This is a genomic window from Paenibacillus sp. HJGM_3 (assembly GCF_045062745.1).
GTDB lineage: Bacteria > Bacillota > Bacilli > Paenibacillales > NBRC-103111 > Paenibacillus_AA.
In genome coordinates, this window is the sequence record NZ_JBJGED010000023.1 from 1 (window position 1) to 56,032 (window position 56,032).

General features: G+C 53.9%; 65 protein-coding genes (1 of these 65 cut by a window edge). 56 read left to right on the plus strand and 9 right to left on the minus strand.

Translation table 11 applies throughout. The annotated features are described in order from the left end of the window. The 10 genes from ACI5FR_RS22765 to ACI5FR_RS22810 all read left to right on the plus strand — a co-directional run. Nucleotides 1-194 (plus strand): hypothetical protein (locus ACI5FR_RS22765; RefSeq protein WP_405458603.1); only part of this gene is annotated, 194 nt, incomplete at its 5' end. A 99-nt stretch (nt 195-293) separates the two neighbouring features. Next, nucleotides 294-1,070 (plus strand): hypothetical protein, encoded by a 777-nt coding sequence (locus ACI5FR_RS22770; RefSeq protein ID WP_405458606.1) that lies wholly within the window; start codon nt 294-296, stop codon nt 1,068-1,070. A gap of 16 nt (nt 1,071-1,086) precedes the next feature. Beyond that, the gene (locus tag ACI5FR_RS22775) at nt 1,087-2,049 is read left to right on the plus strand and encodes a N4-gp56 family major capsid protein (RefSeq protein ID WP_405458607.1); all 963 of its coding nucleotides are present in this window, start codon (nt 1,087-1,089) and stop codon (nt 2,047-2,049) included. Between the two features lie 55 nt (nt 2,050-2,104). Beyond that, nucleotides 2,105-2,443: a hypothetical protein gene (locus ACI5FR_RS22780; protein ID WP_405458609.1), complete on the plus strand. Its 339-nt coding sequence runs from the start codon at nt 2,105-2,107 to the stop codon at nt 2,441-2,443. Between the two features lie 50 nt (nt 2,444-2,493). Beyond that, nucleotides 2,494-3,087, plus strand: a complete 594-nt coding sequence (locus ACI5FR_RS22785; protein WP_405458611.1) for a phage adaptor protein — start codon at nt 2,494-2,496, stop codon at nt 3,085-3,087. Continuing rightward, nucleotides 3,084-4,700, plus strand: a complete 1,617-nt coding sequence (locus tag ACI5FR_RS22790) for a glycosyl hydrolase family 28-related protein (protein ID WP_405458614.1) — start codon at nt 3,084-3,086, stop codon at nt 4,698-4,700. Before ACI5FR_RS22785 ends, ACI5FR_RS22790 begins: the two co-directional genes overlap by 4 nt. 12 nt (nt 4,701-4,712) lie before the next feature. Beyond that, nucleotides 4,713-6,122 carry a hypothetical protein gene (locus ACI5FR_RS22795; protein WP_405458616.1) on the plus strand — a complete coding sequence of 470 codons (1,410 nt, stop codon included), beginning with the start codon at nt 4,713-4,715 and terminating at the stop codon, nt 6,120-6,122. An 11-nt stretch (nt 6,123-6,133) separates the two neighbouring features. Then, nucleotides 6,134-6,793, plus strand: a complete 660-nt coding sequence (locus tag ACI5FR_RS22800; protein WP_405458618.1) for a hypothetical protein — start codon at nt 6,134-6,136, stop codon at nt 6,791-6,793. A gap of 255 nt (nt 6,794-7,048) precedes the next feature. Beyond that, nucleotides 7,049-8,494 (plus strand): hypothetical protein, encoded by a 1,446-nt coding sequence (locus ACI5FR_RS22805; RefSeq protein ID WP_405458621.1) that lies wholly within the window; start codon nt 7,049-7,051, stop codon nt 8,492-8,494. 6 nt (nt 8,495-8,500) lie between these two features. Further along, nucleotides 8,501-12,145, plus strand: coding sequence for a hypothetical protein (locus tag ACI5FR_RS22810; RefSeq protein ID WP_405458624.1), 3,645 nt, complete (start codon nt 8,501-8,503; stop codon nt 12,143-12,145). Here ACI5FR_RS22810 and ACI5FR_RS22815 read toward each other — a convergent pair. Further along, a complete protein-coding gene (locus ACI5FR_RS22815; RefSeq protein ID WP_405458627.1) occupies nt 12,132-12,272 on the minus strand; it encodes a hypothetical protein in 141 nt (46 codons plus the stop codon). The genes ACI5FR_RS22810 and ACI5FR_RS22815 overlap by 14 nt on opposite strands. A gap of 250 nt (nt 12,273-12,522) precedes the next feature. On the opposite strand from ACI5FR_RS22815, the gene ACI5FR_RS22820 reads away from it, so the two are divergent. Continuing rightward, a complete protein-coding gene (locus ACI5FR_RS22820) occupies nt 12,523-13,113 on the plus strand; it encodes a hypothetical protein (protein WP_405458629.1) in 591 nt (196 codons plus the stop codon). Further along, nucleotides 13,070-13,831: a peptidoglycan recognition protein family protein gene (locus ACI5FR_RS22825; RefSeq protein WP_405458631.1), complete on the plus strand. Its 762-nt coding sequence runs from the start codon at nt 13,070-13,072 to the stop codon at nt 13,829-13,831. The genes ACI5FR_RS22820 and ACI5FR_RS22825 overlap by 44 nt, the downstream gene beginning before the upstream one ends. A 52-nt stretch (nt 13,832-13,883) precedes the next feature. Here the strand turns inward: ACI5FR_RS22825 and ACI5FR_RS22830 are convergent, their stop codons facing one another. The 6 genes from ACI5FR_RS22830 to ACI5FR_RS22855 all read right to left on the minus strand — a co-directional run bounded on the left by ACI5FR_RS22830 (nt 13,884) and on the right by ACI5FR_RS22855 (nt 16,871). After that, the gene (locus ACI5FR_RS22830) at nt 13,884-15,011 is read right to left on the minus strand and encodes an acyltransferase family protein (RefSeq protein ID WP_405458632.1); all 1,128 of its coding nucleotides are present in this window, start codon (nt 15,009-15,011) and stop codon (nt 13,884-13,886) included. 249 nt (nt 15,012-15,260) lie between these two features. Beyond that, entirely contained in the window at nt 15,261-15,488 is a 228-nt protein-coding gene (locus tag ACI5FR_RS22835) for a hypothetical protein (protein WP_405458634.1), read from the minus strand. Nucleotides 15,489-15,511: 23 nt separating this feature from the next. Further along, nucleotides 15,512-15,736 (minus strand): hypothetical protein, encoded by a 225-nt coding sequence (locus tag ACI5FR_RS22840; RefSeq protein WP_405458635.1) that lies wholly within the window; start codon nt 15,734-15,736, stop codon nt 15,512-15,514. A 108-nt stretch (nt 15,737-15,844) separates the two neighbouring features. After that, nucleotides 15,845-16,123: a hypothetical protein gene (locus ACI5FR_RS22845; RefSeq protein ID WP_405458637.1), complete on the minus strand. Its 279-nt coding sequence runs from the start codon at nt 16,121-16,123 to the stop codon at nt 15,845-15,847. Between the two features lie 5 nt (nt 16,124-16,128). After that, complete coding sequence (locus ACI5FR_RS22850) at nt 16,129-16,671, minus strand: HAD domain-containing protein (protein ID WP_405458638.1); 543 nt, start codon at nt 16,669-16,671, stop codon at nt 16,129-16,131. Beyond that, on the minus strand, nt 16,668-16,871 hold the full coding sequence (locus ACI5FR_RS22855; RefSeq protein ID WP_405458641.1) for a helix-turn-helix transcriptional regulator: 204 nt from the start codon (nt 16,869-16,871) through the stop codon (nt 16,668-16,670). Before ACI5FR_RS22855 ends, ACI5FR_RS22850 begins: the two co-directional genes overlap by 4 nt. 356 nt (nt 16,872-17,227) lie before the next feature. Here ACI5FR_RS22855 and ACI5FR_RS22860 point away from each other — a divergent pair, with 356 nt between their 5' ends. The 3 genes from ACI5FR_RS22860 (at nt 17,228) to ACI5FR_RS22870 (ending at nt 19,236) form a co-directional block, all read left to right on the plus strand. Then, a complete protein-coding gene (locus ACI5FR_RS22860; protein WP_405458643.1) occupies nt 17,228-17,482 on the plus strand; it encodes a hypothetical protein in 255 nt (84 codons plus the stop codon). A 121-nt stretch (nt 17,483-17,603) separates the two neighbouring features. Beyond that, nucleotides 17,604-18,854: a hypothetical protein gene (locus ACI5FR_RS22865; protein WP_405458646.1), complete on the plus strand. Its 1,251-nt coding sequence runs from the start codon at nt 17,604-17,606 to the stop codon at nt 18,852-18,854. Next, nucleotides 18,847-19,236, plus strand: a complete 390-nt coding sequence (locus ACI5FR_RS22870; protein ID WP_405458648.1) for a hypothetical protein — start codon at nt 18,847-18,849, stop codon at nt 19,234-19,236. Before ACI5FR_RS22865 ends, ACI5FR_RS22870 begins: the two co-directional genes overlap by 8 nt. Nucleotides 19,237-19,275: 39 nt before the next feature. Here the strand turns inward: ACI5FR_RS22870 and ACI5FR_RS22875 are convergent, their stop codons facing one another. Continuing rightward, nucleotides 19,276-19,827, minus strand: coding sequence for a helix-turn-helix domain-containing protein (locus tag ACI5FR_RS22875; protein WP_405458649.1), 552 nt, complete (start codon nt 19,825-19,827; stop codon nt 19,276-19,278). 70 nt (nt 19,828-19,897) lie between these two features. Here ACI5FR_RS22875 and ACI5FR_RS22880 point away from each other — a divergent pair, with 70 nt between their 5' ends. The 3 genes from ACI5FR_RS22880 to ACI5FR_RS22890 are packed head-to-tail and all read left to right on the plus strand — an operon-like array spanning nt 19,898 to nt 21,642. Further along, on the plus strand, nt 19,898-20,104 hold the full coding sequence (locus ACI5FR_RS22880; RefSeq protein ID WP_405458651.1) for a helix-turn-helix transcriptional regulator: 207 nt from the start codon (nt 19,898-19,900) through the stop codon (nt 20,102-20,104). A 55-nt stretch (nt 20,105-20,159) separates the two neighbouring features. Beyond that, nucleotides 20,160-20,981 carry a phage antirepressor gene (locus ACI5FR_RS22885; RefSeq protein WP_405458653.1) on the plus strand — a complete coding sequence of 274 codons (822 nt, stop codon included), beginning with the start codon at nt 20,160-20,162 and terminating at the stop codon, nt 20,979-20,981. Between the two features lies 1 nt (nt 20,982). After that, nucleotides 20,983-21,642, plus strand: coding sequence for a hypothetical protein (locus tag ACI5FR_RS22890; protein WP_405458655.1), 660 nt, complete (start codon nt 20,983-20,985; stop codon nt 21,640-21,642). Nucleotides 21,643-22,129: 487 nt separating this feature from the next. On the opposite strand, the gene ACI5FR_RS22895 is transcribed toward ACI5FR_RS22890, so the two are convergent. After that, complete coding sequence (locus ACI5FR_RS22895; protein WP_405458657.1) at nt 22,130-22,972, minus strand: helix-turn-helix transcriptional regulator; 843 nt, start codon at nt 22,970-22,972, stop codon at nt 22,130-22,132. Nucleotides 22,973-23,101: 129 nt separating this feature from the next. On the opposite strand from ACI5FR_RS22895, the gene fabF reads away from it, so the two are divergent. The 38 genes from fabF to ACI5FR_RS23085 all read left to right on the plus strand — a co-directional run. Beyond that, on the plus strand, nt 23,102-24,337 hold the full coding sequence (fabF, locus tag ACI5FR_RS22900; protein ID WP_405458660.1) for a beta-ketoacyl-ACP synthase II: 1,236 nt from the start codon (nt 23,102-23,104) through the stop codon (nt 24,335-24,337). Between the two features lie 62 nt (nt 24,338-24,399). Continuing rightward, entirely contained in the window at nt 24,400-24,618 is a 219-nt protein-coding gene (gene mtrB, locus ACI5FR_RS22905; protein WP_405458661.1) for a trp RNA-binding attenuation protein MtrB, read from the plus strand. Between the two features lie 94 nt (nt 24,619-24,712). Then, nucleotides 24,713-25,252 carry a hypothetical protein gene (locus ACI5FR_RS22910; RefSeq protein ID WP_405458663.1) on the plus strand — a complete coding sequence of 180 codons (540 nt, stop codon included), beginning with the start codon at nt 24,713-24,715 and terminating at the stop codon, nt 25,250-25,252. Nucleotides 25,253-25,342: 90 nt separating this feature from the next. Beyond that, nucleotides 25,343-26,209: a heptaprenyl diphosphate synthase component 1 gene (locus ACI5FR_RS22915; RefSeq protein WP_405458664.1), complete on the plus strand. Its 867-nt coding sequence runs from the start codon at nt 25,343-25,345 to the stop codon at nt 26,207-26,209. 13 nt (nt 26,210-26,222) lie between these two features. Beyond that, nucleotides 26,223-26,954: a demethylmenaquinone methyltransferase gene (locus tag ACI5FR_RS22920; RefSeq protein WP_405458666.1), complete on the plus strand. Its 732-nt coding sequence runs from the start codon at nt 26,223-26,225 to the stop codon at nt 26,952-26,954. After that, nucleotides 26,941-27,822 carry a UbiA-like polyprenyltransferase gene (locus tag ACI5FR_RS22925; protein ID WP_405458669.1) on the plus strand — a complete coding sequence of 294 codons (882 nt, stop codon included), beginning with the start codon at nt 26,941-26,943 and terminating at the stop codon, nt 27,820-27,822. The genes ACI5FR_RS22920 and ACI5FR_RS22925 overlap by 14 nt, the downstream gene beginning before the upstream one ends. Further along, nucleotides 27,816-28,415, plus strand: coding sequence for a UbiX family flavin prenyltransferase (locus tag ACI5FR_RS22930; RefSeq protein WP_405458671.1), 600 nt, complete (start codon nt 27,816-27,818; stop codon nt 28,413-28,415). The genes ACI5FR_RS22925 and ACI5FR_RS22930 overlap by 7 nt, the downstream gene beginning before the upstream one ends. A gap of 5 nt (nt 28,416-28,420) precedes the next feature. Further along, entirely contained in the window at nt 28,421-29,266 is an 846-nt protein-coding gene (locus ACI5FR_RS22935; protein ID WP_405458673.1) for a menaquinone biosynthesis protein, read from the plus strand. Nucleotides 29,267-29,270: 4 nt separating this feature from the next. After that, a complete protein-coding gene (gene hepT, locus ACI5FR_RS22940; RefSeq protein ID WP_405458675.1) occupies nt 29,271-30,245 on the plus strand; it encodes a heptaprenyl diphosphate synthase component II in 975 nt (324 codons plus the stop codon). Nucleotides 30,246-30,349: 104 nt separating this feature from the next. Next, complete coding sequence (ndk, locus tag ACI5FR_RS22945; protein WP_405458677.1) at nt 30,350-30,793, plus strand: nucleoside-diphosphate kinase; 444 nt, start codon at nt 30,350-30,352, stop codon at nt 30,791-30,793. Between the two features lie 186 nt (nt 30,794-30,979). Continuing rightward, the gene (locus ACI5FR_RS22950) at nt 30,980-31,765 is read left to right on the plus strand and encodes a CheR family methyltransferase (protein ID WP_405458679.1); all 786 of its coding nucleotides are present in this window, start codon (nt 30,980-30,982) and stop codon (nt 31,763-31,765) included. Nucleotides 31,766-31,855: 90 nt separating this feature from the next. Beyond that, nucleotides 31,856-32,020: a hypothetical protein gene (locus tag ACI5FR_RS22955; RefSeq protein ID WP_405458681.1), complete on the plus strand. Its 165-nt coding sequence runs from the start codon at nt 31,856-31,858 to the stop codon at nt 32,018-32,020. A 215-nt stretch (nt 32,021-32,235) separates the two neighbouring features. Next, complete coding sequence (gene aroC, locus ACI5FR_RS22960; protein ID WP_405458684.1) at nt 32,236-33,399, plus strand: chorismate synthase; 1,164 nt, start codon at nt 32,236-32,238, stop codon at nt 33,397-33,399. Between the two features lies 1 nt (nt 33,400). Beyond that, entirely contained in the window at nt 33,401-34,495 is a 1,095-nt protein-coding gene (gene aroB / locus ACI5FR_RS22965) for a 3-dehydroquinate synthase (protein ID WP_405458686.1), read from the plus strand. Between the two features lie 3 nt (nt 34,496-34,498). After that, complete coding sequence (gene aroH / locus ACI5FR_RS22970) at nt 34,499-34,873, plus strand: chorismate mutase (protein ID WP_405458688.1); 375 nt, start codon at nt 34,499-34,501, stop codon at nt 34,871-34,873. Between the two features lie 444 nt (nt 34,874-35,317). Continuing rightward, nucleotides 35,318-36,865 (plus strand): anthranilate synthase component I, encoded by a 1,548-nt coding sequence (trpE, locus tag ACI5FR_RS22975; protein WP_405458690.1) that lies wholly within the window; start codon nt 35,318-35,320, stop codon nt 36,863-36,865. A gap of 36 nt (nt 36,866-36,901) precedes the next feature. Then, nucleotides 36,902-37,942, plus strand: coding sequence for an anthranilate phosphoribosyltransferase (gene trpD, locus ACI5FR_RS22980; protein WP_405458692.1), 1,041 nt, complete (start codon nt 36,902-36,904; stop codon nt 37,940-37,942). Beyond that, the gene (gene trpC, locus ACI5FR_RS22985) at nt 37,932-38,753 is read left to right on the plus strand and encodes an indole-3-glycerol phosphate synthase TrpC (RefSeq protein WP_405458694.1); all 822 of its coding nucleotides are present in this window, start codon (nt 37,932-37,934) and stop codon (nt 38,751-38,753) included. The genes trpD and trpC overlap by 11 nt, the downstream gene beginning before the upstream one ends. Before the next feature lies 1 nt (nt 38,754). Beyond that, nucleotides 38,755-39,450: a phosphoribosylanthranilate isomerase gene (locus tag ACI5FR_RS22990; RefSeq protein WP_405458695.1), complete on the plus strand. Its 696-nt coding sequence runs from the start codon at nt 38,755-38,757 to the stop codon at nt 39,448-39,450. After that, nucleotides 39,431-40,636 (plus strand): tryptophan synthase subunit beta, encoded by a 1,206-nt coding sequence (trpB, locus tag ACI5FR_RS22995; RefSeq protein ID WP_405458697.1) that lies wholly within the window; start codon nt 39,431-39,433, stop codon nt 40,634-40,636. Before ACI5FR_RS22990 ends, trpB begins: the two co-directional genes overlap by 20 nt. Next, on the plus strand, nt 40,623-41,429 hold the full coding sequence (trpA, locus tag ACI5FR_RS23000; protein WP_405458699.1) for a tryptophan synthase subunit alpha: 807 nt from the start codon (nt 40,623-40,625) through the stop codon (nt 41,427-41,429). Before trpB ends, trpA begins: the two co-directional genes overlap by 14 nt. Before the next feature lie 248 nt (nt 41,430-41,677). Then, the gene (gene hisC, locus ACI5FR_RS23005) at nt 41,678-42,778 is read left to right on the plus strand and encodes a histidinol-phosphate transaminase (RefSeq protein WP_405458701.1); all 1,101 of its coding nucleotides are present in this window, start codon (nt 41,678-41,680) and stop codon (nt 42,776-42,778) included. A 23-nt stretch (nt 42,779-42,801) separates the two neighbouring features. After that, the gene (locus ACI5FR_RS23010; protein ID WP_405458702.1) at nt 42,802-43,893 is read left to right on the plus strand and encodes a prephenate dehydrogenase; all 1,092 of its coding nucleotides are present in this window, start codon (nt 42,802-42,804) and stop codon (nt 43,891-43,893) included. Between the two features lie 181 nt (nt 43,894-44,074). Next, nucleotides 44,075-44,995, plus strand: a complete 921-nt coding sequence (locus tag ACI5FR_RS23015) for a helix-turn-helix domain-containing protein (protein WP_405458704.1) — start codon at nt 44,075-44,077, stop codon at nt 44,993-44,995. 17 nt (nt 44,996-45,012) lie between these two features. After that, nucleotides 45,013-46,056 (plus strand): SPFH domain-containing protein, encoded by a 1,044-nt coding sequence (locus ACI5FR_RS23020; RefSeq protein ID WP_405458707.1) that lies wholly within the window; start codon nt 45,013-45,015, stop codon nt 46,054-46,056. Between the two features lie 460 nt (nt 46,057-46,516). Continuing rightward, nucleotides 46,517-47,110, plus strand: coding sequence for an RNA polymerase sigma factor (locus ACI5FR_RS23025; protein WP_405458709.1), 594 nt, complete (start codon nt 46,517-46,519; stop codon nt 47,108-47,110). Further along, nucleotides 47,107-47,730, plus strand: a complete 624-nt coding sequence (locus tag ACI5FR_RS23030; protein WP_405458712.1) for an anti-sigma factor family protein — start codon at nt 47,107-47,109, stop codon at nt 47,728-47,730. The genes ACI5FR_RS23025 and ACI5FR_RS23030 overlap by 4 nt, the downstream gene beginning before the upstream one ends. A gap of 98 nt (nt 47,731-47,828) precedes the next feature. Beyond that, on the plus strand, nt 47,829-48,413 hold the full coding sequence (locus ACI5FR_RS23035; protein ID WP_405458714.1) for a histidine phosphatase family protein: 585 nt from the start codon (nt 47,829-47,831) through the stop codon (nt 48,411-48,413). Nucleotides 48,414-48,459: 46 nt separating this feature from the next. Next, nucleotides 48,460-49,518, plus strand: a complete 1,059-nt coding sequence (locus tag ACI5FR_RS23040; protein ID WP_405458716.1) for a glycoside hydrolase family 15 protein — start codon at nt 48,460-48,462, stop codon at nt 49,516-49,518. Nucleotides 49,519-49,641: 123 nt separating this feature from the next. Beyond that, nucleotides 49,642-50,895 (plus strand): hypothetical protein, encoded by a 1,254-nt coding sequence (locus ACI5FR_RS23045; RefSeq protein WP_405458721.1) that lies wholly within the window; start codon nt 49,642-49,644, stop codon nt 50,893-50,895. A 43-nt stretch (nt 50,896-50,938) separates the two neighbouring features. Continuing rightward, the gene (locus ACI5FR_RS23050; RefSeq protein WP_405458723.1) at nt 50,939-51,445 is read left to right on the plus strand and encodes a gamma carbonic anhydrase family protein; all 507 of its coding nucleotides are present in this window, start codon (nt 50,939-50,941) and stop codon (nt 51,443-51,445) included. Nucleotides 51,446-51,502: 57 nt separating this feature from the next. Next, nucleotides 51,503-51,685, plus strand: a complete 183-nt coding sequence (locus tag ACI5FR_RS23055; RefSeq protein ID WP_405458725.1) for an IDEAL domain-containing protein — start codon at nt 51,503-51,505, stop codon at nt 51,683-51,685. An 88-nt stretch (nt 51,686-51,773) separates the two neighbouring features. Continuing rightward, nucleotides 51,774-52,232: a DUF2487 family protein gene (locus tag ACI5FR_RS23060; RefSeq protein WP_405458727.1), complete on the plus strand. Its 459-nt coding sequence runs from the start codon at nt 51,774-51,776 to the stop codon at nt 52,230-52,232. A gap of 248 nt (nt 52,233-52,480) precedes the next feature. After that, nucleotides 52,481-53,017 (plus strand): Rieske (2Fe-2S) protein, encoded by a 537-nt coding sequence (locus tag ACI5FR_RS23065; protein ID WP_405458729.1) that lies wholly within the window; start codon nt 52,481-52,483, stop codon nt 53,015-53,017. 16 nt (nt 53,018-53,033) lie between these two features. Then, nucleotides 53,034-53,705: a menaquinol-cytochrome c reductase cytochrome b subunit gene (gene qcrB, locus ACI5FR_RS23070; protein ID WP_405458731.1), complete on the plus strand. Its 672-nt coding sequence runs from the start codon at nt 53,034-53,036 to the stop codon at nt 53,703-53,705. A gap of 30 nt (nt 53,706-53,735) precedes the next feature. Beyond that, nucleotides 53,736-54,614: a c-type cytochrome gene (locus ACI5FR_RS23075; RefSeq protein ID WP_405458733.1), complete on the plus strand. Its 879-nt coding sequence runs from the start codon at nt 53,736-53,738 to the stop codon at nt 54,612-54,614. A 160-nt stretch (nt 54,615-54,774) separates the two neighbouring features. Next, nucleotides 54,775-55,413, plus strand: coding sequence for a DUF1405 domain-containing protein (locus ACI5FR_RS23080; protein WP_405458734.1), 639 nt, complete (start codon nt 54,775-54,777; stop codon nt 55,411-55,413). Nucleotides 55,414-55,505: 92 nt separating this feature from the next. Continuing rightward, a protein-coding gene (locus tag ACI5FR_RS23085) for a sporulation protein YpjB (protein WP_405458736.1) crosses the window boundary here: on the plus strand, nt 55,506-56,032 show its 5' portion. The gene runs 355 nt beyond the window's last position; 527 of the gene's 882 nt are visible here — the first part of the coding sequence; its start codon is at nt 55,506-55,508; its stop codon lies off the right edge, out of view.

A 56,032-nucleotide genomic window follows, 5' to 3' on the forward strand; every position in this document is an offset into this window, starting at 1 on the left:
TCGAAACAGCAACCGAATATATCTTCACCGTGACGGATGGAACGGAAGAAAACACGTTCATATATCCATTCGGTAAACAACCGCTTGCTGGCGTGACCTTGGCAGATCATCAACAATCATGCAAACGAGAAGCTATTCTGCTAGCTCAATATGAGATCGATCAGAAGCAACCTCCGACACCGATCAATATCTAACTAACGAACTTCGATAGTCAACATCAGGCCCTTGGTGAGAATCTGGGGGCCTACTTGTATTACAATCAGCGCCTACCACAGCGCGAAAGGAGAACTACCATGGAAGAACAAGTCACCAACCATAGTGACGTGATCGAAACACCAATAGAATCGACAAATACAGAGGCAGCACCCACAGAGGTTACCACACCACCAGTGGAGCAGCCGAAGGGCATTACGGTCAAGTACAACAAAGAAGAGAAGTTCGTGACCGAGGATGAGATCCCGCAATGGGTTCAGAAGGGCCTCAACTATGACAAAGTGTCAGAGAGAGCCAAGCAAGCTGAAAACTATCAACAAAGCTTAGACCGTATAGCCAAGTTCTACGGGTACGAATCACATGATGATTACATGAAGGCGCTGGATGAAGCCGAAACGCAGCGGCAAATTGAGGCCGAAGCGAGGCGCTTGGGCGTGGACCCGTCTGTCATCCAAGAGTACGTGCAGCCGATGAAAACCGAAGTGCAAACGCTGAAACAACAGCTCGAACAGTACAAAAATGCCGAAATCATGAAAATGATCGAAGCCGAAGAAGCAGATATCCGCAAAGATGACCCGGGCTATGATCAAATCAAGGATCAGGTACACGGCCTCGCCATGCAGCGCGGGCTAAAGGTGTCGGAAGCGTATATCTTGCTGACGCATTCAAAGAAAGTCGAGCAAGCCAAGCTCCAAGCGGAGCAAGAAGCGATAACGAAACTCAAACAAAACGCCGACACCTCTACGGGCGCGCTAGGGGCCGATGCGCCGGAAGAAAAGACTGGGTATCTCAACATGACCCCGGCAGAGCGTAGGGCCTTCCGAGAGCGCGTGAAGCGTGGAGAAGTGGTCATCTAAAGGAGATGGGTAAACAATGGCAACAAATGTACAAGGGTATAATCCTACATCGGGCGTAAATGCCCTAACTGCGGAGCAACACACATACTTTCAGGACGCAATGCTTGAGCGTCTGATCCCCGAGCTGCAATGGACCAAATACGGCGACAAAAAGCCAATCCCGAAGCGTAAGGGTGCGACTACCAACTTCCGCCGCCTGAACAGTTTGAACGTTGTAACAACAGCCATTACCGAAGGTGTAACGCCGGATGGGGTGGACCTGTCGATCACACCGGTAAATGCTACGGTACAAGAGTACGGCAACTGGACCAAAATTTCCGAGTTCATCAACATGACCGGCTTCGATCCGCTTTTGACCGAAGTCTCCGAGTTGATGGGTGAAAACGCGGGGGAGTCCATTGACATCATTGTGCGTGACATTCTCGCAGCAGGTTCGAATGTGGTTTACGCCAACGGAAAGACGGCGCGTAACCTGGTGGCGGCTGCCGATAAAATCACGGCTGCAGACATTCTGAAAGTGCGCCGCGCCCTGAAACGGGCCAAAGTAAAGCCGATCAAACTGCCAGGTGGGGGGACCGGATACGTATCTCTGATCCACACCGATGTGGCGATGGACTTGATGCAAACGTCGGAATGGATCAGCCAAAACACGTACGTGGATACGAAGAACCGTGAGGAGGGTATTCTTGGCAAACTCTACGGGATTTACTTCGTTGAAGTGGATAACGGTGTTAAGTTTGCCGGCGCAGGTGCATCGAGCGCAGACGTTTTCGGTACGATTTTCCTCGGTCGCGGAGCTTACGGTATCCCTGACATTGAGGGCAGCGTAAAGCCTGAAATCATCGTTCATCCTGCCGGTTCTGCGGGTTCTGCCGATCCGCTCAACCAGTTCAATACGGTCGCTTGGAAATGCGCATTTACGGCGGTTCGCTTGCAGGAACTCGCTATCGTACGATACGAAAGTGGCGCATCTGCTTAAACCAATTCAAACGGGGAGGGCTTAGGCTCTCCCTGAACTTTAGGAGGGTTTACCTATGGCACGTGGTGTGAGAACCGAAGAAATGGATTTGACCGAAGATACCGTTAAAGTGGAACCGTCGCTCGAACGCGAAGCGGAGATGTCCGCACGAAGCGCAGCGAAGCAATTAAAGGCCATGCCGAAGAAAACCATCTTCATCCCGATTGACCCGCTGAACCCTGACGATAAGGTTGCGGTTGTAGGATTTAACGGCGTATTCTACACAATCCCTCGAGATCAGGAGTTTGAAGTACCGGAAGCCGTGTACGAGATCTGGAAGGACTCTGAGCGCCGGACGCGTGAAGTTTATAAGCGAGTCGATGAAAGCACAAGAAAAGAAGTACGCGTGGTGTAGGGGGTGGACGACAAGTTCGCCTCCTTTTTTTATATATGGAGGTGTCAAGCATGGGCATGAGCCTGCAGCAAATCTTGGATGAAATCAAAGAGCGGTACCCCGCTGCCCAATCGCTTGCGGACAGCAGCATTATCCGCAAAATCAACAATCTGCAAGCAGAGTTATTTCGCACGATTCACAAGCCGATTGTATCCGATACGCGGGATATCATCGCAAATACGTTTGAGTATGCTATCAGTTATTCCCCCTCTAAAATCACGGGTGTGATCGTCGATGGTACCGAGATTTACGAGCGCAACGCCAAAGGCAGTGATGTGCCGCAAAGTCATTTTTACTACTTCGCGGAGAATAAGCTGTGCCTCTACCCCACACCACCCGAAGACATATCGGACGGCATGACTGTGTTTCACTTTCAGGAACCCTATATTCTATCTACCGGTGACACCGGACGCCTCCCGGACTTCGACCCGGATTTTCATATGATGCTTGTATATGGCACGATCGTGTCCATCACGGAAGTATTCCGAGGAGACATGCGGGATGCCTTCGTTTCAAGTTACAACGACCTCGAGCGGGAATTTTTAAAGGCCCAAGAAAAGGCGGAATATCATGTTATTCAAGATGTATGGGGGGTGTTCCCTTGAGCACGGTAAAAGAGTTAATTGCATGGCAGCGGGCCAACGTAGAAAGTATCGATCCGGCGAAGGGAATCATCAACGTTCGGGAGTACGGCGCGAAAGGTGACGGCATCCAAGACGACACCGCCTACATTCAACAGGCAGTCGATCGAAACAGCGATGGCGAGGGGGCGGTGATCTGGTTCCCAGCGGGCGGCACATACAAAATCACCGGACCGATCCACATGTACGACAATACCGTAATTTGGGGATACGGCGCGACGCTCCTAGCAGGTACGGGCTTCAACGCAATCGGGAATGGGATGTTAAGCAACATCTCCGGCAACTACTTATCACCAACTTTCACTTATACGGCATCGAAAAACATATCGGTGTACGGGTTGACGTTCAAATCGGAAAATAAGCTCAGTCAGGCGGTTCAGTCGTACCCTTTTGTTATCTACAGCGCGGCCCCCGCAGTGTTTACAGGCGTACACATCCAGGACGTTAGCATCATTGACCTCTACGGCGGCGGGATTCTCTTATTCGAAGCCCGGAACGTATTTGTCAGCAACTACACCTGCACGGGGTACCGGACGGACGGAGCATTGGCGTGGGGGGGTGGCATTAACTTTTGGGGCGTTCAAGACGCCATCATCGACAACTTCATTATCAAAGACAGCGATACCCCAGGATGGCACGGAGTCATCGTGTCCGAGTGGGATTCCGGCCCCGAAAATGTGATCATATCAAACGGTTTGATTCAGAACGTTGACGGGGATGGGATTAGCTGCGAATCCCCGCACTTCCCAGGAAGAAACGTTTCTATTGACAACGTGTTCATAAAGGACATCCCGGCACATGCAATTCACGTTACGGGTGGACCGTTTTATATCAGCAATATCACCATGGAGAATGTCGATTATGCGATCTATGCTGATAACGGATTCCGCGCCGAAGTGTATATCGACAAACTGATGGTAACAAACAGTAATAGCACTACAAACGCGGTCATCCATCACAACTCAGGAAATGACACGTCCATCTGGCACATTCGAAATTGCCGATTCCAAACCATTTCTTACCGCGCATTAGATCTTTTCCTGTTTAAGGAACTTATCATCGAAAGCCTTCAAATTTTGACCGTACAAGATAGGGCCATAAGCATTGCATCGAACGCCAATGCAAGGATTATTGCGATGCGTGACATTGAAATTGTGGATCCGGGGCAAAAGGGTGGTGTTGACTATACCATCAACATCAACGACGATACAGCCGCAACCCATATCGAAGGCGTCATCATCCGTTTCACAGGGGCAACTAAAACAAACTTTGGCATTGGACTCTGGCTTCAACCAAAACTGCTGTTGAAACAAGTCTATATGGACGCTTGCGGTACAGCTAGGTATGCAGTCAACCGTGCTTCGTTATACAGCGCATCTCAGATTGATTATCAAATCGAAAGCATCGAAAATAATGTAAAAATCGTGCGAGGCTCTTCAGCCCCTGCATCAGGAAACTGGGACCGGGGAGACACCTACTATACCACCACGCCATCGGCTGGCGGGAAAATTGGTTCGGTTTGCACGGCATCCGGCGCGCCCGGTACGTGGAAACCATTCGGAGCCATTGATGCATAAGGAGGGGATCGCGTGAATCCATGGCCGAAAATTCAGCAACGGCCGGCTACGGTGCAGCGAGAGTTCAGGGGCACAGATAAACGGGATGCGTTCAGCATCGGCGGCGCGTTTGCCTCGGACATGAAGAATCTGACCAGTAGTCAATACCCAGCGCTCACAGTGAGGCCGGGATATACGGTGTTGGGCGCAGCGATCGGAACAAAGGTGCTTGGACTCGGCGTCTGGAAGGACACGGAGTTACACGCGGTGTTCAATGACGGTACGTGGAGGAAATGGACCGGCAGCGCATGGACAACGCTCGCAAGCGGACTCTCGACCACCGCAGAGGCGTATTTCACCAATTTCCAAGGCGCATTCACGGACATTAACCTCATCATGGCCAATGGCGTAGACGCAGTGAAGAAGTATGACGGGACCACGGTGTCTAACCTTCTCAATGCGCCAGCGAACGCCAAGTACATTACCACCTTCCAGAATCGCCTATGGGTATCGCTAGGCAAGGAAATCCGGGCGTCTTCGCTCGACAATGGCGAAGAATGGTCCGTGTTCACCGATGATTCCAAGTCATTCGGCAAGGATATCGAATCTCCACAAGGGGAGATGATAAACGGCCTGTTTGGGGAACTGAACAAACTGACGATCAGCTTTCCCAACTCCATTCGTAAACTCATGGGAAGCGTTCCCTCCGACTTCAACGATCAGAACGTATCGCAGACGCTCGGTATAACGAATAACCGGTCCGCGGTCACACTAGACGGTACCATGTACCTGTTCAACCCGAGCGGACTATACAGTTACGGGGGTGGTATCAGTCCAGATAAATCGTTCTCGCAAGCCGTGCAGTATTACCCGGACAATTCCAATGCTATAGCAAGAGGGCAATCCGCTGCCGGAAGCGATGGCAAGAACCTTTACTTCTCAATACCGGTAGAGAGCTCGAGCGCACCTGACACGATAATTGAGTACGACAACCAGAACCGTACCTGGAACGTCTGGAATGACCTCTCAGCCCTTCATTTCACCAAGATGGGGAATGATCTATATATAGGTGATGCAAGCGGCAGAGTGCTGAAAATGGGCGGCACAAGCGACAATGGAACCGCCATTAACTGGCATTGGGTGAGCAAGGTGTTCACAGCTCCGTCTATGGCGCAGGTTATTCGTTGGCTGAGCATGTGGATCACGGTATCACTTCCGGTCGGCAGCACCATGAACGTGTATCTGAGCAAGCAACCAACGGGAGATGATACGTGGGAGTCTGTGGGCTCCATAACGGCCTCTAGCAGCCTTCAGAAGCGTTCGATATACGTACAGTCCAGTAAGGTCGTAAACGCCACGCAGATGCGCTTTATGATCGCTGGAACAGGTCCGGTTACGATACATGAGGTGTCGTTCGAACAGGATCAGTTGCCGCTTAGATAGGAGGGTGTAGAATGGGGAATTATACGTCCATTCCAGTAGAACCGAAGGGAACCAAGACGCTGGAAGAATGGGTTAATCATATTGCGAACGTTGTCGCTATGAATCAGGAAGAGATTGAGAACCTACTAGGCGGTAGACTCAGTTCCCTGAACATCCGCGAGTTGACGGCTGATAAGATCGTAACCGGCACGCTTTTAGCCGCTCTAGTAACCATCGCATCCAGCCTTACCGGACAACGAGTGGTCATAGATGATTCTGGATTGCACACTTATGATGAGTTTGGAATAGAGCGCCTGACCATAGGCACGGCACCGGTAAAAGGAGTAAAAGCTATCACCGGACGGGATGCGACAGGAATCGCGCAGAGTGTCTATGCCTATGATACAGAGACGGTAGATGGCGCTGTGAGAACAGGGCAATATATTACCGCGCATGGAGCATACTTATTGCTGGAATCTAGTGGATCATTTCGAATGCAAGATTCAGCGGGGCGAGGAATTCGTGCAGCAGGAACTCGACCTGAAGTAAATGACGGCTTCGGATGGTCACCCATAGCAAAAAAATCAGAAGTAGATGCAAAAGCGAACGCATTTACTGGTTTTACTGGTTCTTTTAGTACAGGCACACAGACTATAAATGTATCAAATGGCATCATAACGTCTGTCGTTTAGGGGGTGTCCTATGTCAATTCAGGATTACGAGGTTCTCTATAATCTACTATTCATCGTGATTCTCATTTTTGTGTGCAGTATGGGCAGCTTATTCACGGTATGGTTGTATAGAAAGAGTTTGATATACTGGCTATTCTCGACAATTTACTTTGTTGGAATCACCTTTCTAACGATCACAATATGGTACTTTACCATAGGATTTGCAGTTTAGGTCTCGAGAGAGGCCTTTTTTATTTACTCCAAAGGGGTGAAACGATGGCAATCGATAACAAATACGGATACCGCGCCTACTTGCGAGACAAAGGATTCAAGGACGATGAAATCACGTATGATACGGGTCAAAACGCAGTCCTAGCACGCGGGAAGTTCTTCGGCAATGCAACGCCGGAGGCCGATGGGTCCACATATAATTCGCGGGGAAACCTGGATGCGATGTTTAAAGCCTATCAAGCGTCGAACATGCCGAGCTATACGGACCGCACGAACACGCTGCTGAACAAAGCGGAGGAGCGCCTAAATCAACCGCGAACGCCGTTTCAATACAACGCGCAAGCCGATCCGCTCTATCAGAACGCATTACAAGCCGCACAAGCGGGGGCAGCCACGCAACAGGGGAATACATTGGCGAAACTCCGGGCGATGGGTCAGGGTAAGTCTTCGTATTCGGAAGGCGTCGCGAACCAGATCGGGCAACAGGCTGTAGCGGACGTGAACTCGAGAGTGCTGCCGGAACTCACTCGACAAGCGTATCAACGTTATATCGATGAGCAGACCGCAGACCGCCAGAATTTTGGCGATACGGTGCAATTGGCAGGGGTGTACAACAACCTGGGGCAGCAGGATAAAGACAATGCGTACCGTGACAACGTATTCGGGGAGCAGAAGAAGCAAAACAACCTTGACGCTGCTCTTCGAGTCGGTCAGCAATTGGGCCGCGTGATTCAGCCGAAAGAGGATTACAGCAATCTGTTCAACCAGACGGATGCACCTCTCAGTCTCCAAGGGCAAGAAGCAGCGGACCAAGCCGCACAGAGATCGCTTCAAAATGCATGGATGGCTGCTGAACAAATTGGCACCGTAACCCCGGAACTTTCGGCACTAACAGGGCTACCGGTAGGGACCTCGACGCTACAAGCACGACAGGTTGCATCATCTATCGCCAATGCTAGTGCCGACAATGCACGGGCAGATTCGGCGGATAAGAGGGCAGCAACATCGGCGGAACAAGGCCGCTTAATGGATATCTGGAGAGCTACAGGGAAGGCACCTGCTGGGATTCCGGGGGTAGCACAAGGAACGCCTTACGGCGGTCAAGGGAAGAGTAATTTTGACGAGGAGAAGCGCGGGTTAGTCGATGCATTACGAGGTGGTCAATTATCACCATCTCAAGCCTATATGCAGATCGGTGAAGATCAAAAACTCGGGTTCTATACGCCGGAAGAAGCGAACCAACTCCGGGCGATGGTCGAAACGCTTTCCCCTTCCGTATCCCGACCGCCAGAGCTAACCAGCGAACAGCGGCAGCAAGTCGAGAATCCGCCTAGCCAAAGGGAATTAGAACACCTGTATAAAGAGCAAGGACAAGGGAAACCAATGCTGGATTGGATGGCATGGTATCGAGATCCGAACGGTAGAATCGGCGGTGTAGACTTCGACACATGGTCACGAGTAAGCGGTCCACGACTTGGAGCGAGGAAGTGATAACGCATGCCATTTGCACAGTATTCACGGAAATCGAGTTCAGCGAGTGCGAGCCAACCGTATAGCACGGACAAAGTGAATAAAAGCATAGAGAATGCCCGGAGGCGAATTGAAGACTCCGGGTTTTCTGTTGCTGATGCGGACAAACGGAATCGCGTTGAAAAGTTCCTGAACCTACCGGAGAAGCAAAACGCCTTTTTTGATGTGCTGGAGATACTAGGGCGACCACTCTCCGGCGTCACGAACGCACTCCACGAAAGCTCGCAGGGTGGGAGCGCGGGTCAAGGATTCGTGCGCGGGTTAACCGGCAAGGATCGCACACGCGGCTCCGACCTTGTAGAAGACATGGGGATTGAAAATAAAGCCGCGAAAGCCATCCTTGGTACGGGATTGGATATCGCGCTCGATCCTCTGACCTACGTTCCGGGTGGGGTTATTGCAAAGGGCGTGTCCGTTCCTGCGCGGGGATTTGCCAAGTATGCTACAAAAGCATACCAGGCCGTGGAGAAGAAGTCGCCGAAGCTCGAGAAACTACGGACGGAGACAATCCAACCGGCTGCAGAGCGGGCAAAAGATACGATAGGGCGTATGTTTGTACCGAACTACAAGCTCGATGAAACCTTGCAAGGCACCAAAGACGACACGATCCTACGCGCAAAACAAGAGACGGAAAACAAAATCCGGTACCAGACCGAAGAAAGCGCGAAGGATATTTCCGATTCGGCACGATTAGCAGGTGGAATTGACAAAGGGATCGAAACCGGTCGGATTATAGAAGCACCACTTCGGCAGTTTGAGGATGTCAAAGCATACGAGTTCCCGGACGGCTTACAACGGACGGAGAACAGAGGCGACCTTCTGGCCGAAGTGGGCAGAACAAAATCCGCGATTACGGACATCGGTAAGGAAATCAAGACGAATGACAAGGAATTCGGCGGTGCAATCAGTGAATTCGCTCGGGGCCTGGATCAAACAGACGCCGAGATACAAAAACTATTCGCCGGACTTGAACGTCAAGCCGGAAAGGACTTGGATGCTGCAACCCGAGCGAACATGAGAGAGGCTGGGAAGGAACTACGGCGCGTCACAAGCCAAATCAACAACTATGATGGAACAAGGAATAGTTTGGTCCGACAATTCAAGAACACGATCCGGGAGCAGCATGACAGCAAATTTGATCTTGTACGTCAAGTGAGGGCGACCGCGCCAAATGGGGTAAAGGGTGTAAATACAACTGACCTCCCTGCCGGAATCGTAGTCCGTGAAGGCGGTAAAGGTATCGACGAGGTAGCGGATGAACTTGGCTATCAGTATGCGGATGATCTGGTTCAGGACTTAAAGCGTGTCAAGGACATTCCGCGGCGTCTGGATAATGACACGCTGGAGACTATGGCCCGAACTGAGATGGAGCGATCCGGCGCTTTGAAATACCTGGACGACACGTTCAAGGAGCTGCAAGTATCGCGCGAGACCCTAATCAAGAGTCTGAAAGATATGCCTAAGACTGCGGCGAAAGGTAAAGCTGCTAAGACCACAGAGAAGGCGTTTATGGACTTGGAGAAGGACCCGAGATACATTGACTTGATCCGACAACGGGAAGCGCTCAAAGGTCAACTGGATGCGTTACGTGGCGAATCCAAAGCAGATCGACAAGGCAAACTGGACCAGATTAAAGCACTTGAGGATGAGATCGAATCTCTTCGGGAAGTAGCGAGGAATCCGGTTATGGTGCAGAAGGAAATTCCTCGTCCTGAACGCGAATTATCAACCGATCCTGCGGTTAATCAAGCGGCTCGTAACCTAGTCCGATCGAATGCCGCGATTCGGCAACTTGCCCTCGATAACGATATTTCCATTAACGAAATCGAGGGCTATATGACGCACGTATTGGCACGTGAGGAGCGAAAACGCCGCGCCAATATGAAAGCCATTGACCGAGGGAACAGAGGCACAGGTAGCCCGAGCAAAGGCGTTATAAAGGAGCGTACCCTTACGGGATCAGCGGAAGATGTGAATGACCGTTTACGAGCTGCCGGTCGGTTGAAAGAAGACGAAAACTTCTTCGAGCCCAACGCTTTTTTTGCTACCGCGATTGGTCAAAAGCGCTTAATCGAATACATTCATTCCGTGAATTTCCGCAGACAAGTGTTAACGAATCCGAACTTTGCACGGAAATATGAGAAGGGTATGGAGATCCCGAATAATGCCGTGGTCATTGATACGGCTAACTATAGATTTATGAAAGACGTCGACGACATGCCGGAAGTGGTGGACGAAATCGGCGGTCAGTACATCGTCACCAAGAGTGTGAAGCAAGCGCTAGACCGTTACCAGAAGCTTACGACCGACGAAGGGGTGACGGGATTCCTTAAAGTATTCGACACCCTACAAAGCGGCTGGAAGCGTCTAGCGCTGTTCTCGCTTCCTTACCACCTACGGAATGATGTGGGAGCCAAGTTTAACAACTGGGTCGGCGGCATGAGCTCGCCGGATATCGCGAAATACTCCGCACAGGCTGACGTGGATGTGTACAATGCGGTTATCAAGAATAACGAATCCCCATTGTACAAGGCATTCCGGGAACAAGGATTAGGATCGTCTGGGCTGTCGGCGGTTGAGTTTGCACGTAGAGGGCAGGAGCCGGAGGATGCTATTCGGAAAACGATCGAGAAGCGTAGTCAGTTTGACGGGACACTGGGAGGGCGGTTGAAGGCAGAAGTCAAGAGCCTCAAGAATCCGCTAAACGCTTTTGAGACGTCGCGACAATTCGGGGATTTCATCGACCAGACAAACCGCTTTGCGCTGTTTAAATGGTTTGTGGAAAAGAACAAAGAGAAGTATGCGACCGAAAAAGAACTCTATGAAGCCGCGGCTAAAAAAGTCCGGGAGGTGCAATTCGACTACTCGAATCTGACGCCATTCGAACAGGAATTTGCTTCTCGGGTAATCCCGTTCTACCGATGGATGCGGAATAACATCCCATTTCAAATCAAGCAATTTATCAACGATCCAAGGAAGTACGTTGCGGCCAATAAGCTGAGACTTAATGCACAAGATGCGGTGGGGCTTAACGAGGAAGAGTTGCCGGATTGGATGAAGGAGCAGTTTGCATTCCCAGTAACGGGTGACGGGAACAAGGGGAAATTTGTAGCGCTGAACCTTCCTTTGGGGGACTTGACCAAGTTAGCGAGTCCGTTAAAAATGGGCATCGATTCCCTGAGTCCTGTACTCAAAACGCCGATTGAAGTCGGCATGAACCGCAACTTCTTCTTTGACAAGCCCATTGAGAAATTCGAGGGGCAGGAAAAGCAATTCGCGGTACCATCTAACATCTTGGGGTTGAACATTCCAGGCGGGGGTACTCCATTGGGCGGCATTGACGCAACAAGGGCGTATGTACTGGAGTCGCTTGGCGGGCAACCGGTGCGGCAGCTTAGTAACTTCTTCATGCGGGCTAAAGACGCCGATCAAGACAGTAAGTTTAGGGATCCGGGGTTGGGGATTAGCAGCTTTTTGAAGCCGTATGATGCGGAGCAAGCGAGGTACTTCCAGGCGTTGGATGAGCTGCGGAAGCTGCAAGACTTGATGAACTACATTGAGCAGCAGACCGGGGAGAGACCGAGGACTCTTGCGGAGATTAATCGTCGTTAGACTTCTTGAACACTTTGTCGCCAATGCCGGTAAATATGTCCGTAAACAACATCATGGCGACGAACATGAGGAGGCCGACGATTATCCAACCCACATCTACGATCCAGTCTTTTAGGTATTGAAGCACAAAAACCACCTCCTGTACCCACTATCTTACGTTATACGCTATGTCCAGTATACCAGAATGTGTTAGTCTAATCCCGAAGAGTCGAGGAGCAAGCAGCCCCGGCTCTTTTTCTATTGGAGGTAAACATGATCGAAGCCGCCATCATCACCTATTGCTCCTGCTGTATGCGTCCTGCTGACCAGTGCCGTAATCACCCTCCTCCGGCGACGTATGAGGTTACCGTGAGGCTCCCAAGGGGTGATATAGGCAAGTGTACGACTTCCTCATCGACACGGCGCATACGCTCGTAAAGAATGGCCTCACCCTCTCTAGCGCCGGGGCCATTGTCTTTTTGCTGTTAAAGCAACGCCGGTTAAAGAAACGGCTTCGCAAGTTCATCCCTTGGCTGCTGCAAGAGGATAACGAGGTCAAGGAGTACGTGACCAATCAACAAATAATCATGGAGAATCAGCGTCGTATGATGCGGAAAATGGAGATCGAGCCATGCGATTCACTACCGAATATCTCGAATCCAGCCAAGATCCTGCACACAGGGAATTACTTTTCTTACTCACGCAAGGATATCGCACCGGCAAGCCGGTTAAAAAGGAGGATGAAGAGGATGTTAAAGAAAATAGGAAGTCGTAAGTTCTGGGCGCTTGTAGCGGCGTGTGTGACGAGCTGCCTTGTGCTGTTCGGCGTTTCAGAAGACGTAACGCTCAAGGTTGTGGCGTTGATCGGCCATATCGGCGCAATCATGACGTACTTGCTTGTCGAAGGGAGTATTGATAAAGCTCGAGCGAAGGGAGACAACACGGATGAGTCTACGCAACATTTCACTGGTGGCGGGCCTGCCGTTTAATGTCCCGCCTATCGAGGATATCACGGATCAGCTCCCGCGACATAAGAAGTATACTTGGGAGACATATCCGAAGGAACGGATTATCCGAGGCGTGAACAAAGGTGGGTATTTCGCTCCAGGATTCAGACCGTTGGAAGGCGAAGAGGTTGACACAATAATCGTGCACCACTCCGGCCCACCGGCAGGAGGAACGATTCAAGGCCACGCTAACTATCATGTCAACACACATGGTTGGGCGGGAATTGGATACCACATTGTTATCGACAATGGGCGTATATTCCAAACAAACGATCTAATGTCCATGACGTTCCATTGTGGAGGCCATAACACGTACACGGTGGGCATCTGCGTGAACGCGGACTTATCGCAAAGGGAAATCACTTCTCGGGAGCGAGAGCTGTTGTATGCGGCCATTCTGACCGTGAAATCGCTTCTGTCGATTAAGGATATTCTCGGTCATAATCAACTAAATGACACGCTTTGCCCAGCAACATCTATGGAACAGATTCGGGGCGACATCGCGAAGTTGGAGCTGCAAATGAAGGCGGCTGTTGATCCGGCTAAGGTGGCGCACAAATGCTATGTGGCGACCGAGCAACATCGATGGTTATACAGTCAGTACGCCGCGGATCCGAAGGGGCAAAAATATCTCGAACCCCATCTGTTGGAGTTGTACGAGATGATGAAGGAACGCGGTCTATTCTTCGGCAGCGAGTAAACAAAACAAAGCCCCCACATCCACGCGGGGGCTTGTTCTGTTAGTGAAGATTTTAATTAACCGTTGTGCCTTTAGCTCGCAATGGTTTCGAAGGCCCTCTTTTTAGTTGATTGACCCGATTTTGACGATACGTTTCAATCGGTTTCATGACGTAATTCACCAGTATCATGGAGAAAAGTAGGGTACACAGAATTGAAAGAATGCCAGTGAATTGCTTCTCTTGGAAGACGTTAAAGGAACCGAGCAAATGAAAGATAAAGACGTGTGAGATATAGATCGGATAAGATAACTCACCAATCCATTGATCCGTTTTAATACTTTTTGAATATGTAAAGATATACGGTAGCGAGAAGGCGAAAACCGCATAGAAAATCCATTGCTTCGCATCGGGATTTGTTTTCCAAATGAATGGGTAGAAGAGGATCACAGTCCCAATCACAAGTAATAATGCTTGTCCAATACGTTGCGTGAGAACATCTTCTTTTAATCGAACATATTGCTTATAAGCAATCGCGCCTGCAATGAAAAAGGCTAACTCATTCGGAAAGAATCGATATGTAAACGGGTCCGAAGGAAAACCTGTGGCGTATATGTAAAACCGAAGGGCGAGACTAGAGAGTAGTATGACCGTTAATGTTTTCGCGCTGCGGCGAACAAATAAAGGTGCAATTAAATAAAACATCAATTCGATCGCCAATGACCACGCCTGCGGCACTAACAAAAAAATATGTACAGGTGGTTTACTGAATTGAAACCATGCCGTTAGATCGAGCATACCGGATGGTTTAAACTCCATAAACATGACCAAATCTTGACCGAAAATTACAATGTTTGTGAGCACTAGGTATATCCAGGAGAGCGGATGCAAGAAGTCTGCAAACTCGTAATAATACAGGGTGAACGGATCTTTATTGATCGAATACTTAATCACCGAAATCAGAACAATTAGCGCGATTACCACCCAATAGGCCGGAAATATCTTCAGGAACCGGTTCGAGATGAAGAGTTTATAGGACCCCGGTCCTTTATACTTTTCGTTCAAGATCAGGGCCATATAGAACCCGGATATCATAAAAAAGGATTGAACCGCAATAATCCCTCCCACCGAGGTGAGGCCGAACACCGAAGACGTATGTCCAATGACAACTGCAATAGCTAATAATAATCGTATAGTTCCCACTTAGATGCTCCTTTTAGATATATTAAAACCCTTGTTCTCGCCAATAGGCATATTGCATGGGGCTCATTTCGACATACCGGATGAGGCCCGAATTTGAAATGAGCATGTGATAATACTTCCCCGTATTCGCGTGAAAGTTGTATACGTGTGAATCCCCTTCGACCCCGAACCGTTGGAGCTTGCCGGTGCTTTTCAGGTAGGCTAACGCCTCCTCAAACGAGTCGAATTGCTTGGGGTAGTGTTGGTAGGTCATTGGCGTATCTGTTCTAGGGCTGCCCTTGCAACCATTCCGACATCGTGCGGACGTTCTTCGCTATCCAATACAATCATATCGGAGTATTTGTATAAGGATTCTTCTACGATCTGTAGAAGAGAGAGTAGTTCGGTCATGTCTTCAACATATTCATAAGGTTCAATGCGGTCGCGGTATTTATCGACAAACTCGATCTTTTCCTTGATCTGCTCAATTCTTCCCATGTGTATCCTCCTTCTTAACAATTTTAAGATAATCTTGCCAAATGTTTGTGTTTTGCTTTGTCCGTAGGTTCAATGGCTATTAAATCGGCAATACCTATATAGCCATTTTTACAATGGTGAATCGATAACAAATTTTTTTCGTCTCTTGCCGATTCAATAGCTATAGTTGTAGCATCTGGGTAGCTTACGGGTCCAAATTTATCCCCGCAGTTTCGACATCGATATATCAACGTACCTCTATCTTCCATCCTTCATCACTCCTTCTTAAATAGTTCATCTATCGTACCTTTAATATCAAAACCGGGGATTCGGCCCCCGTTTCACTGGGTGATGCGGTCGATTCGAAGCCTTAAAACCTAAATGCCAATCTCATTCATCATCTGTTCGAGTGTCTGGTACTGATATGATTTCCTCTCGATATTCTGTTTGCACCGATACACTTGGATTGTATAGCGAGGGTTGTCTAGATCTTTAAACTTCCAAAGGTAATTGTCTATATCTCCGTCGAAACCGCCGATCCAAGATTCTTTTTGGTTGATAATTCCGATGACCGGCTTGTGTGAATGTGAAGTGACAATCACCTTAGTTCCATGCGGCATTCCCATTAGATCGCATGATGTGAGTGCTTGTTTCATCCTCTTTACTCCTTCTTAAACATCTTATCAATCTCACTGTCTATATTAAAACCAAAATCCTCTACGGCTACCGCTGCGCTAAGTATTTCGGTCGTCTCGAAGGCCTGCGGCAAAACCTGTTCGCGGTTGAGCAACGCAATCGCTTCTTCCCGTCTCTCGTCTGTTAAACCACTGTAATCCTTGCAATGGACAAGGTGAGGGAGCAAATCACCCATATCGTCATCATCATCAAGTATTACATACGATTCAATCGGTTTGTTTAATTCGTCCATAAACTGTTTGATTTCGATGCCTCGAATGACGTCCTCAATAACGGGCGTTTTACCAATCACGTACTGATCAAGGTCATAACACGTCATAACGTGATAAATGTCCTTAAACTTCCGCCAAGTTGACGATAAAACAATCTTTGCACCCGTACGTTTCACGATCTCCCGGAGATTGCGCACAGCAACGGGGCAGAACTCCTGCATGTGGTGCAAGCGACTACGTACCATGTAATCTCGATGGTTCATAACTCCATCGATATCTAAAAAGATTAGCTTCATCCTTGTTCCTCCTCCACACTCCAAATTTCTTCCACATGCATTTCCAAGACTGCTGCGATCTTCAAGGCACTTTCAATCTCGGGTTTCTTCCCGTTCACAATATCGCTTATCGTGTTGCGGTTCAATCCAGTTTTTTCTGCAATGTACTTTTGCTTTAATCCTCGTTCGGTCAAAATGTCGCGTAGGTTGCTGCGAATCATCTGCTTTTCACCTCTACATATATATTCGCCATCCTCTTACAAAATCCTGCACATTCATGAAAATAATCCTGTAAGTACAGGCATAAATCAACAAGCCACCCCAATAAACATAGGATTACAACACGTTTAGAGGTGGTGAAACGATTGGCAAACCCAAGATTTGTAGGGGCGAGGCTACGCAAGGGAATCGATGACGATTTGTACGATGCAACCAAGGATTTGGACGGGAACAGCAAGTCCGAGCTAATTCGTGTAGGGCTGAGAATGGCGTTAAACATCCGCACGCAGAAGGTTGTAGAAGTGAAGGAAATCCCGGTTGTCGCCCCGATCGTATGGCGACCAAAAGGAGGCCCAAAATGAAAGCAGCGTATCGGTATAAGTTTGACTTTGATTCGGAACAACCGATTCCGGCTCACGATCCAAGTCCATCGTTATTTAACATGGCAGCACCTTGGCTCATTGATAATATGCTGGCGATTGACGTTGTACTCGCAGGAGCATGGGCCGTCAAATGGGTGTATTACGGCGGTTATCACGTCCTCATTAGTGGGCTTATTCGGTTTTGTCCGGGGCTGTACACGTTGGCGACCACTGGTCAGTTAGGCGGGTGAACAACCTGTGAAAGTCCGAGCCGAACGTGCTGTGATCGAGTCATTGCATGTTCTTCGCGTCATTCTTGACTTTATCAGCATTATTTTTCACGAATCCTATTCTTTATAGGAGGTGGTTTTGTTGTCGTTATCGGACCAACTTTATAAAGCGTTAACCACTTTTGCCGAAGGTGTTCGATTCATCGACTCCAGGACGGTCCTGTGTGGCTCAGAATACGCGTTCCGGCTCCCGCTTGGTCTATCCTGCCATGACATCGAAAAGCGGGCAGACGTGATCTCCGCAGCCGCAGGAGCGCCCGTTGAAGTGATTGACCGGGGAGGCGCGGTCATCATCCGCGTAGTGGAAAAGGATTGGCCCGCGCGTATCCAGTACGATCCCGCGCACTTAAAGAACGACATGCTTCTTATCGGCTACAACCGGCTCATGAAGCCTATTTACCATCGCCTCATGCATTTACTTGTCGGTGGAGCTGCCGGGGGTGGGAAGACGGTATGGCTGCGTTGGGTGCTGTATCAACTCGTTCAGATGGGCGCGATTATTCGGATTGCGGATCTCAAGGGGTTCAGTTTCTTCCCGTTTGAATCCGCCCCAGGCGTGGAGATTGCCAAGACGCTGGAGGATACCGCTGATATGCTCTTTGCGGCTGTGACCGAATTGGAGCGCCGAGAGCACTTCATCATGAGTACCCGGAACCGAGCGAACATCAAAGCCTTTAAACCGTATGTCGTGGTTATTGACGAAGCCGCGCAGATCAGCCCGAAGATGAACAAGAGCAGCCGGAAGGCGAAGGGGTACGCGGAATTTTGCGAGGAAGCGGTGGCCCGCCTCGCGCAAAAGGGGCGTGAAACAAAGGTTATCTTGATCTACTGCACCCAGAAGCCGACGGCGGACATTGTGAACGGTCAGGTCAAAGCGAATGTGGAGACGGCGCTTGCCTTCCGCACGAACACGTACAAGGAAAGTGACGTGATTATCAACGCACAAGGGGCGGAGAAAATCAACATCGCCACGCCGGGACGGTGCATCTACAAGGCCGAAACGTATCACTTGCTACAAGTCCCGTTTATCAGCGAAAGTGACGAGGAGTGGGAGAAGCTTCTTGCTCCGCTCAAGACAGAGGTGTTATATGGTGGACACTCCCGATCATCGAGGGGCTATCTTGACGGCGTTGTGCCACGTACCGGCAGCGACCACCAAGCAACTCGCCACGTTGAACGCCAGTTTGCACCCGCAGAAAAAGGCATCGGCCATCCTCCGGGACTTGGAACGGGAACGAATCATAGAGGGGCGATACCACGAACGCGAGAAGGTATGGCGGCTCACGCGAAAGGGACGCATGATTTGCGGGGTGTCTCCAGTTCGATTGACTAACCTCTCTCATGCGCTTGCCGTGATTAACCTGTACTTTTCGCTCAAGCCGGTGCGGTGGATGTATGAGCCGCGAGAACCGTTCGAGCATCTCGGGCAAAAGTATGAGTGGCGACCAGACTGTATGTTCGATTACAAGGGGATTCTGTACGCTTGCGAGGTGCAGCGATCGTATCCGCCAGGGAAGAACCCTTGGCCGAGGAAATGGGAAATCTACAATCTGTATTTCATGTACGGGTATTACAAGAACGCCGCTTATCAGAAGTGGGCTAAATCGATTATCGCTCCTCAGTTCTTGGTGATCACAAAACAAAACCCCGAAACCGTTCGAGCTGGGTTCGAGGTGGAGGGTAGGGATTTAATTGTGGTCCGAGAGTGGAAATGATGAAGGACCCCGCATAGGGGTCCTTTTACTTAATAATTGTCATTCAGTTCCAAGACTATCGATTTTTTCATAAAATTCATTACTGAACTTATTTCGCTTATCAACTTTTTCCTTGAACGAGTTCACCCAATATTCCTTTGTATGATACTGATCAGGAACACCCGGTATTGTCTTTAGGTACTCCACATAATTTTCTAAGGCCAATTCCTCTTTTACCTTTGTTTTTCTAAGAATGTCCCTATTTTCCATCAATATTTTAAGTGTACTTTCTGTGTTTCCTTTGGAATCTGATAAGTATTCCTCGATTGATAGAATTCTATCTTCAATGTCTTCTCGCTCAACTCGAATTTCGTGATACATCTCGTATAAATCATCAGCATGGTTATCCTCAATGAAGAATCCAATCAGAAAATCAAGGGACTCGTCAAAAACCCGTCTGATTTGATGTAATGTTTCCAGATTCGGTTCCCTTTGGCCTAGTTCAATTTTTGAATATCCTTGTTGAGAAATGCCCAAAGCTTTTGCTACATCCTTTTGAGATACATTATTTTTTTCTCTAATCCATTTTAGTCGTTCAGAAAAAATAGACAAAATTATCACTCCAATATATTGACGTGTGACTCCGAAACGGTGTATATTGTAAACGTAAGGGGGTGAAAACATGGCTGCACCTAAGAGTAGGCTAGAATATCTGCGTAAAATAAACTTCTTTTCTCAAAAGGAAGTCGCAGACGCGCTAGGTATGTCTCAACAATTTTACTACAAGATTGAATCTGGAAAGGCAAGACTTACAATCGATGTGGCTCAAAAACTAAAAAATTTGTACAAGCTTGATCGCATCGATGATCTGATTTCCGAAGCATCGTAAACCATTATGTTGTATTGTAACAACAAAAACGAGGGATAACAAGGAGGAAAGGCGAATGGATAATCAATTGATGTTGTTTGAGGGAGAACATGAAGTAGTGATTCTTTTCAAAAATGATGTAATGTTCCAATTCAAAGGCGATTTCTTAATTCGTGTCAAAGATGTTAGTTCGATATTGGGTTATGAACGTTCTGAGAATGTCGTTAAATTATGCAAACCTGAGCAGGTATTTAAAGTCAAAAATTCCGATTTCGCTAATACGGCGAAAACGAAATTGAACAACACGGGGGAAACATTTATTACAAATTTGGCACTCAACCGTGTCTTAGGAAAGTCTGAAATGCCAAAAGCAGCGCCTTTCCAAGACTGGTTGTACGAGGAAATGATACCATCAGTTCAAAAACATGGGGCGTATCTAACATCCGATAAAATAGAAGAAGTGCTCACAAACCCAGATACTCTGATCAAATTGGCTACCGCCATGAAGGAAGAGCGTGACCGGAGAATAGAAGCTGAGAAAAAAGCGTTACAGTACGAGGACAAAGCAAAATACGTAGATATCATTCTGCAATCAAAAGGTCTTGTAACAACCACTCAAATAGCCAAGGACTACGGACTATCCGGGGCCGAACTAAACAAGATCCTTAAAGATCTTGGCATCCAGTATCAAGTTAACAAACAATGGGTTCTTTATGCGAAATATGCGGACAAGGGTTATACGCAATCGTATTCTTTCCCGATCAAACACAAGGATGGAACACCGGATATAGTAATGAATACACAATGGACTCAACGAGGAAGGTTATTCATCCATGAAAATTTAACTAGATTGGGCATTAAGGCGAACATTGATAAGGAGTATGGGGATGCGAAATAAAATGAAATCTAACACAAGTTTGTCGATTGTCGAAAAGTCTAATAAGCAACGACCGGATATGTTCATGATGTACTTAGAGGCGTTTGCTAAGGTGCTCAAGCGGGTCATAGATTCTGATCAAACAATCCAAACAGCAAAGCTTTCCGACCGAAAACAAATTGTTCTTTACGGTGTAAAGATGATGAACCTGCACGAAGATAAGAAACAGGACTCCGAACAGTTGATAAAAAAGTTAAACCAAATGGAATTCGTCAAAGCGGCTATGTCCACACTTTCACCGGATGAATTGGAGAACATTTTTCCGATCGAGAAAACGTATGATGGAAAGCGTTACGGAATCAAAGATTACCTCTTTGTTCGCAAGGAATTGGACAAAATTGGACGAGATATTAAGATCGGGGATCGTCTCGAAAGGCTTCTCTGGGATTTCATGAACCCTGACTTGAGAACGTTCAATGTTATTAACTTATCGATCTTTAGCGACATTCGCCGATCACAAGGACAAAAAGGAATTATGGAAGAATTCATGGAGGAGAAAGGAATCTACGGTTATACGTTGCTAGAAGGCGAGGGACGGAAGAAATACCTAAAAGACAACAAGACCGGTGAAATAACAGAAGTACGAAAAAAGACTCCACGCTACCTCAATCTTGTGAAATAAAAAATCGCCTTCATAAGAAGACGATCAATGTCTCTTCCCAATAACCTTGGCCGGTTGGAAGAGGAATCCACTCAGAGGGCAACGCCCCAATACATACAATTATAACCGATACATCATGAATGTAAACGGCTTTGCCCTCCAATCTAGGAGGATGCATGAAATTCAGGCAATGGATCGATCACGCTACACCTGAGCAAATATCCAAACTGGTCCAGCAATTATCTGTTCATAACGATGGTGCGTACGACGAATTTATCGATACGGTATCCAATCTAATTAAGGTTCAGAAACAGAGCTCCTAACGGGGCTCTTTTCCTATTATAAAGGAAGAAGGACAGAACTATTTCATACTTTCATACGTCCTAGCCTGGTAGCGCGCACCCTTGGGGTGGGTGAGGTCGCACGTTCGAATCGTGTTACTCCGATTCCGTTTTCAGCTCAAAAAGCACTTTCCGTTGATCAATGATCATTGGAAAGTGCTTTTTCGTTAGGTGCTGCCGGCCATAAGCTTGCTCAGCTTCGCCTCCGTCGTCGTGTCCGGGGCCGGCGTATAGATGCTGCATCGCAGCTCGGCCGCACCTTGAACTTGCAGGGACGTCAGATGAAACTGCATCGGACCCGCTTTGGAATGCCGGAAATGCAGCAGCACCTCCGGGGCGGAGCTCACCTCGGACTCGGCCCAGAGCCGATCGAAATCCGGATGTACCCCGCTCATTTCCTTCAGAAAACGGTCATACCAGTCATCCTCCACGTATTGGCCGTAATAGGCGCGGAAGATTGCGAGAAAGCCGCTGACGAAGTGCTCCCAATTAACCGCCAGCCGGCGGAGCTCCTTGCGAGAGAACAGCAGACGGATCAAATTGCGTTCTTCGGGCGGGATCCGCTCGAAGTCCAGAAACACGTGCGAGGCCGCTTCATTCCAAGCGACGATGTTGCAGCGCCGGTCGGAAATAATCGTCGGACAAATCTTAAGCTCCTGCAAAATTTTTTGCAGCGAGAGGCTGATCTGCGGTGTTTCTTCCCTATGGGAGGTCACGCCCATGCCGGTATCTAGCGCCAGAGCGAACAAATACTTGCGCTCGTCTACCGTAAGCTGCAAGGCGGAGGCGATACTCTCCAAGACCGGTGCCGAAACCTTGATGTCCCGTCCTTGCTCCAGCCAAGTGTACCAGGTCGTGCTGACCCCGGCGAGTTGAGCGACTTCTTCCCTTCTCAAGCCGGGCGTTCTTCTGCGGATGCCGGCCGGCATTCCGACGGACTGTGGGGTCACATGGGCTCTTTGCGCTTTCAGAAAGGCGGATAAGGCTTGTAGTCGGGTTTGATTTTGCATCCATCATTCTTCCTTTCCGGGCGTATCCTATTACTTATTATACTAGTATAATTGACAACTTGTAATAGGATATTGTGCGTGGCAAGATGAAGGTAATCAAGCGAGGCAACTATACGAGGAGGAGTTCGAATGGAGCGCGTAGTGATTACCGGTATGGGAGCCGTCACCCCATTAGGGAATGATGTGAATACTTTGTGGAGTCGGATCGTGCAAGGCCAATCGGGCATCTCCCATATTGACACGTTCGATACAAGCACGCACAAAACCCGCATTGCCGGCCTCGTCCGCGAGTTCGACGCCGACGCCCGGTTCGGACGCAAGGAAGCGCGCCGGATGGACCGGTTCTGCCAATACGCCGTCGCCGCTGCGGAGGATGCGGTATCGGACTCGGGCTTGTCGCTCGAACAGCTGGACAAGGAGCGCTTCGGGGTATACGTCGGCTCCGGCATCGGGGGGCTTGACACACTGCTGGAGCAGGACGCCGTGCTCAGGGATCGCGGTCCGGACCGGGTCAGCCCCCTGCTCGTCCCCATGATGATCTCGAACATGGCCGCAGCCATGATCAGCATTCGATTCGGGGCATACGGCCCGAGCCTGTCCCCCGTCACCGCCTGCTCGATCGGGAACACCGCGATCGGCGAGGCGTTCCGCTTGATCCGGTATGGGATCGCGGATGTGATGCTCGCCGGCGGCGCGGAAGCCGCCGTCAATGAACTGTCGCTCGCCAGCTTCTCCAACGCGACGGCGTTATCGGCCCGCAACGACGATCCGGCGGCGGCGAGCCGTCCGTTCGACGCGGGACGGGACGGCTTTGTCATGGCCGAGGGGGCGGGCATCCTCGTCCTGGAATCGCTGTCGCATGCCCTGGCGAGAGGGGCCACCATCTATGCCGAAGTCATCGGCTACGGGGCCAGCTCGGATGCGTATCATGTGGTCGCGACTCACCCGGAAGGACGGGGAGCCGCCCAAGCGATGCGAGCGGCGCTGCGGGAGGCGAACGTCGCGCCGGGCGATGTGGACGTCATCAGTGCCCACGCGACCAGCACGGAGCTCGGCGACAAATCGGAAACGATCGCGATCAAACAGGTGTTCGGTTCGGATGCATATCGCGTGCCCGTCACGGCCAACAAATCGATGCTCGGCCACATGCTGGGCGCGGCGGGCGGCGTAGAGGCGATCGTCTTGGCGAAGAGCCTGCAAGAAGGTGTCATACCTCCGACCCTCAATCTGGCGAACCCGGATCCGGACTGCGACCTTGACTATGTCCCGCAAGAGGCGCGACGCATTCCTCTAGCCGTAGGCATCTCGAATTCGTTCGGCTTCGGCGGCCACAACGCCGTTATTGTTCTGCGGACATTCAGTTGACATTGCCGCCGATTTGCGACATGATGAACCTAACCCATTATTCGCAATAGGCAGGTGTCGCAATGGATACGCAAGGCGATTATTTCGTAATCAAGGCGAAGGAGAACGGCGTGCATGTCATCGGGCTCACTCGCGGACACGATACCCGGTTTCATCATACCGAGAAGCTGGACAAGGGCGAAGTGATGATCGCCCAGTTCACGGAGCATACTTCCGCAGTCAAGGTGAGAGGCAAGGCGCTAATCATGACGCGGCACGGCACGATCAATACGGATGAATAAAGTAAAAAAGCGGGCAGCAGGCATAGCCTGCTTTTTTTATTTGTACAATGATAAGAGGAGATGGTTGGCCTATTTTCCGGAGGTGGGTGCCCCAATGCGAGGGATGACCAGTTTGCTCGTCGTAGCGATCGTGTCGATCGGGATCGCGTTCGGCTTATCATGGCTGCCGCAGCTCGAGTCGGCGTCCCGACAGCAAGGGAAGGAGGAAGCGGTGTTCCAGACCGAGGCGACCCGTACGCTCACGGATCGCAATTTGGTCGATCTGCTTGTCCGCCAGCCGCTCTTCATGGATATCGGCCACGTGGAGTGGAGCGATTCGATTTTGTCCATCGATCTGAAGGCGAAGCACGGCCAGGCTGATCCGGATTTCATCTACCGCGATCTCTATACGTTATCCAAACTGAGCCTGAACGGCACCCGGAACGTGAATCAGCTGCTCGTGCGCATCATGGAGCAGCCAAGCGGGGGCGGCGGCTCGCAGCAGCTGCTCGTGGCGATGGAGGCGAGAAGGGAAGATTTGAAAAAAGCGGGGGCCGCTTCAGGAGCGAACGGGACGACGAACGCGGAACAGTATGTAAGTTCACATTTTCGTCTTACTTTTACTCCAACATGGCTTGACCGGCGTACGAAGTGAAGGCGTACAATAGAATGTGCGTCGGCCTTGCGATTGTGATATAATATCGAAATGGCGTGAAAAGACAACGGTCGTGGTACGGAGGCAGGCATGGACACTTACTCAATCGAGGATACGGCTAAAAAATATACCCAGTACGACATGATCCAGGCCAATACGGAGCTGCCCGCGTTTCCGAACATGCGGACGGAACTGTTGTATACGATGCTGAACAAGAGCTCCTCGTTCATCCGGGAGAGCGAGCTGTTCGCGCTCGTGACGTCGCTGGCCCAGCTGGGGCTGGACACGCACGAGCTGATTCCAGTGACGAACGACCGCAAGGAGAAGAAGGAAGCCCGGGCCCGGCAGCTCAAGGTGCTGGCCGGCGACTATTTCAGCAGCCGGTTCTACCATCTGCTGTCCCAGGCCGGACAGGTCGAGATGATCCGGCAGCTGTCCTCCGCGATCTGCGAGGTGAACCGGCTGAAGATGAATTTGTATGCCAAGATGCGGCAATTGAAGCTGACGGCCGAGGAATACTTGCATCAATCCGTGACGATCCGGTCGCAGCTGTACGCTTCGTTCTCCAAGCAGATGGACGGCGTGGTGCACCACAACTGGCCGGATTTGCTCAGCAGCTTTGCGTCGTGCGAATTCATCCTGGAAGAGATCAAAAAGCTGGAGTCCGGCAGCGGGTTCCGGCTTAGTTGGGCGTTCTGGCACATCATGCAGTCCGGGACGAAGGAAGAGAAACGCCAGCTGCAGCAGCAGGACGAGGCGGACCAGTCGAAGTGGCGGCCGCTCTTGCTCAAGTACAATGTGAAGGTTCTTTTGCTCCAGATGCTGGAATCGCAGTTCAAGCACGTGTCCGAGAAAATCCGCCAACTGGATTCGGACAAGCTGATGCAGGATTTATACCGGATCGGCGAGCCGTTTACCCGGTACTTGACGGCGCCCAAGGCGCTAGAGGAAGGGTGAGGAGCGGGTGGAGATGAAAACGTCGAAGGAACAGTTCGTACACTCGGTCTTCGAGAACATCGCGCCGAAGTACGATCTGATGAACGATATCCTGAGCTTCCGGCGCCATAAGGCATGGCGGAAGTTCACGATGAGGAAGATGGACGTTCAGCCCGGCTCCACAGCGCTGGACGTCTGCTGCGGGACGGCGGATTGGACGATCAGTCTCGCGGAGGCGAGCGGGACCGGGGCGATTACCGGCCTCGACTTCAGCCGCAACATGCTCGAGTACGGGCAGCACAAGCTGGAGAAGCTCGGGATGGACAAGCAGATCCGGCTCGTGCAGGGGAACGCGATGGAGCTCCCGTTCGAGGACGACACGTTCGACTACGCGACGATCGGCTTCGCGCTGCGCAATGTGCCCGATCTCGTGCAGGTGCTGAAGGAGATGCAGCGCGTCGTGAAGCCGGGCGGCCTGGTCGTGTCGCTCGAGCTATCGAAACCGACGTGGCAGCCGTTCAAGTCGCTCTATTACTTCTACTTCCAGCGGATATTGCCGCTCATCGGCAAGCTGGTCGCCAAACGTTACGAACAATACAAGTGGCTCCCGGAGTCGCTCATTCATTTTCCCGACCATAAGCAGCTGGCGGGTATTTTTCGTGAGATCGGGCTTCGGGACGTGAGCGTGAATCCGCTGTTCTTCGGAGTGGCGGCGCTGCATATCGGGATCAAGGAGAAACGGGGAGAGAGGCATGAGAAGCAATAAGCTGGTTACGTTTCTAGAGATGATCAAATTCGAGCATACGGTGTTTGCGCTTCCGTTCGCCTTTATGGGCGCCATGCTCGGAGCGGTGATCGGTCACGGCCATTTGCCGTCCTGGGCGCAGATCGGGTGGATCATCCTGGCGATGGTTGGCGCGCGAAGCGCGGCTATGGGGTTGAACCGGATCATCGACAAGACGTTCGACAAGAATAATCCCCGGACGGCGAGAAGAGCGATTCCCGCGGGGCTGTTATCTTCCAAGGAAGTCATCCTGTTCGTGATCGTGTCCTTCATCGTTTTATTCGTTGCGACCGCCAATTTGAGCACGCTGGCCATTCAGCTGCTTCCATTGGCCGTTTTTATGCTCGTCTTCTATTCTTACACGAAACGCTTCACGTGGGCCTGCCATCTCATCCTGGGGTTGACGATAGCTCTGGCGCCTTTAGGCGGATGGGTGGCCGTAACCGGCCGCATCGACGGCTACGCGCTGCTGCTGTATGTGAGTGTCGCGCTGTGGACGGCCGGCTTCGACGTCATCTACGCTTGCCAGGATGTCGACTTCGACCGGCAGGCCGGGCTGCACTCGATTCCGCAGCGCTTCGGTGTGGCTAGGGCGCTCTGGATGGCCAAAGGGTTCCATTTCCTGACGGCGGTCGGGTTCCTGTGCCTGTTCCTGCTCGTGAACGAACTGAGCTGGCTATACTTCGTCGGGGTTATCATTTCCTACGGGCTGCTGATCTATGAGCATCTGATCGTGAAACCGTCCAATCTGAGCAAGCTGAACACCGCGTTCTTCACAATGAACGGGGTGCTGAGCATCGTCATCTTCACGTTCACCTGCATCGACCTGGCGGTGCATTACGTATGGTAAGCGGAGGCAAGGTCAAACCCTGGATCGTGGGCATAACCGGTGCGAGCGGAGCGGTCTACGGCACCCGGTTGATCGAAGTGCTGCTCGACTCCGGCATCCCGGTCCATGCAGTCATTACCGACGCCGGGTGGAGGGTGCTGCACGAGGAGCTCGGGTGGAACGCGGCGCGCAGGCAGGAGACGCTGCAGGAAAAGTTCGACGGAAGGGTGCGCTACTACCCGAATCAGGATATCGGGGCCAGCGTGGCGAGCGGTTCGTTCCTGACGGCCGGCATGGTCATCGTACCCTGCAGCATGGGGACGCTGTCCGGCATCGCGAACGGTGCGTCGGACAACCTGCTCGAGCGCGCCGCAGACGTGACGCTCAAGGAGGGACGGAGGCTCCTCGTCGTCCCGCGCGAGACGCCCCTGCACGCGATCCATCTGGAGAACATGCTGAAGCTGGCCCGGATGGGCGTACGCATCATCCCGGCTATGCCGGCGTTTTATCAGAAGCCGAGATCGATGGACGAGCTCGTTGATTTTATGGTAGGCAAGCTGCTGGACAGCATGGAGATCGAACATCATTTGTACCGCCGATGGGGGGAGGAGTGACACCAATGACAAGACGTATCCGCATCGGAAAAATCAACTATACGAACGTATGGCCCATCTACCATCATTTTCCCCATGACCGGTTCGAAGGCCGATTGGAATGGATCGAGACGGTGCCGAGCGGTTTGAACAAGGCGATGCGCGAGGGTGCCATCGACATGGGGGCGATTTCTTCGTTCGCGTACGGAGAGTCGTTCGAGCAATATGAGCTGTATCCGAATTTGTCCGTCAGCGCGAACCGGGACGTGAATTCCATCCTGCTGTTCCACCGGGCGCCGCTTCGGGAGCTGGACGGTGCGCACATCGCGCTGCCGACGACATCCGCGACATCGGTGAATTTGCTGAAGATCATCTTGCACAAGTTTTACGGAATTGCCCCGCACTACGAGTATGCGCCCCCTTCCTTAACGGATATGATGGAACATATGGATGCCGCCCTGCTCATAGGCGACGACGCGATCCGCGCGAGCTGGACCGATCATGGCTACATGGTCACCGACCTGGGGCGCGAATGGCGCGACTTGACCGACTACGGGATGACGTTTGCGGTGTGGGCGGTTCGCAAGGAGACGATTCAGCGATTTCCCGGGACGATCGCTGAGATCCATGAGGCGTTTATGGAGAGCAAACGGATCGGGGCGGCCAATCCGGCTTCGATCATCGCCAGCGCCCAAGCCGTCGTAGGCGGGGAAGCGGAATATTGGCGCCATTATTTTCAGCATTTGAACCACGATTTTGGCGACATCCAGCAGCAAGGGCTGAGCTTGTACTTCCGGTACGCCCATGAGCTCGGCTACTTGCAGAAGGACGTGCCGCTGCAATTTTGGACTGATAAAACCAGAGTCAGGTGAACGAATGAAACTAATGGATATTTACGCCCGCATGAAAAAAGAGATCGCGCAGATCGAGCGGGAGCTTGAGGACAGCATTTACTCGGACCAGCCTTTACTAAGAGAAACGTCCCTGCATTTGCTGAAAGCCGGCGGCAAGCGGATTCGTCCGGTGTTCGTCCTGCTGTCCAATCAGTTCGGCCAGTACGATCTGGAGCGGGCGAAAAAAATCGCAGTCCCCCTGGAGCTCATCCACATGGCTTCGCTCGTGCACGACGACGTGATCGACGATGCGAATACGCGACGGGGGCAGCTTACGGTTCGTTCCAAATGGGACAATCGGATCGCGATGTACACTGGGGACTATATATTCGCCAAAGCGCTGACCGTCGTGACGCAATTGCCGAATCCGCGGATCCATCAGATCCTCTCCAAGGCGATCGTCGAGATGTCGATCGGCGAGATGGAGCAGATTCGCTGGTTCTTCGAATCGAACCAGACGATCCGGACCTATCTGCTGCGCATCCGGCGCAAGACGGCGCTGCTCATCGCCATCAGCTGCCAGCTCGGGGCGATCGCCTCGGAGGCCGCGGACGAAGTGAGCCAGCTTTTATACAAGTTCGGCTACAACGTCGGCATGGCCTTCCAGATTCGCGACGACATCCTGGACTTGACCGGGACGGAGAAGCAGCTGGGCAAGCCGCCCGGCAGCGATATCAAGCAAGGCAACATTACGTTGCCGGTGCTGCTCGCCTTGCAGGAGCCCGGGCTTCGCGACGACATCCTGGCGGAGATTGCGCGGATTCAAGAGGCGGACGGGCAGACGAACGTAGAGCCGTTCCTCGCCTTAATCCGCGGGAGCCGCGGGATCGAGGTGGCCGACGCGATTTCGGCCCGTTACATTGACAAAGCGATCCGGGCGCTTGACCGGCTGCCGAACATTCGGGCCAAGCGCGACCTGATCGACATCGCCCATTTCATTGGTGACCGCTCGTATTAAGCCTCCGGGCGAGTATGCGAAGCGGCGGAACCGCCTACAATGGAAGATACACCGCCCATTAGGGGCATCCATCGAATCTCAACCATCCGAGGAGGGCATGAACAATGGAAAGAACGTTTTTGATGATCAAGCCGGACGGCGTCGAGCGCGGTCTGATCGGGGAAGTCGTGAGCCGGTTCGAACGCAGAGGCTTCCAGCTCGTCGGCTGCAAGCTGATGCAAGTGTCGAAGGAACTCGCCGAGAAGCATTATGCCGAGCATGTAGGCCGGCCGTACTATGAGGATCTGATGCAGTTCATCACGTCCGGTCCCGTCTTCGCCATGGTATGGGAAGGCGATCAAGTGATCGCATTGTCCCGGATCATGATGGGGAAGACGAATACGCTGGAGGCGGTCCCCGGCACGATTCGCGGCGACTTCGCCATCCATACGAACCGGAACATCATCCACGGCTCCGATTCTCCGGAGAACGCCACGCGCGAGATCAATTTGTTCTTCCGCCCCGAGGAGCTGCTTACATACACGAAAGTGATCCAGAAGTGGATTTGAATATGTGGTGCCTCATAGCCGTCCGGGTTCCCGGGCGGTTTTGGTTTGTTAGGCCCAAGCAGGAATTCCCTCTCCCGTATTGAATATGTATGTACCGCATTGTCGGGCCCCCGCAAAGCAAAAAGATTTTGCCGATGAGGCTGCCGTATCGCAATGCGGGTTTTTACATCAGGAGAGTGATCCGTTTTGGAGCAGGAAGACCAGGATTTCGCCGCATTTATACGCAAAGTGAAGCAGCATTCGGCCATCGACCTGGCCCAGTACAAGGAAGCCCAGATGAAGCGCCGGTTGACGACACTGTATTCAAAACGAGGATTCGCCTCGTTCACGGCGTTTTTCGACGGCATGATGAAGGATCGGGAGCTCTATTACGAGTTCCTGGACCGGATGACGATTAACGTGTCCGAGTTTTGGCGCAATCCGAACCGGTGGGAAGTGCTGGAGGCGAAGTTTTTACCCGAGCTCGCGCGCGAGTCGTCCCGGATCAAGTGCTGGAGCGCCGCCTGCAGCACCGGGGAAGAGCCTTACACGCTCGCCATGATCTTGGCGGAGAACGGATGGCTGACGCAAGCAAGCATCCTGGCGACCGATCTCGACGAAGGCGCGTTGGAGAAGGCGCAGCAGGGCGTCTACATGGACCGTTCCGTTCGGGATGTGCCGGATAAGTACATACGCAAATATTTCACGCACCAAGACCATTTGATGCGCATCAGCGACTCGCTGAAGCGATCGGTGCAGTACCGGAAGCAAAATTTGCTGCACGACCCGTTCGACGTCTCGTTCGACCTGATCATCTGCCGCAACGTAATGATCTACTTTACGGAAGAGGCGAAGCACCAGCTGTACCTGAAATTCAGCCGCGCGCTAAAACCCGGCGGGATTCTCTTTGTTGGCAGCACGGAGCAAATTTTCACCCCGGGGCAATATGACCTGGAGCCGGCGGAGACGTTCTTTTATCGCAGAAAACGGTGATGCGGCCGTATATATCTTTCCATTTATATACATACTAGAACCAAATAACAATCACTGGCAGCTAGAAGCGATTGTGACGGAGGGTCTGGCATGGACAAACGAAAGGTTATCATGGCGTATCGGAGAGGCATGATCACGATTCAGGAATGCGCGCAAATCTTGGGCATCGACTCGATGCAGCAGGTGGCGGGCATGGTCAACGATCCGAAATGGTCGGAGCCGCATCGGATCGTCTCTCAGCCGGTCAACGGATAATCGAAGGATCGCAATGCAGGAAGCGCGTTACGGCGATACCCTGGGCTCAGGGACGCCGGACGCGTTTTTTGTTGGTGCGGATAAGCGCGGGCGTGGGGTCGCACACGTTTATTGTCAAACCGGGGAGCCTGTACTATAATTAGCAGAAGACTTGTACAGCAAAGCGCTAAAGCAATTGTGAACATCGGCTGGCAAACGAAGGGAGAACGTTTAGAATGAGATACTTAACGGCGGGGGAAACCCATGGCCCGCAGCTAACCGCGATTGTGGAAGGGATGCCGAGCAATTTGCCGCTTACGGCGGAACCGATAAATGAACAGCTGGAGCGCCGGCAAAAAGGATACGGACGCGGCAAGCGGATGCAGATCGAGAAGGATGCGGCCCAGCTCCTGGGCGGCGTGCGCCACGGGAAGACGACCGGAGCTCCGATCGCACTTGTGGTCGAGAACAAGGATTGGAAAGCTTGGACGACCGTCATGAGCATCGAGGACGTCGAGGAAGGCAGCGAAGGCAAGCGCCGGCTGAACCGTCCGCGTCCGGGCCACGCCGATTTGAACGGCGGCCTGAAGTACAACCAGCGCGACATGCGCAACATCCTGGAGCGCTCGAGCGCCCGCGAGACGACGGTCCGCGTTGCGTGCGGGGCGATTGCCCGTCAGCTGCTGGAGCAGTTCGGGATCAAGGTCGCGAGTCAAGTCATCTCGATCGGTGGCATCCAGGTCGAGCGTCAAGAGCTCCCGCTCGAAGAGCTGCGCCGCGTGACGGAAGAATCCCCGGTCCGCGTAGTCGATAAGAACGCAGAGGAGAAGATTATCGCCGCGATCGACCAGGCGAAGAAGGACGGTGACACGCTGGGCGGTGTAGTCGAAGTCATCGTCGAGGGCTGCCCGGTCGGACTCGGCAGCCACGTGCAATGGGACCGCAAGATCGACGGACGGATCGCGCAGGCCGTGCTCTCGATCCAGGCGTTCAAAGGTGTCGAATTCGGCATCGGATTCGAAGCGGCGAATCGGAACGGATCGAAGGTGCATGACGAGATCATCTACAGCGAGAACGGCGAATTCCGCCGGTCCACGAACCGGGCCGGTGGCATCGAAGGCGGGATGACGACCGGGATGCCGATCGTCGTCCGCGGCGTCATGAAGCCGATCTCGACGTTGTACAAGCCGCTGCAGAGCGTAGACATCGACACGAAGGAAGCGTTCACCGCTCAGGTAGAGCGCTCCGATACATGTGCGGTGCCCGCGGCCGGAGTCGTCATGGAGAGCGTCGTGGCGTGGGAAGTCGCCCGCGCCTTCATGGAAAAGTTCGGAGGAGACTCCCTGGAGGAGATCCGCGCGAACTACGAGAACTACATGGCTCAAGTGAGGGCCTACTAGGATGAAGCAGCTGAAGGTCGAATTGGGAGATCGATCTTATCCGATCTATATCGGTGCGGGCTTGCTGGAGCAGGCGGCCGCCTACTTCCAGCAGCACGGCATCGGCTTGAAATCGCCGATTCTTATCGTAAGCGACGATCAGGTCGGACCTCGCTACATTGATCGGGTCGCCGGGGCACTGCGGGAGGGCGGGTATATAGTCGCGACCCGCATCGTGCCGTCCGGCGAGACGTCGAAGTCGCTTGCGATGCTCGAAGAGCTCGTGTCCGCCGGCCTGGAGGCCGGTCTCGACCGCAGCTCGACGATCGTGGCGCTCGGGGGCGGCGTCGTCGGCGACTTGGCCGGCTTCGCGGCCGCCAGCTACATGCGCGGCATCCGCTTCGTGCAGATGCCGACGACCATCCTGGCCCACGACAGCAGCGTCGGCGGCAAGGTCGCGGTCAACCATCCGCGCGCGAAGAACATCATCGGCGCCTTTCATCAGCCGGAGTTCGTCCTGTACGACATCGCGACGCTGCAGTCGCTCCCTCCACGGGAGGTGCGGGCGGGACTTGCCGAGCTGATCAAGGAAGGCTTCATCTTGAACCGCAGTTTCGTCGAGTGGTTCGAGGCGCATGCGGATGCGTTGCTCGCGCTTGAGCCAGAGGCGCTGGAGCATGCGCTCTATGAGGGCTGTAAGGTGAAGGCTTATGTCGTATCGAATGACGAGCGGGAAGATGGCATCCGCGCCTGGCTGAACCTGGGCCATACATTCGGTCACGCGTTCGAGGCGGTGGCCGGCTATGGCGAGCTGCTGCACGGAGAAGCGATCGCGATCGGCATGGTGTGCGCGGCCAGGCTGTCGGTGAATTTGGGCAACGATCCGGAGATCTTCACCGTGACGGAGCGGGCCTTGCGCAAGCTCGGCTTGCAAGTCCGGATACCGGCGAACCTCGATGTGAACGACATCATGAACGTGATGATGCATGACAAGAAGTTCCGGGAAGGCCAGATGGTGTTCATCGTCCCGACGGAGATCGGGAAGGTCGAGATCAATAAGCAGATTGCGTCGCAATCGGTTCGAGACGTGCTGGAAGCGATGAAGGGAGAGGCTTAAGCGATGATGGTAAGGGGAATACGGGGTGCGATTACGGTTGAGCGCAACGACGAGAACGAAATTTTGGACGCCACGATCGAGCTGCTGAACGAGATCGTAGCCCACAACGAGGTTCGTCCTGAAGATATCGCCAGCGTCTTCGTGACGGTGACGGCGGATCTGGATGCTGCGTTCCCGGCGCGCGCGATTCGGCAAATGCAGGGCTGGGAGCTCGTGCCGCTCATGTGCTCGCTCGAGATTTCCGTGCCGAACGGACTGCCGCGCTGCATCCGGCTGATGGTGCTGATTAACACGAACAAAGGGCAAGCGGATATCCGCCATATTTATTTGAACGACGCCCAGAAGCTGCGCCCGGATTTGGTTCAATCCAAAGGATAATCGGCGGTCTCATACAGGAAATAAGGGTTGACGGTCTTTTTCCGCTTAGTGTATAGTTAGTAGCAAGTAAGAGCCGAGTAGAGCCTAGTAGAGCAGAGTTTAGTTTAGATGAGAAGAGCGCAAGAGACCCCTTGGATTGCCGCCAGGCAATCGAGGTTGACCTGTAAATCGAAGTCCCGAGTCCGGCATGTACATGTGCCTGGATGCGTTGAGCTTTCCTTTCGTGTTGAACCCTTATGGTTTCGGCATGATGGACGAAGTTGCTTGATAGGACCGATTGCGGATGCCCTTACTTCTAACATAATCTGCTAAGAACGAGCCTCTACCGACGCGTAGAGGTTTTTTTGTTTATTAATTCAGGGGTCCCCACAAAGAGGCTCTGCCATGGAATACACTCCGAAGGCATACGTCACTTTGTGGGGGTCTCAAAAAGGAGCGATGCCCATGTTTTCCCCTAGCGTGCAAGAAGTCGTCCGCCTGGCCGACACGTACAACCTGATCCCGGTGGTGCGCAACATGATGGCCGATACCGAGACGCCGATCCGCGTCTTCCAGCACCTGCATCAAGAGAAGCGGGCGTTTCTGTTGGAGAGCGTAGAGGGCGGCGCCAAGTGGGCGCGATATTCGTTCCTCGGGACGGATCCGTTCCTCATCGTGCGCGGCAAAGACGGGGATTTTGAGATCGAGCATGACGGCGTACGCAAGACGGTGCACGACAAGCCGCTCGAGACGCTAAAGGGACTGCTCCGGTCTTACTCCAGCCCGTCGCTGGACGATCTGCCTCCCTTCACTGGTGGAGCGATCGGGTTTTTCGGCTACGACTTGCTGCAGTATTACGAGAACGTCCCTGCGCACCGGACGGACGATCTGCAGATGGACGACATGCAGTTCATGTTTTGCGATCAGGTAATCGTATTCGACCATTTCAAGCAGCGCATTCAGGTCATCGCCAATGTGCACATCCGGGAGCATGCGACGGACTCGGACATCCGTGCCGCTTACGAGACCACTTGCCGGAAGATCGACGCCACCATCGAGCGGCTGCAGCAGCCGGTACCGCCTTTGTCCGCTCCGCAAAATGCCATCCCCGCGGAAGTTGACATGGGCCGCATCCATTCGAACATGACGAAGGAAAAGTACATCGATAATGTGATCCGGGCCAAGGAATACATTCGCGCGGGCGATATATTCCAAGTCGTGCTCTCGCAGCGGTTCCATATCGAAACGGACATTTCTCCGCTCCATGTGTACCGCGTCCTTCGGACGATGAATCCTTCGCCTTATATGTATTATTTGAAAATGGACGATGAAGTGATCGTGGGTACGTCGCCGGAGGCGTTAGTGAAGGTTGACAAGGGTCGGGTCGAGACGAGACCGATCGCCGGCACCCGGCCGCGGGGCAAGACGCAGGAGGAGGATCTGGCCCTGGAGCGCGAGCTGCTCGCGGACGAGAAGGAACGGGCCGAGCACTTGATGCTCGTCGACCTGGGCCGCAACGATATCGGACGCGTAGCGGAATTCGGCACCGTAAAGTGCGATTCGTATATGCAGATCGAGCGCTATTCGCACGTCATGCACATCGTCTCGAACGTATCCGGACAGCTGCGCCAGGACAAAGATTTCTTTGATGCCTTCATCTCCTGCTTGCCGGCCGGCACGGTCTCCGGGGCTCCGAAGCTGAGAGCGATGGAGATCATCGCCGAGCTGGAGGAGGAAGCGCGCGGGACGTATGCCGGAGCAATCGGCTACCTAGGCTTCTCCGGCAATCTCGATACGTGCATCACGATTCGGACGATTGTGTTCAAGGACGGAAAAGCGTATGTCGGCACCGGGGCGGGTATCGTCTGGGATTCCGTTCCGGAGTCGGAGTATCAGGAGACCGTCAACAAGGCGATGGGCATGCTGCGGTCGATCCTCATGGCGGAGGCGATCTTTGGAGTCTCGCCGAAGACGCCCGTCGCGACCGGCGTGACGAATCAGGATTATTATTGAGCGGGGCTGCACCTTATTCATGGGGAGGAAACGGGGATGACTCAATCGATGACGATTCAACAAGCGATCGGCCGTATCGTAGGCGGCGGGAACTTGGAGCGGGAGGAAGCGCGCCAGGTGATGGGCGACATTATGGGAGGCGCGGCGACGCCGGCGCAGATCGGCAGCCTGATCACCGCGATGCGGATGAAGGGGGAGACCGCGGACGAGATTACCGGCTTCGCCGAGACGATGCGTTCGATGGCGAGCGAAGTGCGTACGGAGCGGAACAACCTGCTCGATACGTGCGGGACGGGCGGCGACGGCGCCGACACCTTCAACATCTCGACGACCGCCGCGCTCGTCGCGGCGGCGGGCGGCATTCGCGTGGCGAAGCACGGCAACCGGGCGATGTCGAGCAAGAGCGGCAGCGCGGACGTGCTGGAGGCGCTAGGCGTCTCGATCCAGCTCAACAGCGAGCAGGCGGCGCGGTGCCTGGACGAGGTCGGCATCTGCTTCATGTTCGCCCAGACGTACCATCAGTCGATGAAATATGCGGCCGGGCCGCGCAAGGAGATCGGGGTGCGTACGATCTTCAACCTGCTCGGGCCGCTCACGAACCCAGCCGGCGCCGACCGGCAGCTGCTCGGCCTCTTCGATCGGAGCAAGACCGAGCTCATCGCCAGCGTGCTGCGCTCGCTCGGGCTGAAGCGCGGCCTCGTCGTGGCGAGCTATGACGGGCTCGACGAGATCAGCATCTCCGCGCCTTCCAAAATTACGGAGCTGAAGGACGGCGACCTCCTGACGTACGACATTACGCCGGAAGAGCTGGGGCTCGGCACGTATCCGATTCAGGAAGTGGTAGGCGGTGACGCGCTGCACAACGCCGCGATGATTCGTGCCGTATTCCAAGGCGCACAGGGAGCTTGCCGGGACATTGTTCTGGCGAACGCGGGAGCTTGCTTCTACGTGAGCGGCCATTGCCCTACGCTCCGGGACGGTGTACAATTAGCAGCATCTACGATCGACTCCGGCCGCGCCTTGGCGAAGCTGGAGCAATTAGTTGACTATACGGGAGAGCTCAGCCATGTTTCTTGATCGAATCGTCGCTACCAAGAAGCGGGAAGTCGAATTGTTGAATGACTCGCTGAACATAGCAGCCGCCGAGAAGAGTATCGCCGGGCTGCCGGCCTGCCTGGGCTTCGAGCGGGCGCTGGCCGAGCGCCGCAACCGGCCGATGGGCTTAATCGCCGAAGTGAAGAAGGCATCGCCGTCCAAAGGGTTGATCCGCGCCGACTTCGATCCGGTCCAGATTGCCCGCGCCTATGAGGAAGCGGGAACCGACTGCATCTCAGTCTTGACGGATGTTGAGTATTTCCAAGGCTCAAACGATTACCTGAGCGCGGTGCGGGAAGCGGTGCGCGTGCCGATTTTGCGGAAGGATTTCACGATCGATGCTTTACAGATCTACGAGGCTCGGCTGATCGGAGCGGATGCGATTCTGCTCATCGCCGCCATCTTGACGTCCGGCGAGATGAACGATTTCCTGAAGACCGCCCGCTCGATCGGACTCGACGTGCTCGTCGAGGTGCACGATCAAGAGGAGCTGGATCGGGTGCTGGAGCTGGAGGAGAAGGCGACGCTGATCGGGATCAACAACCGGAATTTGAAGACGTTCGTCACCGACTTGAAGACGACCGAGGAGCTGATCGCGCGCATTCCGTCCGACCGGACGATCGTCAGCGAGAGCGGCATTTCCGCTGCGGGGGAGATCGGCTATCTTGGGTCCATCGGGGCGCACGCCGTGCTGGTTGGCGAGAGCTTCATGCGCCAGCCCGACATCGGCGCCGCGGTGAACGGCCTGATGGGAGCCGCCGGCGCGAGCAAGCATCCGCAAGGAGCCCAATGATATGACGGCAGCTCAGCGCGGGGCGCTTGTCAAAATATGTGGACTTAAGGACGTTCAAGTCCTAAAATCAATTCTGCATTTGCCGATCGACTATATCGGGTTCATGTTCGCGAAGAGCCGCCGGCAAGTGAGCGCCGCTCAAGCAGGCGAGCTGATTCGATCTATGCGCGAGCATGGCAGTGTGGTGCCGCGCGCGGTCGGCGTCTTCATGAATCCGACGCCGGAGGAGTTGGCGGCCGTGCTGCGCGAGGCTCCGCTCGACACCGTTCAACTGCACGGGAGCGAGTCAGCCGAGCTGTGCCGCTGGGTGCGGGCGACGTTCGGCGTCGACGTCATCAAGGTCGTTTCTATTGGGAGCGAGGCCTCTAATCGGCCGCTCGGGGAGACGCTCGAGCCATATGCCGGCAGCATCGATATGCTGCTGCTCGACACGTTCGAGCCGGTGGTCGGCGGGGGCTCGGGGAAGACGTTCGCTTGGGACCGGATTCCGGCATATCTGGAATGGGCTCGGCAGGCGAACATCCCGCTGCTCGTCGCCGGCGGCCTGCAGGCCGACAATGTCGGCGAGCTGCTCGGCAGCTATGCCCCGGACGGGGTCGATGTATCGAGCGGTGTGGAGACGGATGGAGTTAAAGACGTATCGAAAATAACGGCTTTCGTTGAAAGGGTGAAACAGCATGCATCAAGTTCCCGATGAGCATGGGCGGTTCGGGGTGTTCGGGGGCAAGTACGTGCCCGAGACGCTGATGAACGCTCTGCACGAGCTGGAGCAAGCGTATTTGCACTATTCCAAGGATCCGGATTATATCCAACAGGTTCAATACTTGTTAAACGAATATACGGGACGCCCGTCCCGCCTGTATTATGCCGAGCGGCTGACCGCTCAGCTGGGGGGCGCCAAAATTTATTTGAAGCGGGAAGACCTTAACCATACGGGCGCTCATAAAATCAACAATACGATCGGACAAGCCGTGCTCGCCAAAAAGATGGGCAAGACGAAAGTGATCGCCGAGACCGGAGCCGGTCAACACGGCGTAGCTTCGGCTACCGTCGCGGCGCTGCTCGGGCTCGAATGCAAAGTGTTCATGGGCGAGGAGGACACGAAGCGCCAGCAGTTGAACGTGTTCCGCATGAAGCTGCTAGGAGCGGAAGTCATTCCGGTCCTGTCGGGGACGCGCACGCTCAAGGACGCTTGCAACGAGACGCTGCGCTACTGGGTCAGCAACGTCCATGATACGTATTACATCCTCGGTTCGGCGACCGGACCGCATCCGTACCCGATGATGGTGCGGGATTTCCAGCGCATTATCGGCGACGAGACGCGCAAGCAGATTTTGGAGAAGGAAGGGCGTCTACCCGATGCGGTCATCGCCTGCGTCGGCGGAGGCAGCAACGCGATCGGGATGTTCTATCCGTTCGTGCCGGACACGGACGTTCGCCTCATCGGTGTGGAAGCGGCCGGACGCGGCGTCGACACGGAGGAGCACGCGGCCACGATGACGAAGGGCAGCCATGGGGTGTTCCAAGGCTCGTACAGCTACGTGCTGCAGGATGAGTTCGGCCAAGTGCTCCCTGCGCATTCGATTTCGGCGGGACTCGATTATCCGGGGATCGGACCGGAGCATTCGTATTTGAAGGACAGCGGCCGCGCCGAATATGTGCCGGTGACGGACGCGGAGGCGCTCGAGGCGCTGCAGCTGCTCAGCCGGACCGAAGGCGTCATCCCGGCGCTTGAAAGTGCGCATGCGATCGCCCATGTGACCAAGCTCGCTCCTACGATGAGCAAGGATCAGATCGTTGTCGTCAACTTGTCCGGACGCGGCGACAAGGACGTCGAGTCGATCATGTCTTACTTGGGAGGTGCCACGCATGAATCGCATTGATGCGAAGTTCGCGGAGCTCCGCGAGCAGAACCGCACCGCTCTCATCCCGTTCATCACGATCGGCGATCCGGATCCGGAGACATCGCTCGCTATCCTGGCCGAGCTGGAGGCTGCTGGCGCCGATATCGTCGAGCTAGGCGTGCCTTACTCGGATCCGCTGGCCGACGGTCCGGTCATTCAGCGTGCGTCGGAGCGGGCGCTCCGGCACAAGATTACGATTCTGGATGTAATCGGCGCCGCCCGCCAGGCGCGGGAACGGGGCAGCCGATTGCCGTTCATCCTATTCACTTACTACAATCCCGTGCTTCGTCTCGGTCTCGAACGATTTTTCGAGCTGCTGAAGGAGAACGACATTAGCGGCATGATCATTCCCGACTTGCCGATCGAAGAAGACGGCGCGGTCCGTAAGCTTGCGGTCCAATACGGCATCCATCTTATCCCGCTTGTGGCACCGACGTCCGAGGCGCGGATCGAGAAGATCGCCGCGAATGCCCAAGGCTTCGTCTACTGCGTCTCCTCGCTCGGCGTCACCGGTGTCCGGTCGGAGTTTTTCTCCGGCATCGACGATTTCCTGATGACGGTGAAGCGGTCGACTACGTTGCCGATCGCGGTTGGCTTCGGGATCCAGAATCGGCAGCAGGTCGAGCAGTTCTCGAAGACGTGCGACGGCGTCGTAGTCGGCAGCGCGATCGTGCGCTCGGTCGAGGAAGCGATCCCGCTCTTGGAGAATACGGCCACTCGCGAGCAAGGTCTCTTGCAAATTCGCGAATTTGTGAGACAATTAAAAGGTTAATTGGCGAGCAGGTTGAAATCATTTACCTCTTAGCATTCATTCCGGAAGCATAAAGACCCTCCAGCCTCTCTTGAAAAGGTGTCCTTTTTGAACTTATTAGAAGGATACGACACCTTTTCAAAGGAGGCCCGTAAACTTTACGGGTTCTTTATTGCTTCCTTTCACTCCGCTATGAGGGCATTAAGGACTTCAAACCTTTCGCCAATAGGGAAGAGATAGAGAAACCAAGATGAGGTGACTGTAAGGGTATGAAACCGAAACAAAATATCGTCCATCTTCCGGTCTACCAGCCCGGCAAGCCGATCGAAGAGGTGAAGCGCGAGCTCGGGCTCAAGGAAGTCATCAAGCTCGCGTCCAACGAGAACCCGTTCGGCTGCTCGCCGAAAGCGAAGGAAGCGATCATCGCCGAGCTGGACCACACGAGCCTGTACCCGGACGGCGGGGCCGTGGCTCTGACTGCGGCCGTGGCGCGCCGCTTCGGGGTCGAGCCGAACCAAGTCATCTTCGGCGCCGGCTCCGACGAGATTATCCTGATGATCGCCCGCGCCTACCTCGTGCCGGGGGACGAGACGATCATGGCGACGCATACGTTCCCGCAGTACAAGCACAATGCCGAGATCGAGAACGCAGTGTGCATCGAAGTGCCGCTGATCGACGGGACGCACGACTTGAACGGGATGCTCGCTCGCGTTACCGAACGGACGAAGATCATTTGGGTGTGCAACCCGAACAATCCGACCGGCACGATGGTGACCCACGATGAACTTTCCAGCTTCCTGGCCCAAGTCCCGGCTGACGTGCTCGTCGTGCTCGACGAAGCTTATGCGGAATACACCGTGGCCGGCGATTATCCGGACGGCTTCGCCCTCATTCGCCAATACAAGAACGTCATCCTGCTTCGCACGTTCTCGAAGATCTATGGCCTCGCTTCCCTGCGCATCGGCTACGGCATCGGGCACCCCGACGTGGTGCACACGATCAACCAAGTGCGCGAGCCGTTCAACACGACGCGCTATGCGCAAGCGGCGGCTCTGGCCGCGCTGGAGGACGATGCGTTCATCGCCGATTGCGTGGAGAAGAATGCCCAAGGCATCCGGTACTTGACCGGCGAGTTCGACCGACTCGGCCTGTCGTATTATCCGGCGCACGGCAACTTCGTGATGGTCGATATTCAGCGTCCGGCGAAGCCGGCGTTCGAAGCGCTGCTGCGGCGCGGACTCATCGTGCGCGGCGGCCACAACCTGGATTTCCCGACGAAGCTCCGCGTAACCGTAGGCAGCCGCGAGCAGAACGAGAAATTTATCCAAGCGCTGGAAGCGGTGCTGGGAGAAGTAGCCGTTCAGGCTTAATCAACTAGTAAAGAGTGAATCGAATGAAGACGATCGCCATCTTTGGCGTTGGGCTGATGGGCGGTTCGCTGGCGCTCTGCTTCAAGGGCAAGCCCGGGCTGACTGTCATCGGCCATACGAACGACCCCGCGGAAGCGGACAAATTCCTGAAGCGCGGCGTCGTGGACTACGCGACCACCTCTATGGAAGAGGCGGCCGAGCAAGCGGACTTCATCTTCCTCTGCGTGCCGGTTGACGTGCTGGAGACCTACTTGCAGCGCATGCTGGAATTCCGGCTGAAGCCGGGGTGCATCATCAGCGACGTCGGCAGCACGAAAGCTTCCATCGCGGCCTGCGCGGACAAGCTCGCGCGCGCCGACGTGCATTTCATCGGCGGCCACCCGATGGCGGGATCCGAACGCTCGGGCGTCGAAGCCGCGAGCTCGCATCTATACGAGAACGCCTTCTACGTGCTTACGCCGAGCGAGGTGACGCCGGAATCGGCATACGAGGAGCTCGCCTCGCTGCTGCGGCACACGAAGGCGCAGATCGTGCGCGTGGATGCGGTCCAGCACGACCGGATCGCGGGCGCGGTCAGCCACCTGCCGCATATTATTGCGGTAGCGCTTGTGAATCAGATCGCGACGTACAACGAGTCGAATCCGCTCTACGAGAGCTTAGCGGCAGGCGGGTTTCGCGATCTGACGCGGATCGCTTCCGGCAACCCTGACATGTGGCGGGCGATCCTCATGAACAATCGCGAGGTGCTGCTGGACCTGCTCAAGGACTGGAACGCGGGGATCCGCCGCTTCCAGGCGCTGCTGATGGAGGAAGACGGAACGGGCATCGAGGAGCAGTTCCGGCGCGCGGCCCAATTCCGCAGCCAGCTGCCGGAGCGCCGCAAAGGCATTTTAACGTCGATCTACGATGTCTACGTAGATGTCCCGGACCATCCGGGCATTATCGGTCAGATCGCCTCGCTGCTGGGCAATCATCGCATTAATCTGAGCAACATGCACATCATCGAGAGCCGTGCCGACGTGCCAGGGGTACTGCGCCTGTCGTTCCGCAACGAAACGGAGATGGACGCGGCGCTCGCCGTCTTGAAAAGCCACGGCTACGAAGTCCGGTTATAGCAATTTCCTTAGAAGCAAGCCAGGAGACCCTCCTAGGCTTGTTTTTTATTGGATTCAACCGGCAGTAGAATGATCCGGCCGGTTTTATTCAACTAACACTTGATGGGATCTTGTAAATATATATGCTATTCTAATCCCAACAGCGCGCACTGTAATCGGTTCCATTGAGGGGGGAATGAAGTTGCTTGATCTAAAAAAAATCGGGGGCTATATCTCGAAGCTGCGAAAAGACAGGGATATGACCCAAATGGAGCTCGCCGATCAATTAAACGTAAGCCATCAAGCCGTATCGAAGTGGGAGCGCGGAGACTCGCTTCCGGATATAGGGACAATTGTGGTTCTGGCTCAGTATTTTGATACGACTACAGACACCCTTTTGAACGGCGGGCAAACCGCAAGGCCTTCGCAACAACCCTTTGGCGAAATGGTGGAGCGAATTGCGGAGAATAAGCCGAATCAAGTTGCCGAGATGATCAACCTCGGACAGATTTATATGGGAGATCTGATCGAATTGGCTCCATTGGTCAAAGCGAGCACGCTTCATCAAGTGACGGAGAGCGTCAGCCATACCCACATTCATCTGGATATGTTGGAAAGCCTGGCACCTTTCCTCGGAACGGAAGCTCTGGATGCCTTAGTATTGCAAATCCCGGATGATGAATGGAAATGGAAGGGGATTCTTAATCTGGCTCCCTATATAAGCAACCGTTGTTTGAATCAGCTTCTGGATCGAGCCATACCGGAAAAAGTAAGCTTTCCTCAACTGATGGGATTTGCATCATTCCTAACTCCAGAGCAAGTGGAGCGGTTGGTGCTGCAGCTCGATGAAACCAGCCTGAATTGGGATGTGGTCGGGGAGTTGGCTCCCTATATCAGTCAGGAAGCTTTTGATGGGTTGGCAAGCAAAGTTGGGACGGGAAGCATATCTGCAAGCCGCATCATCAGTTTAGCCCCCTTTCTAAGCAAAGAACGCATTCTGGCCTTGATTTCAGGGATGGATGCAAGGCAGCTGGATCCGAATCTCATGGCGAGCTTGGCGCCTTTTATGAGTAAAGAGGCATTGAGCAAATTTGTCTTGAATATTGCGAACCATGTGAAATAAACAAGGAGGCAGAAAAGATGATGACGTTTTTGTGGATTTTAGGGATCATTGCGCTGCTAGCGCTTTGTGCGCTTATTGTGTTCACCATAATTAACTCCGTCCGGATTATCCCGCAGCAAAAAGTGGCGGTGATTGAACGATTAGGCAAATACCTCCGCGTTTTGAACCCAGGATTCCACCTCATTATTCCGTTTGTGGATCGAGTAAGGAAACTGCATGATTTACGGATTCACCAAGCGGATGTTCCGTCCCAAATGGTGATTACGAAAGATAATGTTCAGATCAAGATCGACACGGTTTTCTTCTATTTCGTTCACGATGCGATGGCGGCCACCTACAGTATTAATGATTTTGTAAAAGGCATTCAAAACATCACGGCCGCGAACATTCGGCAAGTGGTCGGGAATATGGAGCTGGATGAAACGCTGGCCGGCCGCGAGAGAATTAGCTTATACCTCAGGCATTCCTTGGAAGCCGCGACCGGTAAGTGGGGGGTAAGCATCGAACGAGTAGAGATCATCGATATCCATCCTCCACTCGAAATTCACCACGCCATGGAGAAGCAGATGAAAGCCGAGCGGGAGAAGCGGGCTAATATATTGCAGGCGGAGGGGGAACGGCAAGCCGCTGTCCTGCGTGCGGATGGGGAGAAACAGGCCGAGATTTTACGGGCAGAAGGCGCCAAGCAAGCTATGATCCTGCAGGCAGAGGGGCAGAAAGAGTCCAATATTCGAATAGCGGAAGGCAATCAATTATCTCAGGAATTGGATGCTAAGGGGAAGGGCGCGGCGATCAAAATAATCGCGGGGGCAGATCGGCTTAAAATTGAAACTATAGCGGAGGCTGAGAAAATCAGAATCGATAAAATCAAAAGCGCAGAGATGGACCCCCAGTTTCTCAGCTACAAATCTCTAGAGGCACTGGGGGAAATTTCAAAAGGCCAGGCCACAACCCTGTTCGTTCCGACCGAAGCAGTAAACGTCTTTTCAAGCGTAGGGTCCTTATCCAAAATCGCGAACGTCTTGAACAAGCAAGCCAAAGTGGAGGAAAGTGAAAACTGAAGAACTCTCAAGAAACCGTTTACAAAAAATCGTTGACAAAATGAAAACGGATACACTATAATAAAAGTACAGTATGGTTTCTCTCCACTCCTATCCGAATACTAGCACTTTGTGCAACCACCGGGATGCCGGTGGTCTTTTTTTGTCATTCGGCAAATATTGTTTTAATTGATTTTACATGCATTCCAATATTTACATTTCGGCTTCGGTGGGCTATGGTTAGATAAGGTGCGCCGAGGTCTAAAGGCGGGGAATCGGCATGTACCGTTCACAATTTTGTCGAAAAAAGCAGGAATTTTCCGTTCATATACAGAATGTGTTGGGTACTAGTACCTGATTTCGCTCGTTAGCGCTCGTTTACGCTTTTTTTGTTTCGGCGCGCAACTTTTTGCTCCCATGTCTGTATTAATAGACAGACTGACTGGGAGACGTTTTCGGAACGGCAAGGAGGCCTCTTGCAATGACCGATTCCCAGTTAATCCGGGAAATTAAGGACGGCAACGTACAGCTATATGAGGAACTCATGCGTCGTTATGAACGAAAAATTATGGCGTTTATTTATCATATGCTGAAGACGTCCAAGATGGAGCTGGTGGCGGAGGACTTGTGCTCGGAAACGTTCTTCAAAGCGTACCGCAGTCTTCATTCGTTCCGGGAGGTAGAAGCTTCGTTCCAAACGTGGCTCTATACGATCGCCCGCAACACCGTGCTGAGCGAGCTCCGCAGGCAGAAGGCGGTCCATGTCTCGTTCGAGGAGAGCGGACTCGTGCCGGTCGCTTCCCTGGAGTCGACTCCGGAGCAGGCGATGCTCCGCAACGAACGGGTGACGATGGTGCGCAACGCCATCAACAATTTGCCGGAGAAGCAACGATCGGCCCTTATTTTGCGTGAATACGATCAGCTGGATTACCAGGAGATCGCGAATATATTGGATCAGACCGTGAGCTCGGTCAAGTCGCTGTTGTTCCGGGCCCGGGCAAGCGTGAAGACGCAGCTGGAGCCGTATTTGGTCGAGCCGATGTTCAGAGAGTACGAAGGGATGAATCAACGATGAAGTGCGCGGACTTACAAGAGAACCTGGCGGAATATTGGGATATGGCGGAAGAAGATGAGCGGCGGCAAGCGATCGAGGCTCACTTGGAGTCCTGCGAAGCTTGCCGGGAGGAATTCATGATCTGGCAGGAGAGCACGCAGTTGATCAAGGACACCGTAGGTACGATGGAGCGGCCTCCCCAATACGAGCCCATGTCGTCGCAAGTGATGCAGCGCATCTACGCGGGCGAGAAATGGCGGCTTCCCGTTGCGGACCGAATCTACTCCATCTCCAGCCCGATGCGGCGAAACGTGTCGCTCGCGATCGCGTTCTGCATGGCGGTGTTCCTGGTCGGATTTATGCTCGCCGTGTTCAGCCCCTCGTTCGGGAAGGAGGCAGGTCCGGCCGAGAGCATCTACGGGCTGAAGCCGGTGGCGCTCGCGACGGGCGGAACATCCGATAAGGAATCGGCTCGCTCGAAGCAGATGGCCGTCTCGGTGGCGACGGCGAGCATCAAGGAGCCGTCCATGATCCGGATGGGGCCGATCCGTACGTACCCGGATTACTTGACCGTCCTGTCGATGCTGGGCTTGACGAGCACACTGCTCATCATGAATTGGCTGTCGCGGACGAAAGCATGAACCATCGGAACCGGAGCCTCTCGCTCGTCGAGGGGCTTCTTTTATTGCTCCGCGATTGAACACAATTCGCCAATTACTTAGCTCAAGGGGGCATTCGGATGAAATGGGGCTTGATACGCCACGGCAGCACGGATTGGAACGCATCCGGCCGGCTGCAGGGGCAGAACGATATTGAACTGAACGAGGAAGGCCGCCGGCAAGCGGCCCGGCTGGCCAAGCGGCTCAAGGGCGAAGCATGGGGCGAGATCGTGAGCAGCGACCTGCGCCGGGCGTACGAGACGGCTGCGATCATAGCGGACGAGCTCGGCCTAGCACGCATCCGCACCGATGTGCGGCTTCGCGAACGGACGCACGGCCGTCTCGACGGCACGACGCTAGAGGAGCGGATCGCCCGCTGGGGTGACGGCTGGAAGGCGCTCGATCACGGGGTGGAGTCGGACGCCGCGCTGTTCGCCCGCGGCAAGCGCTGCCTGGACGAGCTGGCCGAGGAACACGGGGAACGCGGAGCGAATGTGCTCGTCATGAGCCATGGGGCCTTCATCGGCACATTGTTGAACGGCACGCTCGATGAGATGCCGCCCGGGCTGCTGACCAACACGGCGCTCAGTATCGTTCACGTGGAACCGGACGGCAAGTGGCGCTGCTCCCTGTATAACTGCACGGAGCATTTGGCGGAGTCGTAACCAAATGGACGCTTCTCGCACATGATATAGCGAGGAGGTACGTACCATGCTGATACCTAGCTATCAAGTGCTGGACCGGTTGCGATTGCCTCACGGCTTGTACATCGCAAGCCCTTCGGAGCATTATTCGTACGTCTGGCTGCGAGACAGCATCTACATGTCATGGCCGTATTTGAACAAACCGGGGACCGAGTACGAGCGGGCTTACGCCCGCATGCTGGATCTGTTCCGGAGCCTGGAATGGAAGCTGGATATTTTGTGCCGGGAGAAACCGGTATGGGAATGGGAATACGTGCACGCGCGCTACACGGCGGACGACGTGGCCGAGATTCACGATCAGGACTGGGGCCATGTGCAGCACGACATGACGGGTGCACTGCTGTTCGGTATTGGGGCCGGGCTGGATGTCGGCAAGCGGATGCTGCGCGACCGTAAGGACAGTGAGATCGTCCAGAAGCTGATTCGGTATTTGGACAACGTGGAGTATTGGAACGACCCGGACAACGGCATGTGGGAGGAAGGCCGCGCGGTTCACGCTTCCTCGGTCGGAGCGTGCGTGGCCGGACTGCGCAAGCTTCAGCCGCACCTGGAAGTGCCGGATTCGCTTATCCAGGCGGGGCTGCGCACAGTACTCCGGCTCTTCCCGCAGGAGAGCGAGGACCGGCCGGTCGATCTCGCCCAGCTGAGCCTTATATACCCGTACCGTCTGCTGGACGGACTCCTGGCGGAGACGATCGTAGCTCGCGTAGAGCATTCGCTGCTTCGCGAGCGGGGAGTGATCCGCTACGCCGGCGACAGCTATTACAGCACGCTGGAGGCGGAACACGGCCGGAACCAGCCGCTCAGTTTCTACTACCGGACGGAAGCGGAATGGACATTCGGTTTGCCCTGGCTCGCGCTGTGCCACCTGACCCTGGGCAACCGGGAACGGGCGGCCGAGTACATCCGGCGGGCGGAAGAGGTCATGCTGGAGCCGGGCGTATGGCCGGAGCTTTATTACAGCAAGACGTCCCGGCCGAACCCGAATACGCCGCTCGGCTGGAGCAGCGCGATGTACATTTTGGCGAAGGAAGCGTATCTCGCTTCTATGAATAAGGAATCCTAGCGAATCGATTCCTCCGGGCGGCGGCCCGGAGTTTTTTTCGTTCCTCCGCGCCCGAGACGTTTATTTTCCTGAAATATACCGATACTGGATTCTAGAATAAGCTTGCTTAGTAGGAGGCCTTCTATGAATCTGGCGGATATGCTGTGTTATGCCGATATTCAGCAGTTAAGCAGCATTGCCGATACGTACGGCTGTGATTGCAACGGTCATTCCAAGAACGAGCTGATCCAATCGATTCTGTCCAAGGTGAACCGGAGAGATGTGTTCGAGCAGCAGCTGACGAAGCTGAGCTTGGAGGACATCCGGTTCCTGAACTCCATCGCCTTCGACACCCGTGATTTGTTCAGCCTGGAAGAGCTGATCGCCCGGGCCCGACTATCGAACTTCACTTCGGTGAGTCCGTATGGCGCGGCGGCCGGCTTGACCCCGGCACCGGCACCGGCATCGGCAACAGCCGTGACCGTCCCTGTGCCTGCGAAGAGGTCGAACGGCAAGAAGGCCAAAGCCGCGCCGCCTCCCCCGGAGCCATGGAATCCGCGGGAGATGATCACCAAGTTCAAGCGCAGCGGCTGGCTGTTCAACGGCTATTCGCAGCAGACGCGGTACTTGTTCCAATTCCCGTCGGATATGAAGCGCCGCTTCACGGAGACGATGGCCAAGCAATTCCGCAGCGAGCTGACCTACGAGGACGAGCCGGCTGTCTATCGGGACGAGCAGGGATTGTTCGTCGACGACATCTATCATTTCCTGCATCACATCTACCATAATGAAGTTCCGCTCACGGCGGACGGCTCGATCTACAAGCGGCCGCTGCAGCAAATTCTCGACCGGCTGTCCGTCCCCGAGGAGCCGCCGAAGGCGGTCTGGCGGTTCGGCTACGGGCGGCGGTTCAAGGACTTGCCGAACCGGTTCTCGCTCCTCTACGACTACTGCTACTATCAAGGGCTGATCGAAGAGCAGGAGACGGCGCTCGTCCTGACCGACCGAGGCAAGCTGTCCGTGCTCGAGGGGCGCCGAGAAGAGCTGACCCAGGCGTACCGGTTCTGGTTCAAGCTGTACAAGAACCCGATCCCGAATCTGCAATCGATCGTCTATTGGGTCGAGCAGCTCGCCCGGGACTGGATTCGCGCCGATTCGCTCTCGAAGGTGCTGTGTCCGCTTATCCGGCCGTTCTACTACGATACGTCGGAAGCGATTTTCCAGGAGCGCATTTTGCCGATGATGATGCATCTCGGGCTGCTGCGCATCGGCCAGGACGAGCAGGCGGGCGCGGTCGTTCGCATGACGAAGCTCGGAAGCGGCGTCGTCACCGGCACCTATGTTCCGGACGAGGACAAGATCGCGCTGCCGATTGACAATCCGCCGTTCCCTTGCTAGAATCACTCCTCAAACCAACCCTATTCATGAACGGAGTGATTCTATGCTGCACCCATATAAGCAGTTTCAACCCCAGCTTCATCCGACGGTATTTACGGCAGCAGGCGTACAACTTATCGGCGATATCGCGATGGGCGAAGACTGCTCCATCTGGTACAACGCGGTACTTCGCGGAGATTTGGCACCGGTTCGAATTGGAGCCCGGTCTAACATTCAGGACGGCTGCATCGGACATGTGAACACGAACCAGCCGCTCCTAGTAGGAGAAGAAGTATCGGTCGGCCACGGAGCGATCATCCACGGGTGCACGATAGGCAGAGGCACATTAATAGGAATGGGGGCGATTGTACTAAACGGTGCCAACATCGGTGAATATGCTTTAGTAGGTGCCGGTTCGCTCGTGACGGAAAACACCACGATTCCGCCCTACACGCTATCTCTGGGTACACCGGCCAAAGTGGTTCGGGAATTGAACGAGCATGACTTGGAACGGATGAGACGGACGATGGAAAGCTACATTCTTAAGGGAAGAGAATACAGGCAGGCTTGACGAACACACATCCTGAAGGCGAAGGCACTTCGTGCCTTATGGTGGGAGGTATGTCTTATGGAAAAAATGGACGTTTCCGGCTATGCAGCCATGCTTGGCCTTTTTGCAGAAATGATATTGGACGATGCTGTCAAAAAGCATAAAAGGCAGACACTCTATCGGGAGATCGACGAAGCACTCGCCCATGGAGACGAAGCGAAGTTTTTGGACCTGACTCGGGAATTGAAGCTGCTGAACTAGAACGATCGGCTAACGCTAGCGACAAGCCTCACGCGAAGGTGTGAGGTTTTTTGTTTTTTTGCTATAATATCCCTTGAGGTGAAATCTAGTGAAGTTTAGCGATATCGACCGCAAGGAATGGTTCAAGCTCCAGCCCTATCTCGACACTTGCCTGCTGCCGGTGACCGGCCTGGACGGCTCGGAGGAACCGTGGGAAGCGACCCAGGAGCTCGAATTTCTGCGAAGCCTGTTGGAATTCGTGGAGGTGCCGTACAAAGGGCGCACCGTTACATACCCCGCTCTGCATTATGTCGATTATGATGCACCCCGAGCAGAGGCGATCGACCGGGTGTGCGCGCGTCTGAAGCAGGCCGGGTTCCGCTATGTCATCGTCATGACCGGTCGGCCGGATGCGGTGCCGTCGCCGCTCCCGCATGCGGATCTCGTGCTGAGTCCGCAAGGCGAGGATGGACGAGCCCTCAATAGTGAAGCGTTCAAGGCGAAGGTGGACGAGAGCGTGCGCACGCTATGGAAATCCGGCGCACAGGATCAATCCGGCCCGGTCTGAGGCGGTTCTGCTCCATACCCGTGTATTAATGGAAATGAAATTGCAAACGATAGCATTAGGCGGTTTGGCGAGATGTGACAAATTCGTTAACAACATGTCAGAACGCTTCGCTTGCCCTTGGTTTTGCGTTCCATCCATTCTTGACGCCCCACATGACGTAAGCTATTATAGTTATGTCCTAGTGTAACGTGCGAAAGTAATGTCGAAAAGCGACTGTGATACGACTGGATAAAGGGGGTAGAAGACTCATGCATGAAGACAACAACCATTCCGAGAAACCAAGAACACGGCGTGAAATGTCGCGTCGTCAATTCCTCTCCTATACCCTCGGCGGAACAGGCGCATTCCTGATGGCAGGACCGGTCATTCCGATGGTTCGTTTTGCGGTAGACCCGCTGCTCAAGCCGAAGAGCGAAGGCGCTTTTGTCAAGGTAGTGGAAGAGAGCAAAATTACGAGCGAGCCCAAGTCGTATAAGTTCACCGTGCATCAAGTGGACGGCTGGTATGAGAGCGATGCGGAAGTGGAAGCTTGGATCATGAAGGACGATAAGGGCAGCATCTATGCCTTGTCTCCGACGTGCAAGCACTTGGGTTGTACGGTGAACTGGAATGCCGATTCCAGATACCCGAACCAATTTTTTTGCCCTTGCCACGAGGCGCATTATACGAAGGAAGGCAAGAACGTGGCGGTCGCGCCGGCGCCGCTCGACGAATTCCTCGTCAAGATTGAGAACGGCTTTGTGTACCTTGGCAAGCTGCAGCCGAACCAGCATGTTGTGAAATAAGGAGGCGTTCGATCAAATGTTGAAAAATATGTATAACTGGATCGACGAGCGTCTGGATATCACGCCAATGTGGAGAGACGTAGCGGACCATGAGGTACCGGAGCACGTAAACCCGGCCCATCACTTCTCCGCATTCGTTTATTGCTTCGGCGGATTGACGTTTTTCATCGTCGTCATTCAGATTTTGTCCGGGATGTTCCTGAGCATGTACTACACGCCGGATATCATTAACGCTTACGCGAGCGTCGATTACTTGCAGCACCAGGTGGCCTTCGGCGTTATCGTCCGCGGGATGCACCACTGGGGTGCGAGCCTCGTAATCGTCATGATGTTCCTACATACGCTTCGCGTGTTCTTCACGGGTTCCTACAAGGCGCCTCGTGAAATGAACTGGATCGTAGGGATGTTGATTTTCTTCGTGATGTTAGGTCTTGGCTTTACCGGATACTTGCTGCCTTGGGACAACAAAGCATACTTCGCGACCAAGGTAGGGATCTCGATCGCCGCATCCGTTCCGTTCATCGGAGATTACATCAAGACTTTGATGCAGGGCGGCGAAATCGTAGGCGCGGAAACGTTGACACGGTTCTTCGCGATCCATGTGTTCTTCTTGCCGGCAGCTCTGCTTGCCTTGTTGGGCGGCCACTTCTTCATGATCCGCAAGCAAGGTATCTCAGGTCCGCTCTAGAACATACTGATCAGAAAGGAGGCACCATACGTGGCGCACGGTCATAAGTCAGATGAAAAGATTGTGTACGTTGGAGACTCCCGCGTGCAAAAGAAGACGGAGAAATTGATCCCTCGGGATTACACCGCTTATCCAGGAAAGTCCGAAGCGTTCGTGCCGAACTTCCTATTGAAGGAATGGATGGTGGGCGCCGTCGTGCTCGTCGGGATTCTCGTGCTCGTCATGGCGGAACCCGCACCGCTGGGATACCCGGCCGACCCGCTCAATACGGCGTTTATCCCGATGCCGGACTGGTATTTCCTCTTCATGTATCAATTGCTCAAGTATCCGTATACTTCCGGCGACTACGTCGTCTTCGGTACATTGATTTTGCCGGGCTTGCTGTTCGGGGGGTTGATGCTCGCTCCGTTCCTGGATACCGGCAAGCAGCGCCGCTTCTACCGCCGTCCGATGACTTCGACGATTATGTTCCTGTCGCTCATCGCCGTCATTCACTTGACGGTTGCATCGTGGATGCATTACCAGCATGAGCTGGAAGACAAGAACATCATCCCGGAGCACATCAAGCGGGAAGAAGAGATGAAGGCCGCCAAGGGTGCTGGCGGAGGCGGCGCGGCTCCGAAACCGGCCGCAGGCGCAACGCTCGTAGCCCAAGACGACCCGGGCTATGCGGTATATCAAAAAGCTAGTTGCGTATCTTGCCATGCCAAAGACCTCAAAGGCGTCAGCGGCATGCCGGCCCTTCGCGGGATTGGTGACAAGCATAGCAAGGACGAGATTATGAGCATCGTGAAAAACGGGAAGCCTCCGGGCATGCCGGCTCAGTATGACGCTAACAAGAGCAAAGGGCTGACCGACGCAGAAATCGATCAGATGGTCACTTGGCTCTCGAAGCAAAAGAAGGAATAGCAACTGGAATACGTGACAAAAAACCTGGCCGGTATCGGTCAGGTTTTTTTAAGACATTGTAGGGCTACATATTTGGGGTCCCCGCAGAGGGGGCTTCGCCGGGAATAAGCTCCAGAGGCAAACATCACTTTGTGGGGCAAAAGAAGGGAGGTTCTCCGTTTTGACAGGTTGGATCGCTTGGCTTCGCGCCCTCTTGTATCACCGCAGCATGATCGTCGTGCTGTTCATCTGCAATTTGCTCGGTACGATCGGCGGGTATTTGTGGTACGGGGAGCAGCTAAAGGATACATACGAGAACATGAGCTTCTGGTACTTACCGTTCGTACCGGACAGTCCTACGGCGTCCTTGGGCTTCACGCTCGCCCTGCTGCTGCTCTTGCTGCCGCCTGCCTATCGGAACTCGTTCGTAGGGCGATTGATCGTGGCATTCGGCATGATCACATCCGTCAAGTACGGCATCTGGGCCGTCACGATGATCTTCGCCGGAGCGGTGCAGGGCGATGTGCTCGTCTGGCAAGACTGGATGCTCGTCACGACGCACTTGGCGATGGCGATCGAAGCGCTGCTGTTCGTGGGCTTGTTCGCGTTGCAGTTCATTCATTTTCTGCTTGTCGCGCTATGGATGTACACGAATGATTTCCTGGATTACCACCGCGACATCTATCCGTGGCTCCCCGGCGTGCTGCGCGACGATCTTGCGACGATCGAAGCGTTCACCCTGTCGCTCAGCTTATTCAGCCTAATTGTAGTCGCAATCGTATATCGATGGTCTAAAAATGGACAACCCCCCATACGCTAAATTAGTGAAGCAATTCGCGTAACGCAAGGGGCTGTCGCGCAGGACAAGCAATCCGGTCGGGCATCCCCACACACGAGGAAGGGGGATGCCCGATGTTTGTAAGAAGAAGATGGAGAACTTCCGGACTGGGAGCTCTGGTGCTGCTCGCGCTGTTGACGGCCGCCTGCTCGAAGGAGGCGGGGAAACCGGCCCAAGAACAAGCGCAAGCCCAGCCGGGAGCGATGAAGCAAGTGGAGCAATTGAACGCCGCGGCGGACGAGATGTACACCAAGGTCGTGCAGGGGGATGTGGAGACGGCACGCACGAAGCTGAACGAGCTGGGAGACCAGGTGACGCGGATCCGCTTCGACGGCATCGCAAGCGTGGAGGGCGTGCAGGCGCTGGCCGGCTCGATTGTGGACGCGAAGCGGGAGCTGGCGGCTGCCGCCTATTCCAAGCTGGAAGGGCAGCAGGCGGCGGCTCGCGTCAGGCTCGCGACCGACGCGCTAACCCATAAGCAAGAGCCGATGTGGCTTCAATATTACAAAGGGATGAAAGAGCACGTGTATGCCGTGCAGCATGCGGTAGAAGCGGGCCAGCAGCAGGAGTCGCTCAAGCAGCTCGCCGGCCTGTCCGAGCT

What these genes read in the sequence shown, in the direction of transcription:
- ACI5FR_RS22855 (WP_405458641.1), bottom strand. Translation starts at nt 16,871, where the DNA reads ATGATTCGCAGCAACCTACGCGACATTTTGACCGAACGAGGATTAAAG.
- ACI5FR_RS23035 (WP_405458714.1), top strand. Translation starts at nt 47,829, where the DNA reads ATGAAATGGGGCTTGATACGCCACGGCAGCACGGATTGGAACGCATCC.
- ACI5FR_RS22935 (WP_405458673.1), top strand. Translation starts at nt 28,421, where the DNA reads ATGACAAGACGTATCCGCATCGGAAAAATCAACTATACGAACGTATGG.
- ACI5FR_RS22880 (WP_405458651.1), top strand. Translation starts at nt 19,898, where the DNA reads ATGGCTGCACCTAAGAGTAGGCTAGAATATCTGCGTAAAATAAACTTC.
- mtrB (WP_405458661.1), top strand. Translation starts at nt 24,400, where the DNA reads ATGGATACGCAAGGCGATTATTTCGTAATCAAGGCGAAGGAGAACGGC.
- ndk (WP_405458677.1), top strand. Translation starts at nt 30,350, where the DNA reads ATGGAAAGAACGTTTTTGATGATCAAGCCGGACGGCGTCGAGCGCGGT.
- ACI5FR_RS22800 (WP_405458618.1), top strand. Translation starts at nt 6,134, where the DNA reads ATGGGGAATTATACGTCCATTCCAGTAGAACCGAAGGGAACCAAGACG.
- ACI5FR_RS22915 (WP_405458664.1), top strand. Translation starts at nt 25,343, where the DNA reads ATGGACACTTACTCAATCGAGGATACGGCTAAAAAATATACCCAGTAC.
- ACI5FR_RS22810 (WP_405458624.1), top strand. Translation starts at nt 8,501, where the DNA reads ATGCCATTTGCACAGTATTCACGGAAATCGAGTTCAGCGAGTGCGAGC.
- ACI5FR_RS22990 (WP_405458695.1), top strand. Translation starts at nt 38,755, where the DNA reads ATGACGGCAGCTCAGCGCGGGGCGCTTGTCAAAATATGTGGACTTAAG.
- ACI5FR_RS23025 (WP_405458709.1), top strand. Translation starts at nt 46,517, where the DNA reads ATGACCGATTCCCAGTTAATCCGGGAAATTAAGGACGGCAACGTACAG.
- trpC (WP_405458694.1), top strand. Translation starts at nt 37,932, where the DNA reads ATGTTTCTTGATCGAATCGTCGCTACCAAGAAGCGGGAAGTCGAATTG.
- ACI5FR_RS22780 (WP_405458609.1), top strand. Translation starts at nt 2,105, where the DNA reads ATGGCACGTGGTGTGAGAACCGAAGAAATGGATTTGACCGAAGATACC.
- ACI5FR_RS22840 (WP_405458635.1), bottom strand. Translation starts at nt 15,736, where the DNA reads ATGGAAGATAGAGGTACGTTGATATATCGATGTCGAAACTGCGGGGAT.
- fabF (WP_405458660.1), top strand. Translation starts at nt 23,102, where the DNA reads ATGGAGCGCGTAGTGATTACCGGTATGGGAGCCGTCACCCCATTAGGG.
- ACI5FR_RS23040 (WP_405458716.1), top strand. Translation starts at nt 48,460, where the DNA reads ATGCTGATACCTAGCTATCAAGTGCTGGACCGGTTGCGATTGCCTCAC.
- ACI5FR_RS22955 (WP_405458681.1), top strand. Translation starts at nt 31,856, where the DNA reads ATGGACAAACGAAAGGTTATCATGGCGTATCGGAGAGGCATGATCACG.
- ACI5FR_RS22860 (WP_405458643.1), top strand. Translation starts at nt 17,228, where the DNA reads ATGAAAGCAGCGTATCGGTATAAGTTTGACTTTGATTCGGAACAACCG.
- ACI5FR_RS22775 (WP_405458607.1), top strand. Translation starts at nt 1,087, where the DNA reads ATGGCAACAAATGTACAAGGGTATAATCCTACATCGGGCGTAAATGCC.
- ACI5FR_RS22785 (WP_405458611.1), top strand. Translation starts at nt 2,494, where the DNA reads ATGGGCATGAGCCTGCAGCAAATCTTGGATGAAATCAAAGAGCGGTAC.
- ACI5FR_RS22895 (WP_405458657.1), bottom strand. Translation starts at nt 22,972, where the DNA reads ATGCAAAATCAAACCCGACTACAAGCCTTATCCGCCTTTCTGAAAGCG.
- ACI5FR_RS22850 (WP_405458638.1), bottom strand. Translation starts at nt 16,671, where the DNA reads ATGAAGCTAATCTTTTTAGATATCGATGGAGTTATGAACCATCGAGAT.
- hisC (WP_405458701.1), top strand. Translation starts at nt 41,678, where the DNA reads ATGAAACCGAAACAAAATATCGTCCATCTTCCGGTCTACCAGCCCGGC.
- trpD (WP_405458692.1), top strand. Translation starts at nt 36,902, where the DNA reads ATGACTCAATCGATGACGATTCAACAAGCGATCGGCCGTATCGTAGGC.
- hepT (WP_405458675.1), top strand. Translation starts at nt 29,271, where the DNA reads ATGAAACTAATGGATATTTACGCCCGCATGAAAAAAGAGATCGCGCAG.
- ACI5FR_RS22825 (WP_405458631.1), top strand. Translation starts at nt 13,070, where the DNA reads ATGAGTCTACGCAACATTTCACTGGTGGCGGGCCTGCCGTTTAATGTC.
- aroC (WP_405458684.1), top strand. Translation starts at nt 32,236, where the DNA reads ATGAGATACTTAACGGCGGGGGAAACCCATGGCCCGCAGCTAACCGCG.
- ACI5FR_RS22770 (WP_405458606.1), top strand. Translation starts at nt 294, where the DNA reads ATGGAAGAACAAGTCACCAACCATAGTGACGTGATCGAAACACCAATA.
- ACI5FR_RS22925 (WP_405458669.1), top strand. Translation starts at nt 26,941, where the DNA reads ATGAGAAGCAATAAGCTGGTTACGTTTCTAGAGATGATCAAATTCGAG.
- ACI5FR_RS23045 (WP_405458721.1), top strand. Translation starts at nt 49,642, where the DNA reads ATGAATCTGGCGGATATGCTGTGTTATGCCGATATTCAGCAGTTAAGC.
- ACI5FR_RS22835 (WP_405458634.1), bottom strand. Translation starts at nt 15,488, where the DNA reads ATGGGAAGAATTGAGCAGATCAAGGAAAAGATCGAGTTTGTCGATAAA.
- ACI5FR_RS23020 (WP_405458707.1), top strand. Translation starts at nt 45,013, where the DNA reads ATGATGACGTTTTTGTGGATTTTAGGGATCATTGCGCTGCTAGCGCTT.
- aroH (WP_405458688.1), top strand. Translation starts at nt 34,499, where the DNA reads ATGATGGTAAGGGGAATACGGGGTGCGATTACGGTTGAGCGCAACGAC.
- trpB (WP_405458697.1), top strand. Translation starts at nt 39,431, where the DNA reads ATGCATCAAGTTCCCGATGAGCATGGGCGGTTCGGGGTGTTCGGGGGC.
- ACI5FR_RS22910 (WP_405458663.1), top strand. Translation starts at nt 24,713, where the DNA reads ATGCGAGGGATGACCAGTTTGCTCGTCGTAGCGATCGTGTCGATCGGG.
- trpA (WP_405458699.1), top strand. Translation starts at nt 40,623, where the DNA reads ATGAATCGCATTGATGCGAAGTTCGCGGAGCTCCGCGAGCAGAACCGC.
- ACI5FR_RS23030 (WP_405458712.1), top strand. Translation starts at nt 47,107, where the DNA reads ATGAAGTGCGCGGACTTACAAGAGAACCTGGCGGAATATTGGGATATG.
- trpE (WP_405458690.1), top strand. Translation starts at nt 35,318, where the DNA reads ATGTTTTCCCCTAGCGTGCAAGAAGTCGTCCGCCTGGCCGACACGTAC.
- qcrB (WP_405458731.1), top strand. Translation starts at nt 53,034, where the DNA reads ATGTTGAAAAATATGTATAACTGGATCGACGAGCGTCTGGATATCACG.
- ACI5FR_RS22890 (WP_405458655.1), top strand. Translation starts at nt 20,983, where the DNA reads ATGAAATCTAACACAAGTTTGTCGATTGTCGAAAAGTCTAATAAGCAA.
- ACI5FR_RS22920 (WP_405458666.1), top strand. Translation starts at nt 26,223, where the DNA reads ATGAAAACGTCGAAGGAACAGTTCGTACACTCGGTCTTCGAGAACATC.
- ACI5FR_RS22930 (WP_405458671.1), top strand. Translation starts at nt 27,816, where the DNA reads ATGGTAAGCGGAGGCAAGGTCAAACCCTGGATCGTGGGCATAACCGGT.
- aroB (WP_405458686.1), top strand. Translation starts at nt 33,401, where the DNA reads ATGAAGCAGCTGAAGGTCGAATTGGGAGATCGATCTTATCCGATCTAT.
- ACI5FR_RS22805 (WP_405458621.1), top strand. Translation starts at nt 7,049, where the DNA reads ATGGCAATCGATAACAAATACGGATACCGCGCCTACTTGCGAGACAAA.
- ACI5FR_RS22845 (WP_405458637.1), bottom strand. Translation starts at nt 16,123, where the DNA reads ATGAAACAAGCACTCACATCATGCGATCTAATGGGAATGCCGCATGGA.
- ACI5FR_RS23010 (WP_405458702.1), top strand. Translation starts at nt 42,802, where the DNA reads ATGAAGACGATCGCCATCTTTGGCGTTGGGCTGATGGGCGGTTCGCTG.
- ACI5FR_RS23065 (WP_405458729.1), top strand. Translation starts at nt 52,481, where the DNA reads ATGCATGAAGACAACAACCATTCCGAGAAACCAAGAACACGGCGTGAA.
- ACI5FR_RS23055 (WP_405458725.1), top strand. Translation starts at nt 51,503, where the DNA reads ATGGAAAAAATGGACGTTTCCGGCTATGCAGCCATGCTTGGCCTTTTT.
- ACI5FR_RS22885 (WP_405458653.1), top strand. Translation starts at nt 20,160, where the DNA reads ATGGATAATCAATTGATGTTGTTTGAGGGAGAACATGAAGTAGTGATT.
- ACI5FR_RS23050 (WP_405458723.1), top strand. Translation starts at nt 50,939, where the DNA reads ATGCTGCACCCATATAAGCAGTTTCAACCCCAGCTTCATCCGACGGTA.